Below are 54,902 nucleotides of genomic sequence, written 5' to 3' on the forward strand. Positions count from 1 at the left end.
TCGGACAGGGCGGTAACGGCATCCAGCACATTTTCGGCCACCACGCGGGTATTGAACTGGCCATGGTGGGACTGGCATTGCTTTATCCATCGGGGCAGGAAGGTCATCGACAGGGTATGGCCAGCGCGGATCTGGATGGCCTTGCCCGGCATGCGGGTCTCCTGGCGGATTTCGGCCCGTGCCGCCAGCAGCAGCTGCAACGCTTCCCGCCCTTGTTCGCAGAAAAGCTTGCCCGCCGGTGTCAGCTCCAACGGGTAGGTGCCGCGATCGACCAGGTCCGCGCCGACCCATTCCTCCAGCGAACGGATCCGGCGCGACAGCGCCGACTGGGTAATGTGGCGGCTTTCGGCGGCGCGTGAAAAGTTTTTGCTCTCGGCCAGGGCCAGGAGATCGTCTATCCATCTGATGTACATTGTCTTCTCTCTTGGCGCAACAGCCGCTTGGCTGACAGAATAATCCTGCCAAATCATCGTCTTGGCACGCGAAAAAAGCTATTCCGAATCCGCATGGCGATATGAGCCATCCTCATCAAGAGGATTCCACCCCGACTCTAGAATGCAATGGCGCCTCGACACAGAAGCGCCTACACAAGGAGTCTGCCATGATTATTCCAACAATATTTTCCCCCGCTTTAGGCTTTTTCACTGCACTCGTTTCCTGCCAGCGACCGGCAGTGGGAGGGCAGCCATGAATACCCAAAAACTGACCCGCCAGATCGGCATGGCAATGCTGCTGGGCATTATGGTGGGCTACATCTTTCACAGCTTCGCGCCGGATACCCAGACGGCCAAGGAGATCGCCGGCTACTTCAGCCTGGTGACGGACATCTTTCTGCGCATGATCAAGATGATCATCGCACCATTGGTATTTGCCACGCTGGTGACGGGGATCGCCAGCATGGGCGATGCCGGCGCAGTTGGCCGCATCGGGCTCAAGGCCATGCTGTGGTTTGTTTGCGCGTCCATCGTTTCCTTGCTGCTCGGTTTGGCACTGGTGAACCTGTTTGAACCGGGCGTTCACATGCAGCTGGTGTTGCCGGATGCGGCCGCGAGTTCCGGCCTGAAAACGGCCGATCTGAACCTCAAAGGCTTCATTACCCACGTGTTCCCGAGAAGCATCGCGGAAGCCATGGCCGGTAACGAGATCCTGCAGATTCTGGTGTTCTCCTTGTTCTTCGGTGCCGCGCTTGGCTTTGTGAAAGGCCAGGGCTACACCACGCTCGACAAGTGTCTCGACGAACTGGTGCGCATTATGTTCCGCATTACCGACTACGTGATGCGCCTGGCTCCGATCGGCGTGTTTGCCGCCATGGCGGCGGTGATTACGGTGCAAGGGCTGGGCGTGCTGCTGAGCTACGGCATACTGATCGGCGAGTTCTACCTGGGACTGGCGCTGCTGTGGGGGATTCTGCTGGCTGTCGGCTACCTGTTCTTGGGCAAGTCGGTCGGCGGGCTGCTGCAGCTGATCCGCGAGCCGATCATGCTGGCATTCTCGACGGCCAGCAGCGAGTCGGCCTATCCGAAAACCATCGAATCCCTGGAAAAATTCGGTGTCTCCAAGCGTATTTCCAGCTTCGTGTTGCCGCTTGGCTACTCGTTCAATCTGGATGGCTCGATGATGTACCAGGCCTTTGCCGTGCTGTTCATCGCGCAGGCTTATGGTATCGAGATGAGTTTTGCCCAGCAGTTGATCCTGCTGCTGGTGCTGATGGTAACGAGCAAGGGCATGGCCGGCGTGGCACGCGCCTCGCTGGTGGTAGTCGCCGCGACCCTGCCGATGTTCAACCTGCCTGAGGCCGGACTGCTGCTGATCATGGGCATCGACCAGTTCTTTGACATGGGGCGCACGGCGACCAATGTGCTGGGCAATAGTCTGGCCACCGCCGTAGTCGCCAAACTGGAAGGTGAGCAGGAGCCACAGGCTCTCCCGCAGCCAGCCGAGGTTCGCAGCTGATCGTCAACCCGGCGCGGCCGCCATCTGCGGCCGCGTCTTTTGTCATGTCGAGTGATCATGAATACCCAAACCTTTGGCATCATCGGCGGGCTGGGCGCACTGGCCGGCGCCGACCTGTACAGCAAGCTGCTGGCGGCTCAGGCCAGGGCCAGCCAGACGACGGCACCGCTGCATGTGCTCCTTGAGCAGCACCCGTTTCGTGGTGCCGGCAGCGCCCTTGAACAAGACTGTACCGTGACCGCCCGCAAACTGTATGTGTTTGAAACGGGCATGGCGCTGACCCGGCGCGGGGTGGATACGCTGCTGCTGCCGTGTTTCGCCAGCCATGTCTTTCGTGACGAGATCCAGAGCGAGTTTGCCGTGCCGGTGGTGGACATGTTGGCCGCACTGCTTGACTACGTGGTACAGCGGCTTCCCGCCGGTGCCCGGCTGGGCATCCTGACATCAGACTACGTGCGTCATGCTGGTTTGTTCGAACGTTATTTCGGCGATCGCTTCCAGCTGCTTTACCCGGCGCCGGAGCTGCAGCCACGACTGATGGAGGCCATCTATGGTGTGCATGGCATACAGGCCGGGCATTTTGATGGCACGGCAGTGGCCTCGCTGCAGCAGGTGTGCAAGCAGCTGCAGGCACAGCGGGTCGACCTGTTGTTACCGGGGTTTACCGAGCTGGCCCTGGTTGCGGCAGGCTTGCAGCAGTCCGGTATCACCTTCCCCGACGTCAATCAGATTTATGCCGAATATGCCTTGGTGCACCGAAGCGAGCCACCAGCGCCCCGCTTCAAGCTGGGTATTGTCGGCGGAGTGGGACCGGCGGCCACCGTAGACTTCATGAACAAGGTCATACAGAGCACGCCGGCGAGCCGTGACCAGGACCACATCAAGATGGTGGTGGAGCAGAATCCGCAAATCCCGGATCGCACCGCCAACCTGATCCGGCGCGAGACCGACCCGACGGTCGCACTGCTGGCAACCTGCAAGCGACTGGAGGCGGAAGGCGCCCACGCCATCGCGATTCCCTGCAACACGGCGCATGCCTTTGTTGCCGAGCTGCAGCCACTCCTCGGCATCCCCATTGTCCACATGCTGGAGGAGACCATCGGTTTTATCCGCCATCGCTATGGCACCGCCAAGCCGATTGGCCTGCTGGCCACGTCCGGCACCGTACAAAGCCGGGTCTACCACCGCATTGCCGAAACCGCCGGCCTGACCTTGATTGTTCCCGACGACGAGCATCAGGCCAAGGTGATGGCAGCCATCTACGGCGAGCAGGGGGTCAAGGCCGGCTATACCAGCGGCCGTTGCAGGGAAGAGTTGCTGGCTGCGGCTAGGCAGCTTGCCGATGCGGGGGCGGCAGTGCTGATTCTGGGCTGTACCGAGCTGCCGCTGTTGCTGCCGGAATGCGAGCACTACCAGTTGGGCGGGCATACGCTGGCCCTGATTGACCCGACGGCGATTCTCGCGCGGCGTTGTGTCGAGCTGGCAAACAAGCGGTAGCCTGCCCAAGACTTCGACATCAGCCCAAGGCGGGCTGAGCCGTTCCTGATTTTTTCGATCGTCTCATGACGGCTTCCAGATACGGATGCAGTCATTTTTTATCGATGGGAATTCCGCCGCGTTGGGCTAATGGCGGTCTGATCCGGCGCCCGGCTGCTCAATCGCCGCAGCCGGGCGACACCATCACCCCGCACCCCCCGCACCTCAGGACGCGATTTGCAGTGTCTCGATCCGGTTGCGGCCGTTTTCCTTGGCGACATACAGCTGCCGGTCAACGGCCTGGATGAAGTCGGTGGTGGTCAGCCGGTCGCCTGGCATCACGGTGCCGACGCCGATGCTGACGGTGACGCGCTGGCCGTGCGGCGATTGCGAGTGGCCGATCGCCAGTTTCTCGATCAGGCGCTGGCAGCGCTCGGCGACGCGCTGCGCGCCGTTGGCGTCGGTTTCCGGCAGCATGATGATGAATTCCTCGCCGCCGTAACGCGCGACCAGATCGCGCGGGCCGGCCAGGGCCAGATTCAGCGTTTGCGCGATGCGGGTCAGGCACTGGTCGCCCGCGATGTGCCCGTACAGGTCGTTGAACTGCTTGAAGAAATCGACATCGAACAGGATCAGCGACAGCGGCTGGCGGCTGTTGCGCGTGTTTTGCCACTCCATGTCCAGGCTGGTGTCGAAGCGGCGCCGGTTGGCAATGCCGGTCAGCCCGTCCTTGAACGACAGCGCTTCCAGCTCTTTTTGCAGTACCAGCAGTTTTTCTTCCGTCTTCTTGCGCTCGCTGATATCGAACATGAAGCCAATCAGCGACTCGACCTCACCCTGCGCATTGCGTACCACGTGGACGACATCGCGTATCCACACGTAGCCGTTTTCCTTGGTCAGTGCCCGGTAGTCGGCTTCGTGGTCGACCCCGGCCTTGGATTGCGCAACGCAGAAATTCACCACGTTGTCGCGATCCTCCGGGTGGATGCGCTGCGCCCAGTCGTTGGCGGATTCCCAGCTTTCCTGGCTCCAGCCCAGCAAGGCCTCGATTTGCGGGCCGATGTAGGCGAACTGCATGGTGGCCCAGTCGATTTTCCACGGGATAGCCTTGGTCGACTCCAGAAGAGTTTTATAAACCGCGTTGTCGCTGCTGAGTTCGCTTACGTCGGACATGCCTCACGTCTCCTTGAACGGTGTCGGGGTACTGGTGGCAGGGCGCAAGGTGCCGGGGCTAATCGGCGCGGCCTGCCCGTGGTGCTGGCGACAGTATGCCATTGTCGCCCGTGGCGGGGGGTGATGGCCGCCATGCGGCGACCGTGGCTCACAGTATCGTCTGCAATTGATGCAGTTCGGCGACAGTCATGGTGAAAACCAGTTTGTCCGCGCCCGCATTCGCACAGCAATGCTGCATGTCGGTTTTGGCGACGGCAGAGCAGCCCTCCGCGATGGTCAGTTCGGTGTCATCCACCGTCAGCTTCAGCTCGCCTTGCTCGACATGAAAAAGCTTGAGGGTGCCGGGCGGGTGTCCGGCAGACTCGAAGCGCTCGCCGGGCTGCAGCTGCCAGCGCCACAGTTCGATCATGTCGGGGCCGCTGGTCCCGGCCAGCCGCTTTGTCGCCGCCGGTACCCGCAGGGAGGGCAGGGCGCGATGGCTGTCGCGGCTATCCGGCGCTATGCGGGCAGCGCAATGACGGTCATGCCATGCCGTTGGCGAGGAAGCGGGCAATGCGCCCCACCACCCAGTCTTCCTGCTCTTTGTGCGGCACATGCCTGACCCCGGCCAGCAGTTCCAGCTGCGCGGCGCCACCGACCATGCCGGCGATTTGCTGCGGGTGCCGGCTGGAGCCGTACTCGTCTTCGCTGCCGTGCAGTACCAGGGTCGGGCACGTCACCTGTGGCAAGACCTCGTGTAACGACCAGTCGCGAAAGGCCGGAGCCAGCCAGGTGTCGATCCAGGCATCCAGCACCCAGCGCGCCTTGTCGCCGTGGTAGCGCTGCAAGCGCGCGAACGGCTCGGGCAGGCGGAACTGCGCTTGTGCTTCGCTGATGCCGGCCAGCGTTTTGTCTTCGACGAAGGCCTGTGCCGACACGGTGATCAAACCGTCACAGGCGTCGGCGTAGCGGGCGGCACAATGCACCGCCATGCCACCGCCAACGCTGTGTCCCAACGCGACGAAACGCTCAAATCCGAAATGGTCTTGCAGCGCGAGGAAACCGGTCGCGGCTTCTGCCTGGACAAAATCGGCCGTCAGCCCGCCGCTGCGCGGATCGGACTGCCCGAACCCCAGGCGGTCGTAGGCAATCACGCTGCGGCCGGTTTGCGCGGCCAGTAACGCCGGGAAGCCGCGCCACAGCTCGATGCAGCCCAGGGAGTCATGGAACAGCACGATGGGTGCGGCACGCTGGCCGTCAACGTTGGCCGCAGCCGGCCAGCAACGGGCAAACAGGCGGCCCCGGGCGGTGGTGATCTGATGGTCGGAGCTTGAGTGTGGTGTGTTCATGGGACCTCAGGTGCCGAGTAGATGACGAAGCATGCCGGTCGCGACAATGCCGATGATGACGGTCGGTAACAGCGGCAAGCGGCTGGCGGCTAACAGGGTAATGGCCAGCGCCAGCCAGTTGGCCGGTTGCTCCGAGACGAATGCCGGTGCAATCACCGAAACCAGCACACAGCCGGGAACGCAGTCCATGACCGCCAGCAGGCGCGGGCTCAGTGTGCGCTTGCGCAGCGCAAGGTAACCCAGTACCCGTGTGAGATAGGTCGAGGCGGCCATCAACACGATGGTCAGCAGCGTCAGGCGCTCCGTCATGATGCTTTCCCCCAGACGATAGCGGCAAGCAGTCCCGCCGCGCTACCCGTGGCCACGTACCAGGCGCCGGGGAGGAACAGGCAGCTCAGTGCGGCGACGCCCAGACTCAGCAGCCAGGGGCGACAGGCGCGCGCCCCGCGCCACATGCCGCGCAGCAACACCAGAAACACCGCGGTAAAGGCCATATCGAAGCCGTAGTGCTCGACATTCCCCATGCTCGGCCCAAGTGTCGCGCCGAGTGCGGTAAATGTCACCCAGGTGAGGTACAGGCCGGCAGAGATGCCCAGATAGTAAGCCAGGCTGATGCGCGTGGCGGCGCGCTGGCGGGCATCGGCCAGCGCCATGGCCCAACTCTCGTCGCACATGAAGAACAAGGCCGGCAGCGCCTGCCTGGCCGTCAAGTGCTGCAGATAGGGCACCAGCGCGGCGCCCATCAGGATATGGCGGCAGTTCACCAGCAAGGACATCGCCACGATCAGCAGCACCTGCGGTGGCGACGTCCACAGCCGGATTGCGGCAAACTCCGAGCCACCGCCGAAATTCAGGCCGGTCATCAGGGGAACCTCAAGCACCGTGAATCCTTTCTGGGTGGCCTGTGCCCCCAGCACGAGTGCAAACGGGATGAAGCCCAGCATGACGGGCAGCGAGGCACGCATGCCACGGATGGCTTCAAATTTGGTGCCGGATGCCACATCTGTGGCACTAGTGGTAGAAAGACTATTCATTTGCGCTCCTTTCTTATATTTTCTGCCAAAACTGTTGAAATCGGGTTGCGTTGTTGCCAGGATTCGGCTTGAAATTGGCATCGGCAATAGCCAGTCATCCATTTTGTAGGACGGAATAGCAATGAAACTGGACGCAATCGATCGGCGCATTCTCAAGGCACTGCAGCGGGACGGGCGCCTGCAGAACATCGAGCTGGCCCGCGAGGTCGGGCTTTCGCCGTCACCCTGCCTGCGGCGGGTACGCTTGCTGGAGGAGGCGGGGGTCATTGAGCACTATGTGGCGGTGGTCAACGCCGCCAAGGTGGGCAAAGGGCTGACCGTCTTCGCCCGCATCTGGTTGACGGGGCAGGACGCCGAGACGGTCGATCATTTCACCGATGCGATCAGGCAGCTGCCACAGGTGGTGGAGTGCCATTTGATGGCCGGGGACTGCGATTTCCTGTTGCGCATCGTGGCGGCCGATCTCGATGACTACCGGCAATTCCAGATCGAGCACCTCACCCGCATCAAGGGGGTACAGAACGTCAAGACGGAAATCCCGATGCAAAAGATCAAGCTGACTTCGGCAATACCGGTGTGAACGGCCCGCGCTGGCAAACGGCGGCGGCGCGGACCGGCGCAGGGGCGGGCTCTGGCCGATAAGCCGGCCCGCCCCTCAATGCAGAAAAGCCGGCCCCAGGCAGGAGCCGGCCAGGATCAGGCGTGGCGGTAGTTACCCGGTGTGACGCTCGCCGGCGATAAAGTCGGCAAGCTGCTGCCACATGAACAGCGGGTTGGAGTACATCGGAAAGTGGCCGCAATGCGGCACTTCGCTGAGTCTCACCCCGTGCTGCTCGATATGCGCCAGATAGCTGAGGCCGGCATTCTGCGCGCCGTACATGAACATCTTGCGGCACGGCAGGGCCAGAAACTGTTCCATCAGCCGGCCGTGATCCGACAACGCCACCATCGATTCAAAAATGCCGCGCACCGCCGCGGCGCGCACCTTGTGGCGCAGGCTGGCGGCGTACAGGGCGCTGGCGTAGGCCGGGGCGTGGCGGGTGCGCTCGATGAAGTCATCGAAAAACGCCTCGGCGTCGGCATTCGGGTAGGCGATGATCTGGCGGCTCAGAAAGCAGTCTTCCGGCGCGATATTGCCTTCGATATCGGTAAAGCTGAGCACGCGTTCGCCCAGCTGGCTGGCCAGCAGCAAGGCTGTGAGGCCGCCCATGGAGTGGCCGACCAGATGGAAGCGCGCCACCCGGTAGTGCGCCAGCACCTGTAGTGCGGTTTGCAGCAGCAGGTTGATCGACACCTGCGTCAGCTCGGCGCAAACCGTGTCGCCGCAGCCGGGGGCGTCGTAGGCGATGAACGGATGCCCGTCGAAGGCGGCATGCTGCACGATGTCGGCGTAGTCCTCCTTGCTCGAGCCGAAGCCGTGCAGAAACAGGATCGGCGCCTTGTCGCCGCCGCGGTGAATCGCGGCGATGTCGACGGCCACGCCATCGATGTCGAACGCCAGCCGCTGGCTGGCAAATTGTTGGCTTGTCATGCGGTGTTCCAATCAGTCGCGGCACTGCGGCCAACCTTGAGCCCAAGGTTGGCCGCAGTGCTGGGTTGCAATTAACGGGTGGTCATCACCGCGCTACAGAACTCGCCGATCGCCGTGCACGCCTGCTGCAGCGCGGCGTCGTCCAGTGCATAGGCGATGCGGATATAGGGCGCCAAGCCAAAGGCGCTGCCCTGTACCACCGCGACGCCGGCTTCATTCAGCAGTGCCAGCGCCACGTCTTCGTCGCTGGCCAGCAATTTGCCGGCCGGGCTGGTCTTGCCCAGCAGTTCCTCGCAGCAGGCAAACACGTAGAACGCGCCGCCGGGCCGGGCGCAGGACAGCCCCGGCGTGGCGTTGAGCTGGCGCAGCATGCGGTCGCGGCGGGTCTCGAACACCTCGCGCGAGCGGGTGATGAAGTCCTGCGGCCCGGTCAGCGCGGCCAACGCCGCCTGCTGCGAGATGGCGCAGGCACCAGAGGTCTGCTGCCCCTGCAGTTTTTCCATCGCCTGCAGCAGCCAGCGCGGGCCGGTGGCGTAGCCGATGCGCCAGCCGGTCATCGCGTAGGCCTTGGACACCCCGTTCATGGTCAGGGTGCGCGCCTGCAGCCGCGGCTCGACCTGTGCCAGGGTAAAGAACGGCTGGCCGTCGAACAGCAGGTGTTCGTAGATGTCGTCGGCCAGCACCAGCACCTGCGGCTGATCCAGCAGCACCTGCGCCAGCGCCAGCAGCTCGTCGCGGCCATACACCACGCCGGTGGGGTTGGATGGTGAGTTCAGGATCAGCCAGCGCGTCTGCGGGGTGATGGCGGCGGCCAGCGTTGCCGCCGTCAGCTTGAAGCCGCTGTCGTGGCCGCAGGCCACCACCACCGGCCGCGCGCCGCACAGCTGCACGATTTCCGGGTAGCTCACCCAGTACGGCGCCGGCACGATCACCTCGTCGCCCTCGTTCAGGGTGGCGGCCAGCGCGTTGAAGATCACCTGCTTGCCGCCGGAGCAGACAATGGTGTCCTGCCATTGCACATCCAGACCGTTTTCGCGGCGGAACTTGCTGGCTACCGCCTCGCGCAGCGCGCGGGTGCCGGCCACCTGGGTGTAGCGGGTGTGACCGCCGTTGATGGCGGCGATGGCGGCGGCGCGGATGTGTTGCGGGGTGTCGAAATCCGGTTCGCCGGCACACAGCGAGATGATGTTGATGCCGGCGGCACGCAGCGCGGCCACGCGGTCCATCACCTTGTAGGTGGCGGAGGGTTTGGCCGTGGCCAGGTGTTTGTTCAGGTATTGGGTGCTCATGGTTATGCCCTCTCGCGCCAGTGGTCGAGGCCCATCAGCTGCAGGGTGGTCGCGCCCTGGCTCAGCTGGCTCATCATCACGCTTTCCTTGGCGGCACGCGCTTCACCGGCCTGCAGCGTGTCGGCTACCGCGGCGGCGGGCACGATGATCACGCCGTCATCGTCGGCCACCACCAGATCGCCGGCGGCCACCGCGACGCCGCCAAAAATCATCGGCAAACCGACCGCCGGCGCGCTGGCCTTCACCGTGCCGCGCACAGACACGCCGCGGGCAAACACCGGAAAGTGGCGCTTGCCGATGGCGGCGACATCGCGCACACCGCCGTTGATCACCAGCCCGGCGATGCCGGCGGCCTCGGCGGCGACGGTCAGCACCTCGCCCCAGTAGCCGGCGATGAAGTCGCCGGTATCCACCACCAGCACGCTGCCGCGCGGCGCGCGCTCCAGCGCGATGTGGATGGACAGGTTGTCACCGGGGGAGCAGACCAGCGGGTAGGCCGGCGCGGCGATGAAGGCGCCGGGCCACAGGCTGCGAATCTGCGGGTCCACCGCGCAAGGTTGGCCGCAGGCCTCGTACAGCGTGGCGCTGCCCAGCACGGCGCAGCGTGCGGCCAACGTTGGCTTGTGTTCAGCAGTGTTCATCACGCTTTCCTTTGCAGTGTGTGGTAACCCAGCGCCGCACGCGCGGCGGCCAGGGGGCTGCCCTGCGCCAGCTGCTGGCGGATCGCCGCTTCCACCGTCTCGATCTGCTGCGCCAGCGCCGCCACCTCGGCGGCGCGCTCGCGCGGCACCACCACCACACCGTTGGCGTCGGCCACCACGATGTCGCGGGCGGCGACACGGGCGGTGCCGATCGACACCGTGCCACCCACCGCTTCCACCTGCACCCGGTCCTTGCCGGTGCGCATGAAACGGCCCCTGGAGAACATCGGATAGCCGTCATCCAGCACCTTGTTGACGTCGCGGCACACGCCGTCGATCACGGTGCCGGCGATCTGCCGCAGCCCGGCGTACTGGGTCATGATGTCGCCCCACACCGTGCAATCCGTGCGGCCATCGTTGTCGATCACCACCACGTCGCCAGCGGCGACCTCGTCGATGAAATCGCCGACGCTGCCGGCCGGGCTGCTGGCGGCCACATACTTGACGGTAAACGCCGGCCCCACCACCACCTGGCGGTAGTTGTCCAGCGGCATGATGCCCAGGCACTGCCCCGCCAGCCCCAGCTTGTCCATGGCATCGGATACGCCGGCGCTATCCAGCCCGGCAAACAGGGCCACCAGTTCGCGATCTGCCGCGTTCATTTGCCGCCCTCCTGCTGAATGGCGTCGAATTGCCGGTCGTGCATCACCTCTGCCACCGAGCGGCCGCTGCGCACCGCCGCCACCATGCCGTGCTGGCGCGCCGCGATGCGCTCGGCCAGATCCAGCACCGTCTCGATATGTGCCGCCGGCACAAACACCGTGCCGCAGCGATCGGCCAGCACGTAGTCGCCTTCTTCGACTTGCACACCGGCCATGTTCACCGGCTGGCCGGACGACAGCTGGATCACGCGGTTGCGCGCGCTGATCATGGTGACGCCGCGGCCATACAGCGGGTAGCCGATGTCAGCGCTGCCGTCGATGTCGCGGCTGAGGCCGTCGATCACCGTGCCGCGCACACCCTTCACCTGCGCGGCATTGGCCAGGATGTCACCCCAGCAGGAAATGCCGTCCACGCCGCCGGCGATCACCAGCACGCGCTCCGTGCTGTCGATGGCGGCGATCACCGGCGAGATCAGGTGCACCGTCGGCGCCGCATCGGTCTTTCGGCCCAGCTGCACGGTGCTGGCGCGGCCAACCAGCTTGGGGCAGTCCCACAGCGGGCGCAGGCCATAGCTGGCGCCGGGCAGATTGAGGAAATCGAGCGCGTCGGACAGCGTGTTGCTGTCCTGCTGCTGCAAACGTGCGAGTAAAGAAGGCTGGCTCATCGGACTCTCCTGTTGGGGGCTTGTGTGCCGCTACTTTCCGCCCTACAGTTCGATAGGTAAATTCCGAAATTTGTAACGTTTACATACGCCAAACCTATCAAAAACATGATCAACTTTCGTCTCATCCGCCACCTGTGGCTGTTCCTGGCCGTGGCCGAGGAACAGCACTTCGGCCGCGCCGCCAAGCGCCTCGGTATGTCGCAACCGCCGCTGACCGAGCAGATCCAGATCCTGGAACAGGCACTGAAGGTGAAGCTGTTCGAGCGTTCGCGCCGCGGCGCGCAGCTGACGGCGGTGGGGCAGGCGATCCTGCCGGCGATGAAGAAATTCGCCGAGCAGCTGGAAAGCCTGGAGCTGGCGGTACGCGAGGCGGCCGCCGGGCAGATCGGCACCATCACCATCGGCGCGATCACCTCGGCGATTCTGGACGTGCTGCCGGGCCTGATCGAACAGATCAAGCAGCAGCACCCGGGACTGACGGTGGCGGTAAAGGAAATCGACAGCTACGAGGCGCTGCCGGCGCTGCTCAGCGGCGATATCGACCTGGCATTTGCGCGGCTGGAAGGCGATCTGGGCGAGCACATCAGCGCACTGCCGCTACGAGAAGACAAGTTGGCCGTGGCATTGCCGGCGACGCACCCGCTGTGCGGCCAGGTGCAGCTGGCGCTGCACGATCTGGCCGGCGAGGATTTCATCATGTTCGCGCGCAAGGTCAGCCCGATCTCGTTCGACCGGCTGACCGCGGCCTGCCACAGCAGCGGCTTTTCACCGCGCATCCTGCACGAGGTGCGCTCGGTGACGTCGCAGATTGCGTTTGTCGGCTGCAATCAGGGCGTGGCGCTGGTGCCGGCGTCGGTGCAGGGCATGGCGCCGCCCAGCGTGGTGATCCGGCCGCTGGCGGACGAGCTGCACGTGGTCACCACCGCCATGGCCTGGAACACGCAGCGGCAGAACCATCTGCTTGCCGCGGTGCTGGAGACGGTGCGCAGCTACAGCGCGGCCAATGGCTGAGCCGCCGCGCTTGCGGCCAACCTTGGACGGCCAACGATCAGCGCCGGCTGGCCAGCAGCACCCCGGCAATCACCAGCACCGTGCCGGCCAGCTGCGACAGCGACACCGCCTCGTCCAGCAGCCACCAGCCAAAGAAGATGGTCAACGCCGGGCCGAGGGTGCCAATCAGCACCGCGCGGGCGGCGCCAATGTGGCGGATCGCCAACGACTGCCAGATGATGGGCAGGATGGTGGAAAACAGCGCCATGCCCAGGCTGTAGCCATACACCGGCGCCGGCAGCAGCAACTGCTGCCACGGCCGGCTGAGCAGGAAGTGCAGCGCCACGGCCGCGGTCGCCACCAGGATGGACAGCAGCGAAAAGCGCATTGCCCCCAGCCGCTTGATGGCCACTTCCGAGCCGGCGCTGTACAGCGCGTACAGCACCGCGCAGCCAAATACAAAACCGGCACCGAGCGCCACGCGGTGCACATCGCTGCTCTGGCTGGCGTCATGCACGAAGGCAATCGCAATCCCGGCATAGGACAGCATTGCGGCCAGCATGATGCTGCGCTCCATCGGCTTGCCCAGGAACAGCACGCCGATCAGGATGGTGAGGGTGGGGTAGGTGAACAGGATCAGCCGTTCCAGCCCGGCGGAAATGTACTGCAGGCCATAGAAATCGAGCATGCTGGAGCCGTAGTAGCCGATGCCGCCCAGCAGTAGCAGCATGCCGATATCGCGCCGCGACAGCCGCGGCATGCCCCGCAATACCGGCACGCAGGCGAGCAGTACAAAGGGCAGGCAAAACACCATTCTCAGCGTCAGCAGGGTGACGGCGTCCACCGGCGCGGCGGCGTAGGCAAGCTTGACGAAGATGGCCTTAAAGGAAAAGCCGAAGGCGGCCAGAAAGGCAAAAATCACCCCCAGCCGGTCGGGCTTGCTCAGGATAGTTCTCACAGGTGCGATCTCGAAAGCGGTCAGCCCTCATGCTCGTTGTTGACGCCGGCGCTGTGAAATACCTTTTACCTAAGCTGGTGATAGGCAGAACGTATCAGAGCGCGCCGCCCGCACTGGCGCGGCAACACGCCTCGAGCGTGATTGAACGAGGCGCTGGAATATTACCCGCTAACAGCAACCGGCTGCTTCCAAAATGGAAGCAGCTTTTTTATTGGGCAAGTAAAAACACCATCTGCTGATGGTTAATCAATTGATTAAATTCAATGGAGATTGAATGTGGTCATTTAATTAGTGCCAAAATTTTATATTAATATCGGTTTTTGTTTTTTCTGCCAAGCTTGGTCGATGCGCTGCCGGGCGCCTGTTTTCAATATGGCCAGGGTATTTATTAAATACCTCGCGGGTATGGAATTGTTGGTAATTTGCTTTTGAACCTCGGTTCAACAGTCAGGAGGGGGCACACCCTCCATCCATACCAACGGTTCGTCGGTTTGCGACGAACACACTACACATCTGCATCCGGCAGCGGATGACGCGAGAGAGAGCATGATAGACAAGACTGTATCTTCCCTTGAAGAGGCCGTGGCCGGCATCTTTGACGGGGCCACGGTGATGATCGGCGGCTTTGGCATCGCCGGCCAGCCGGCCGAGCTGATCGATGCCCTGATCGCCCACGGCGCCCGCGACCTCACCATCGTCAACAACAATGCCGGCAACGGCGAGATCGGCCTCGCAGCGCTGCTCAAGGCGCGGCGGGTGAAGAAGATCATCTGTTCCTTCCCGCGACAGGCGGATTCCCAGGTTTTCGACGCGCTGTACCACGCCGGCGAGATCGAGCTGGAGCTGGTACCACAGGGCAATCTGGCGGCGCGCATCCAGGCCGCCGGCGCCGGCCTTGGCGCCATCTACACGCCGACCGGCTACGGCACCCTGCTGGCCGAGGGCAAGGAGACGCGCGAGATCGACGGCAAGCACTACGTACTGGAGTACCCGATCCGGGCGGATTTCGCGCTGATCAAGGCGTTCCGTGGCGACCGCTGGGGCAATCTGGTGTACCGCAAGGCGGCGCGCAACTTCGGCCCGATCATGGCCACCGCCGCGGCCGTCACCATTGCCCAGGTCGGCGAAGTGGTGCCGCTGGGCGCGCTGGACCCGGAGTCCATCGTCACCCCCGGCATTTTCGTACAACGCGTTGTGGCAGTGCCGGGCCTCGCCCAGGCGCGCGTCGCCTGAGGGAGCAAGCGCATGAACAGACTGAACCGTAACCAGATGGCCGCCCGCGTGGCGCAGGACATTCCGGAAGGAGCCTACGTCAACCTCGGCATCGGCCTGCCGACCAGGGTGGCAAACTACCTGCCCGCCGACCGCGAGATCTTCCTGCACAGCGAGAACGGCCTGCTCGGGATGGGGCCGGCCCCGGCGCCGGGCATGGAAGACCCGGAGCTGATGAATGCCGGCAAGGAGCCGGTGACGCTGCTGCAAGGCGGCGCCTTTTTCCATCACGGCGATTCCTTCGCCATGATGCGCGGCGGCCATCTCGACATTTGCGTGCTGGGTGCCTTCCAGGTGTCGGCCGGCGGCGATCTGGCCAACTGGCACACCGGCGCCGCGGACGCGATCCCGGCGGTGGGTGGAGCGATGGACCTCGCCATCGGCGCCAAGCAGGTGTTCGTGATGATGGAACACCTGAGCAAGAGCGGCGAATGCAAGATCGTGCCGTACTGCAGCTACCCGGTGACCGGCATCGGCTGTGTCGACCGCATCTACACCGATCTGGCGGTGATCGACATCACCGCGCGCGGCCTGCTGGTGCGCGAAATGGTCGACGGCCTCGACTTTGCCGAGCTGCAGCGCCTGACGCCGGTGCCGCTGACCTTGGCCGCAACGGCCGCCACGGCCGTGGCCGCGTAAGGGAGATGACCATGGAACATGCCTACATCTGTGATGCCATCCGCACCCCGTTCGGCCGCTACGGCGGCACCCTGTCCGGCATGCGCGCCGACGACCTGGGCGCCTTGCCGCTCAAGGCGCTGATGGCGCGCAACCCCAACGTTGACTGGGGCGCCATCGACGACGTGATCTACGGCTGCGCCAACCAGGCCGGCGAAGACAACCGCAACGTGGCGCGCATGTCCTCCTTGCTGGCCGGCCTGCCGCCGGAAGTGGCGGGCACCACCGTCAACCGCCTGTGCGGCTCCAGCCTCGACGCCATCGGCATCGCCGCGCGTGCCATCAAGAGCGGCGAGACCGGGCTGCTGATCGCCGGCGGCGTCGAGAGCATGAGCCGCGCGCCGTTCGTGATGGGCAAAGCCGATACCGCCTTCTCGCGCAATATGAAGATCGAGGACACCACCATCGGCTGGCGCCTGGTCAACCCGCTGATGAAGGCGCAGTACGGCGTCGATTCGATGCCGGAAACCGCCGAGAACGTGGCCACCGATTTCGCCATCAGCCGTGCCGACCAGGACGCCTTTGCGCTGCGCAGCCAGCAGCGCTACGCCGCCGCCCACGAGTGCGGCCGCTTCGCCGACGAGCTGATCGCGGTCAGCATCGCGCAGAAGAAGGGCGATCCGGTCGTGTTCGCGAAGGACGAGCACCCGCGTGCCACCACGCCGGACGCGCTGGCCCGGCTCAAGGGCGTGGTGCGCGGCGATGGCTCGGTGACCGCCGGCAATGCCTCCGGCGTCAACGACGGCGCCTGCGCGCTGTTGCTGGCCAACGCCGCGACGGCGGCGCGCTACGGGCTGACCCCGCGCGCGCGCATCGTGGCCATGGCTACCGCCGGCGTGGCGCCGCGCATCATGGGCTTCGGCCCGGCGCCGGCGGTGCGCAAGGTGCTGGCCGTGGCCGGGCTGACGCTGGACCAGATCGACCTGATCGAGCTGAACGAGGCCTTTGCCGCGCAGGCGCTGGCGGTCACGCGTGACCTGGGTCTCGCCGACGACGACGCGCGCGTCAATCCCAACGGCGGCGCCATTGCCATCGGCCATCCGCTGGGCGCCTCCGGCGCGCGACTGGTGACCACCGCCGCCTACCAGCTGGCGCGCAGCGGCGGCCGTTACGCGCTGTGCACCATGTGCATCGGCGTGGGGCAGGGCATCGCGCTGATCATCGAACGCGTTTAATCCACCGGCCCCGCCGGCCGTTGCGGCCAACCTTGTGACACCAGGGTTGGCCGCAGCCGGCAGGGCCGACACCCGGAGCATCATCTTGCCTTATCTCGACCTTGACGGCCGGCGCCTGCACTACCGCCTCGACGGCGCGGCCGGCGCACCGGTGCTGCTGTTGTCCAACTCGCTGGGCACCACCCTCGACATGTGGCAGCCGCAGCTGGCGGCACTGGGGCAGCACTTCCGCCTGCTGCGCTACGACACCCGTGGCCACGGCGGCTCCACCCTGGGCGACGGCGCCTGCAGCCTCGCGCAGCTGGGCGGCGACGTGCTGGCACTGCTGGACGCGCTGGACATCGAGCGTGTGCATTTTTGCGGCATCTCGATGGGCGGGCTGATCGGGCAGTGGCTGGGCGTGCATGCGCCGCAACGGCTGCACAAGCTGGTGTTGTGCAATACCGCGGCGCGCATCGGCAGTGCCGAGGGCTGGCACAGCCGCGCGGCGCTGGTGCGGCAGAGCGGCATGGCGGAAGTCGCCGCCGGCGCCGCCGCGCGCTGGTTCAGCGCCGACTACCTCGCCGCCGAGGCGACGACGGTGGCCGGCCTGATCCGGCAGCTGGCGGAGTGTGACGCGGCCGGTTACGCCGCCTGTTGCGACGCGCTGGCGACGGCCGATCTGCGCGACGCCATCGCCGGCATCACGCTGCCGACGCTGGTGATCGCCGGCCTGCAGGACCCGGTGACGACGCCGGCCGACGCCGACTTCATCGCCAGCCGGATCGCGGGCGCGCAGCGCGTCGACCTGCCGGCCTCGCATCTGTCCTCCATCGAGGCCGCGGCGGCATTCAACAACGTGCTGCTGCGCTTCCTGAACGCCTGACCCTGAGCCGGCGGCCGGTTGGTCCCGCCGCCGGTTAACCGTTCCGTTTTTATTCGCCATGTTTATTTATTCAAATAAACGTGGCGAATAAACACGTCTGCTGTTTTTATTCTTTTTCTCCGTATTACTGGCGGTAGCGCCTCGTGTGAATACTGTGCGGGTATTTTCGGATACTAATTCAGTATTAGACGTCGTGTTTATTTGACCGCAGCATGCGGGCTCGGATCGGGCGCTGATTTGGCGCGCCGGTTATTCAAGTGGCGGAGAAATCCGGCAAGAGATTTTCCGGCCACGTCAGTCTGGTGTCATTACACGCGGAGAGAGTCATGAGTCAGGAATGCATCAAGAAAACGGTCAATGTGCAGACATTGATCAACGAGCAGGGATTGTCCGGCTATCAGAAGCTGGTTTTGTTCTTCTGTTTTTCCATCCTCGCGCTGGACGGGCTGGATACCGCCGCCGTCGGCTATATCGCGCCGCTGCTGGTGGCCGAGTGGGGTATCGAGCGTTCCGCGCTGGCGCCGGCCCTGAGCGCCGCGCTGTTCGGGCTGGCGTTTGGCGCGCTGGCCGCCGGCCCCTGTGCCGACCGCTTTGGCCGCAAGGTGACACTGATCGTGGCGACCGTGTTTTTCGCGCTGTTCAGCCTGCTGACCGCGCTGGCCTATGACATCAACAGTCTGGCGCTGATCCGCTTCCTGACCGGGCTGGGTCTCGGCGCGGCGATGCCCAATGCGGTGACGCTGATGGCGGAGCTGGCGCCGGCCAAGTGCCGTTCGCTGGTGATCAATACCGTCTATGTCGGCTTTCCGCTGGGGGCGGCGGCGGGCGGTTTTGTGGCCGCGTGGCTCATCCCGCATTACGGCTGGCAGGGCATCTTCATCCTCGGCGGCGTGCTGCCCCTGCTGCTGTTGCCGTTCCTGATCCGCTCGCTGCCGGAGTCGGTGTCCTACATGACCGCGCGCGGTTATCCGCTGCCCCGCATCCGGGCGGTGCTGGAGCGCATCTGCCGCTGCGACCTGGGCCATGTAGAGCAGTTCGTGCTCGCGGAAGCGCCGGCAAAGTCCAGCGACTCCTCGCTGCGCCTGATCCTGTCGCGCTCCTATGTGCTGAGCACGCTGATGCTGTGGATCACCTACTTCATGGGGCTGCTGATTTTCTACCTGCTGACCAGCTGGATGCCGCTGATGATGAAGGATGCCGGCTTCTCGATCGAAAAAGCGGCGCTGCTGACCGCGATCTTCCCGCTGGGCGGCGGCATCGGCACCCTGGTGAGCGGGGTGTTGATGGACAAGTTCAACCCGGGGCGGGTGCTGAGTGTTGTCTACGTGCTGGCGGCGCTGCTGCTGATCGCAGTGGGGCAGAGCATGGATAACGTGGCGTTGTTCGCGGTGCTGATCTTCCTGGCCGGGGTGATGGTGACCGGCGCCCAGGCCTCGCTGCCGGCACTGGCGGCGCCGATCTACCCGACCGCCGCGCGCGCCACCGGCATGGCGTGGATGCTGGGCATCGGCCGCTTTGGCGGGATCGCCGGGGCGCTGCTGGGCGGCGTGCTGCTGTCGATGAAGCTGCCGTTCAGCCAGATCGTGGTGCTGCTGGCGATCCCGGCGGCACTGGCGATGCTGGCGCTGTGGCTGCTGTCGCTCAGGATGGCGCGGCCAGCGGCGGCCGCCGGCACGGCCGGGGCGCTGGCGCGTTCCGCCAGCTAAGAAATAGCCGGGCGGCGCGAAGCGTCGCCGGCGGGATGCTTGCCACGCGCTCGCGGCCAACGTTGGCCGCGAGCGCGTGGCCTTCCCGGCTGGCGTTCGTCGCCGCGGCTTCGCAATCGACAGGCAAGGGAGGGATCACGATGGAAAGACTGGGCGCGACTTATCTGCGCGTATGGCCGGCGCTGCAATTGCTGCTGTGCGTGGTGGCGCAGTTCTGGGTCGGGAATGGCGTCGCACGCGGCGCGCTGCTGCTGGCCGGCGCGCTGGCGCTGGCGCAATGGCTGCACGGGGGCTGGCAACAGTGCGCTGAACGGCGGCGGCAGGCGGCGGTGGCGACAGTCGCGCCGGTGGCGATGGCCTTGCCGGCGCTGCGCTTCCGGACGGAGATACAGCCGACTGCCAGCGAGCAGGATCGTCCCGCGCTGCCGGCGCTGGCCGTGCTGTCGGACGAGGGGGCCGGCAAGCTGGCCGACGATGCGGCGCAGCTGTCCGCGCTGCTGGCGCAGTCGTGGCACGACATGGAACGGGCGAGCAGTATCGCCAGGTCGTCCGGTAGCCTGGTCGCCGGCAGCGCGCGGGCGCTGGCCGAGGCGACGCAGCAGATCGATGCGCTGGCGGTGCACACCGAACACAGTGCGGTGGTGTTCCAGCAGCTGTCGGCGCAGTCGCAGCGCATCGGGCGCATCGTGGACAGCATCCAGGACATTGCCAAGCAGACCAATCTGCTGGCGCTGAACGCGGCGATCGAGGCGGCGCGCGCCGGCGAGTACGGGCGCGGCTTTGCCGTGGTGGCGGACGAGGTGCGGCGCCTGTCCGAACGCGCCGCCGCGGCCAGTGATGAGATCGGCAACATCGCCGGCAACCTCAGTCAGGCGGCGGGGGCGGCCGAAGACGGCGTGGCACAGGCGCGCGGCCATGCCCAGGCCGGGCGCAGCCTCGCCGACGAGGCGCAGGCGGCGATGCAGCAACTCATCCGCGACGCGGCGCTGCGGGTCGAGATCGTGCAGGGCATCATCGCCTCCCTGCAGCAGCAGCGCCGCCTGAGCGAGACGCTGCAGGGCGGGGTCGCGGCGTGGCAGCAGCAGTCCGCGCTGCTGCGCACCCGCCTGCCGCCGGAGACGGCGCCCGGCTTCGTCACTCAGTAGTGGATGTAGTCGATTTTCTCTTCTTCGTAGATGCGGATGATCATCTCGATCAGCAGCTTGATCTCGCGTGACTCATCCAGCAGCCGGGTGCTGAGGATGATGGGGGAGACCATGTTGTGGTCCTGCAGCGGCAGGTAGCACACGTCCTCGCGCTTCAGCCCCTGCACGCTGGCGGGCACGATGGCGACGCCTTCGCCGGCGGCCACCAGGCCGATGGCGACCTGCAGCTCGCGCGCCTCGTAGATCTTTTTCGGCTCCAGGCCGCGGTCGTGGAACGAGGCCAGTATCTGGTCGGCAAAACTCGGCCGTGGTGCCTTCGGAAACACGATCAGCGTGTCATCGACGAGATCCAGCAGGCTGATCACCGGCCTGTCGGTCAGCGCATGGCCCGACGGTAGCGCCGCGACCAGGCGCTCCTCGCGCAGCACGATGCGGCGCACATTGGGATCCTCGTGGCGGATGCGGCCGAAGCCGACGTCGATCTTGCCTTCCTTCAGCGCGCTGATCTGTTCCATCGAGGTCATCTCGTGCAGCGTCAGCTCGGTGGTGTTCTGTTCGCTGCGAAAGCGGCGGATCACCTTGGGCAGCATGCCGTACAGGGTGGAGCCGACAAAACCGATCGACATCTTGCGCTCGATGGTGCCAATGCGGCGCGTCATCGCCTCCAGCTCGCGGGTCTGCGACAGCAGCTGGCGGGCATGGGCATAGAAGAACTGGCCTGCCTCGGTCAGCGTCAGCGGCCGCGAGCCGCGCACCAGCAAGGGCACCCCCAGCTCCTCTTCCAGCTGCTGTATCTGCCGGCTCAGCGGCGGCTGCGCGATATGCAGGCGTTCGGCGGCGCGGGTGATGTTTCCCTCCTCCGCGACCACCACAAAATAGCGCAAATGGCGCAGATCCATCTTCATACCTCCAAGGTATAAAAAACATACTAAATCGGTGTTGGTCGCGGAAATTTTAGCCGTGTATTGTTGATTTTGAAATTTCCAACACGAATTCTATACCGAAAAAACATGATCCGCTCAATAGAAACCATACTCGCAGACGTGCCCACCATCCGCCCTCACAAGCTGTCGGTGGCCACGATGAGCACACAAACGCTGGTCCTGATCCGCGTCCTTTGCGATGACGGCATCGAGGGTTGGGGGGAGGCGACCACCATCGGTGGCCTGAGCTACGGCGAGGAAAGCCCGGAAAGCATCAAGGCCAATATCGATACCCATATCGCACCGCAGATTGTCGGCATGGACGCGCGCAAGGTGGCGCTGGTGATGGCCCGCATCCGCAAGACGATCCAGGGCAACCGCTTTGCCAAATGCGCGATCGAAACCGCGCTCTTGGACGCGCAGGCGCGGCGGCTGGGCATTCCGCTGAGCGAGTTGCTCGGCGGCCGGGTGCGCGACGCCTTGCCGGTGGCGTGGACGCTGGCCAGCGGCGATACCGCCCGCGACATCGCCGAGGCCGAGCAGATGCTGGCGCAGCGCCGGCACCGCATCTTCAAGCTGAAGATCGGCCTGCGCAGCGTGCAGGACGATGTCGCGCATGTGCTGGCGATCAAGAAGGCACTCGGTGACGAGGTCAGCGTGCGCGTCGACGTCAACCAGGCGTGGAGCGAGCTGGACGCGATGGCCGGCATCGCGGCGCTGGAGGCCGGCGGCATCGACCTGATCGAGCAGCCGGTGCGCGCCGAGCAGCGTGCATCGCTGGCGCGTCTGGCCAGTCGTTTCAGCGTGCCGCTGATGGCCGACGAGGCCTTGCACGGCCCGCAGAGCGCCTTCGAGCTGGCGGCGTCGGCCGGTGCCGACGTGTTCGCGGTCAAGATCGCGCAGTCAGGCGGCCTGCTGCCGGCGCAACTGGTCGGGTCGCTGGCGCAGCTGGCGGGGATCGGCCTGTACGGCGGCACCATGCTGGAAGGCGCCGTCGGCACCGCCGCCTCGGCGCACCTGTTTTCCACCTTTGCCTCGCTCAGTCACGGCACCGAGCTGTTCGGCCCGCTGCTGCTGACCGAGGAAATCCTGTGCGAACCGCTGCAGTACCAGGATTTCATGCTGCAGGTGCCGACCGGGCCGGGGCTGGGCATCCAGATCGATCGCGACAAGCTGGCCCGCTTGCGCCGCCGCTAACGCCATCGCTGACCTTATCCCGAACCGAAGAGGAGCAAACCATGCTGTTTCACGTACGAATGGATGTGAAGTTACCGCACGACATGGCCGACAGCGTTGCGGCCAACCTGAAGCAAGTCGAGAAGGACAAGGCGCAGGCGCTGCAGCGCAGCGGCAAGTGGCGCCACCTGTGGCGTGTTGCCGGCCAGTACTCGAATGTCAGCATTTTTGACGTGACGGATGTGGACGAGCTGCACCAGCTGCTGTCCACGCTGCCACTATTTCCGTTCATGACCATCCAGGTCATGCCCCTGTGTCGTCACCCGTCTTCGGTACACGACGACGACCGTTGAATAAAGCCCGCCAGAAGGCTAACGCCGTAAACCCGCGTCAACCCGCAACCCCCGAGTCACAACACAACAGTACTACAGAGGAGTCTTAGACATGAATCACGCAGAAATCGATGCCCTGGTAAAAAGCTTCATCGTTGATACCGCTAGCGGTGCGGTGAACCCGCGCGTGCAGCAAGTGGTGGTGCGCCTGACCAGCGACCTGTTCAAGGCGATCGAGGACCTGGACCTGCAGCCGAGCGAAATCTGGAAAGGTCTGGAGTACTTTGCCGAGGCCGGTGCCAGCCACGAGCTGGGCCTGCTGGCGCCCGGTATCGGTCTGGAGCGCTTCATCGACATCCGCCAGGACGAGGCAGAGGCCAAGGCCGGCCTGACTGGCGGCACGCCGCGCACCATCGAAGGCCCGCTGTACGTGGCCGGCGCCCCGACGAGCACGGGTTTCGCCCGCCTCGATGACGGCAGCGAAAGCGCGCAGGGCGAAGTGCTGTTCATGCAGGGCACCGTCTACGGTGCCGACGGCAAGCCGCTGCCGGGGGCACAGGTGGAGGTGTGGCACGCCAACCTGATGGGCAACTACTCCTTCTTCGACAAGAGCCAGTCCCACTTCAACCTGCGCCGTACCATCATCACCGACGAGCAGGGCCGCTACCAGTTCCGCAGCATCGTGCCGATGGGCTACGGCTGCCCGCCGGAAGGCACCACCCAGCGCCTGCTGACGCAGCTGGGCCGCCACGGCCGCCGTCCGGCGCACATCCACTTCTTCGTGTCGGCGCCGGCACACCGCAAGCTGACCACCCAGATCAATATCGACGGTGACGAATACCTGTGGGACGACTTCGCCTTCGCCAGCCGCGAAGGACTGGTGCCGGCGGTGACCCGCATCAGCGATGCCGCCGCGCTGGACCAGAAGCAGCTGAGCCAGCCGTTCGCCTCCATCGACTTCGACTTCCACCTCTATGGTGAGTCGGCGGTGGCCCCGGCGGCCGAAGTGGCACGCCAGCGCGCCAGCGCCTGACCGACAACAACAAGAGGGCTGCCGCAGCGGCAGCCCCGCCAGGCCAGCAAGGAGACACACCATGATCCCGATTCACACCGATAGCAGCCCCAGGCTGAAGTCGCTGGACGACTACCTGATCGAGAATCCGCAGACCGGTGACTACCGCCTGCACCGCAGCGTCTTCACCGACGAAGCGCTGTTCGAACTCGAGATGAAGCACATCTTCGAAGGCAACTGGATCTATCTCGCGCACGAGAGCCAGATCCCGAACAACAACGACTACTACACCACTAATATGGGGCGCCAGCCGATCTTCATCGCGCGCAACCGCCAGGGTGAGCTGAACGCCTTCGTCAACGCCTGTACCCACCGCGGCGCGACGCTGTGCCGCCACAAGCGCGGCAACAAGGCGACCTACACCTGCCCGTTCCACGGCTGGACCTTCAACAACAGCGGCAAGCTGCTGAAGGTGAAGGATCCGGAAGACGCCGGCTACCCGGACTGCTTCAACAAGGAAGGCTCGCACGACCTGAAAAAAGTCGCGCGCTTCGAGAACTACCGCGGCTTCCTGTTCGGCAGCCTGAATGCGGACGTCAAGCCGCTGACCGAGTATCTCGGCGAGGCGACCAAGATCATCGACATGATCGTCGAGCAGTCGCCGGATGGGCTGGAGGTGCTGCGCGGCTCGTCGACCTACACCTTCGACGGCAACTGGAAGCTGACCGCCGAAAACGGTGCCGATGGCTACCACGTTTCGGCCGTGCACTGGAACTACGCCGCCACCACCAGCCAGCGCAAGGAACAGAACGCGCGCGAAGACAACACCCGCGCCATGGACGCCGGCAAGTGGGGCAAGCAGGGCGGCGGCTTCTACGCCTTCGAGCACGGCCACATGCTGTTGTGGACGCAGTGGGCCAACCCGGAAGACCGTCCCAACTTCGCGCGCCGCGACGAATACGCCGACAAGCTCGGCCCCGAGATGGCCGACTGGATGGTACGCAACTCGCGCAACCTGTGCCTGTACCCCAACGTGTACCTGATGGACCAGTTCGGCTCGCAGATCCGCGTGGTACGGCCGCTGTCGGTGGGCAAGTCCGAAGTCACCATCTATTGCATCGCGCCCAAGGGCGAACCGGCCGACGCGCGCGCCCGCCGCATCCGCCAGTACGAAGACTTCTTCAACGCCAGCGGCATGGCGACGCCGGACGACCTGGAAGAGTTCCGCGCCTGCCAGCAAGGCTATGCCGGCCGTGCGGTGGAGTGGAACGACATGTGCCGCGGCGCCACGCACTGGGTGGAAGGGGCCGACGAGGCTGCCCGCAAGATCGGCCTGAAGCCGGTGCTGAGCGGGGTCAAGACCGAGGACGAGGGCCTGTACACGGTGCAGCACCGCTACTGGCTGGACGTGATGAAGAAAGCCGTTGCCGCGGAAGGGGGACAGGCATGAGTACCGTGAATATGGAGCTGATCCGCGCCTTTCTCTACCGCGAAAGCCGCCTGCTGGACGACGAGCAGTGGGACGACTGGCTGGCGTGCTACCACGACGACGCCGAGTTCTGGATGCCGTCGTGGGACGACGACGACACCCTGGTGTCCGACCCGCAGCGCGAGATCTCGCTGATCTACTACCCGAATCGGCAGGGGCTGGAAGACCGCGTGTTCCGCATCAAGACCGAGCGCTCCAGCGCCACCATGCCGGACACCCGCACCAGCCACAACATCAGCAATGTCGAGCTGGTGGCGCAGGACGGCGCGCAGGTCACCGTGCGCTTCAACTGGCACACGCTGAGCCACCGTTACAAGACCGATTACAGCCACTTCGGCATGGCGCGCTACGTGATCGATTTTGCCGGGGACAGTCCGAAAATCCGCAACAAGTATGTGGTGCTGAAAAACGATTACATCCACCAGGTAATCGATATCTATCACATCTGATCCGCCAGGCAGGAATACACCATGAGTTATCAGATTGCACTTCAGTTTGAAGATGGCGTCACCCGTTTCATCAGCTGCAACGACAACGAAACGCTATCCGATGCCGCCTATCGCCAGAAGATCAACATCCCGCTGGATTGTCGAGATGGCGCCTGCGGCACCTGTCGCGGCCTGTGCGAGTCGGGCAGTTACGAGTTGCCGCCGTCCAGTTACATCGACGATGCGCTGACCGCGGAAGAGGCCGGCCAGGGCTATATCCTCGCCTGCCAGACACGGCCGAAGTCCGATTGCGTCATCCAGATCCCGGCCTCGTCACAAGCGTGCAAGACCGGCGTGACCACGTTCGACGGCACCCTGGCGTCGGTGGAAACCCTGTCCGACTCCACCATCGGCTTTGCCATCGAACTGGATGCTGCGGCCAACCTTGGTTTCCTGCCCGGCCAGTACGTGAAGGTCGACATTCCCGGCAGCGAGCTGTCGCGCGCCTACTCCTTCAGCTCGCCACCGGGCGCGGCGCAGGCGGCATTCGTGGTGCGCAATGTGCCGGGCGGCCGCATGAGCCAGTTCCTGCGCCACGATGCCCGCCCCGGTCAGCGCATCAGCTTCAGCGGCCCGTACGGCAGCTTCTACCTGCGCGAGGTGGTGCGTCCGGTGCTGTTCCTCGCCGGCGGTACCGGCATCGCGCCCTTCCTGTCGATGCTGGCGGTGCTGGCCGAAAGCGACAGCACGCAGCCGATCCGCATGGTGTTCGGCGTCACCAACGATGTCGACCTGGTGGCGCTGGAACAGCTGGAGGCCGCCCATGTCCGCCTGCCGCAGTTCGACTACCGCAGCTGCGTGGCGGCGGCCGACAGCGACCATCCGCGCAAGGGCTATGTCACTCAGCACATCGACCCGGCGTGGCTCAATGGCGGCGACGTCGACATCTACCTGTGCGGCCCGGTGGCGATGGTCGATGCGGTGCGCCAGTGGCTGGCCGACTCGGGCATTACCCCGGCCAACTTCTACTACGAGAAATTCTCGGCCAGCAGCGAGGCCTGACGGTATGCGACAGCAAAAACGCTTTGACGACAAGGTGGTGGTGGTAACGGGGGCGGCGCAGGGCATCGGCCGCGGTGTCGCCATCGGCGCGGCACAGGAGGGCGCCGCGCTGGTGCTGGTCGACCGCTCCGACTACGTGCACGAGGTGGCCGGCGAGATCAAGGCCGACGGCGGCCGCGCCATCGTGATCTCCGCCGACCTGGAGACCTATGCCGGTGCGCAGCAGGCGGTGACGGCGGCGCTGGATGAATTCGGCCGCATCGACGTGCTGGTCAACAACGTCGGTGGCACCATCTGGGCCAAGCCGTACCAGGAGTACGACGAATCCCAGATCGAGGCCGAGATCCGCCGCTCGCTGTTTCCGACGCTGTGGTGCTGCCGCGCGGTGCTGCCGGCGATGATTGCGCGGCGGCAGGGGGTGATCGTGAACGTGTCCTCCATCGCCACCCGCGGCATCTACCGCATTCCGTACTCGGCGGCCAAGGGCGGCGTCAACGCGCTGACCGCCAGCCTCGCCTTCGAGCACGCGCAGGACGGCATCCGCGTCAATGCGGTGGCCACCGGCGGCACCGAGGCGCCGCCGCGCAAGGTGCCGCGCAACGAGGCGGCGATGAGCGAGCAGGAGGCCAGCTGGTACCAGGGCATCGTCGAGCAGACCATCGCCTCCAGCCTGATGCACCGCTACGGCAGCATCGCGGAGCAGGTGGCAGCGATCCTGTTCCTGGCGTCGGACGAGTCCTCCTACATCACCGGCACGGTGTTGCCGGTCGGTGGTGGCGATCAGGGCTAGTTGTTGTTTCTTGAGTTTCCCTTTCCTTGCTGCGCGTCTTTGGCCGTCCCCACGGCGAAAGACGCGTTTTTTTTTGCACCGGCAAGGTTGGCCGCAAGCGCGGGCGGGGGATGATGACTGCTGCTGCGAGCGCCGCCGCGTGCTTGTGGCGCAAGGCGTGAATATGGAAGGAGCGAAGATGGGGTCTGAACAAGGCAAGACCGGCGGCGACGGCCCGCTGGCGCACCTGCGGCGGGACTGGTCGCTGTCGGCGGTCAGCGCCGGTTTTCTGGCGGTGCTGGTGTCCTACTCCGGGCCGCTGGTGATCTTTTTTCATGCGGCGGAAGTCGGGCATTTCGGCCGCGACATGGTGTCGTCGTGGGTGTGGGCGATTTCGATCGGCGCCGCACTGTCCGGCATCGTGCTGAGCTGGCGCACCAGGGTGCCGGTGATCACCGCTTGGTCGGCGCCCGGCACCGCGCTGCTGGTGACGCTGTTCCCGGCGATCTCGATGCCGCAGGTGGTGGGCGCCTACATCACCGCGGCGCTGATCATCTTCCTGATCGGCTGCTCCGGCTATTTTGACCGCATCATGCAGCGGATTCCGCGCGGCATTGCGGCGGGAATGATGGCCGGCATCCTGTTCCAGTTCGGGGTGCAGGCGTTCAGGTCGGCGGTGGCGGCGCCGCTGTTGGGCGTCAGCATGGTGCTGGCCTACCTGCTGTTCCGCCGCCTGTTGCCGCGCTACTGCATCGTGCTGGTGTTGCTGGTCGGTGTGCTGCTGTCGCTGGCGACGGGCCAGCTGCATGACGGCGGGGCGAGCTTCAGCCTGACGCGGCCGTTGTTCATCGCGCCGCAGTGGAGCATCGCGGCGACGCTGAGCCTGGCCATCCCGCTGGTCATCGTCAGCCTCACCGGGCAGTTCCTGCCGGGGATGGCCATTCTGCGTGGCGCCGGCTACGCCATTCCGGCGCGGCCTATCCTGCTGGTCACCAGCGCGGCGTCGCTGCTGGTGGCCTGCTTTGGCGGGGTGACCATCGTGGTGGCGGCGATCACGGCGGCGCTGTGTACCGGCCAGGACGCGCATGAAGACCCGGGCAAACGCTATGTGGCGGGGATCGCCAATGGCGTGTTCTATCTGCTGGGCGGACTGTTTTCGGGGGCGATCGTGCTGCTGTTTGCGGCGCTGTCCAAGGCGCTGGTCGCCATTCTGGCCGGGGTGGCGCTGATCGGGGCGATCACGGCCAACCTGCTGGCGGTGCTGCAGGACGAGGAGCAACGCGAGGCGTCAATGATCACCTTCCTGGCGACCGCCTCCGGCATGAGCTACGCCGGGCTCGGTGCCGCGTTCTGGGGTGTGCTGATCGGCAGCATCGCCTGCTGCGTGCTGCGCAAGCCGGAGGCCCGAGCCCGCGTCAAGACGGGCACGACTTGAGATTGAGATGGTAGACCAGGGCGGCGCCCGGGGCGGCGTCGGTGGTGTCCAGCGACGCCATGGCCGCACCGCGCCGCAGCTCGTCATCAAGGCTGAGGGTGATGCTGACATCGAGCATCGCCGCTGCACCGCAGCCGACCCGTTTCATCTGTCCGGCGCCGATGTTTTCCGTAAACAGGTAATCGTTTTCATGCGGGCCCTTGATCTTGCGTTTGAAAACGCGGCCGTGCGCGTTGTCGCGTGGCCCCAGGAAGTACTGCACGTCGAGTGCGGTTTCCTGTTTCGCCGCCAGTTTGGCAAAGCCGCGGTAGTCGACCCTGTAGACACCGATGGAATAACCGGCCGGTAAATTGAGCGGGGACGTAATGCGGCAGGCTTTGCGTTGCACGCCGCTCACGGCATTGGCACTGCTGGCGACGGTGAACTGGTCAAATAAGATGCTCAGGGTGGTGCCATCGGGAGAGCTGATGACGGAATAGCTGCCCGCGGGGCAGCCGTTGCTTTCCTGGGCCTGTGCCGGCAGGCACAGCAGCCCGGCACAGGCGAGAAGACTACGCAGCAGCCAGGTCATGGTCGTTTCCTTTCATGAGCCGGGCGGCGCCTGCTGCCAGGCACCGCCCACGATGGGCTCAGCGGCAATTGCGCCACTGCAGGTGGTAGATGATCGAGGCATTGACGTCTTCGGAATCGATCGACGCCATGGCTTCCCTGTTGTAAGCCGTGTTCACGCGCATGCTCGAATTGGTGCGCAGGTTGACGTCCTCGCCACAGCGCGACCAGATGATCGACTCGGCGGTCAGCGTGTTGCTGATCAGATAGTCTTCATCAATCGGACCGCGAAATCGCCGCTGGAAGGCCGGGCCACGGGTGCCGGCAAAGAAGTACTCGACGTTGAACTGCGAGGTTGCCGACTGCGGCAGGTGATTGAAGCCGCGGAAGTCGATTTTCAGGATTGATACGCTCAGGCCTTGCGGTACGTGCACCGGGATGGCGATGTTGCAGCTCTTGCGGTCGAAGCTTTTGCCGCTGCTGCCGCCCACGCTGAGCTGGTATTGGTCGAACAACAGACTCAGGGACTTGGCATCCGGACTCAGGGTGACATCGACCGTGCCGGCCGGACAGCCGGTCCCGCCGTAGCCTGGCTCGCCCAGCGCAATGTCGTCGGCGTAAGCCGCCGTGCCGAGCAGCAGGGCGGTCATTAACAGGATGATTTTTTTCATGATGAACCTCCTCGTGTTACGAGTCCTGCTTGCGCAAGACGGCATGACCGGTGGCGGCTCAGCCTGGGACGCGGTGCGTCCTGTCTGATTGCCGTCGCAGGCCTTATCGCCGTTTGCCGCCTTGCTCCTGCGCACTGCCCTGGTTGGCGCTGGCGCCGGAGTTCATGCTGGCTTGGCTAGTTGCAGCTTGTGGCGGCGTGCAGTTGGCGTCTGTCTGCTGACGCACATATTCATGCCGTTGCCGGCAGCGGCGGAAAGCGCGCCGTCGCCGCAGCGCAGGGGATGGGGATGGTCTGGGTAGCGGGTGCTGCCGGCGGGTGCCTGCGGGCAGGGGGTGTGGCCGGTGGCGCGGCGCGACAGCGTCGCCCCGTTTTTGTGGCGTGGGTGGCGGGGCGGCTTGGCGCGCGTGGCGCTTACCGCGCAGCCGGCGCCGTGGCCGCGGCTTGCAGATGCTGAAGGATCACCTGCCCGCCGCACAGGATGTCATCGCTGATCGCGCGGGCGGCGGCCGGGCCGTCATGGGCGCGGATGGCGGCCAGCACCGGGTAGTGGAAGTCGAGCATGTCGTCGCCGCCGGCACTGTAGACGTCGGCAATCAGCGGCCCCATCTGCAGCCAGATGCGGTACAGGATGCCCTGCAGGAAGGGCATGCCGGCGATATCGACCAGCGCGAAGTGAAAGCGCTGGTTGAGGTCGCAGCCGCGGGCGGTGTCGCCGTCGGCAATCGCCTGTTCGTTCTGCCGTACCAAGTCTTCCAGCAGTGCGATCTGCTCGGCGCTGGCATTCTGCGCCGCCATTTCTGCGGCCAACCCTTCCAGTTTGATGCGGATGGCGCGGATCTCCAGATAGCGTTCTACCGTCATGTGCGGCACGCGGATGTCGCGCGCCGACTTCATCGCCAGCGCCTGTTCCTGCACCAGCCGCAGGATGGCATCGCGCACCGGGGTGACGCTGGTGCCCAGCCGCGCCGCCAGTTCGCGGATCTTCAGCCGCTCTCCCGGCTTGAGCTTGCCCTGGATCAGGGCATTGCATAGCAGGTGGTAGACGGTGCTGCCGAGGTTGTCGTGTTCCAGCGTGTCCAGCGCGTCGGTCATGGTGGGGCGTGCCGCAAGATTGAGTTGACCCGATTCTAGCATCGGCGCCAGAAAATATGATGCATCAAATAAACAAAAGGGCCGCTTACGTGGGGCGTGCAAGGTTGGCCGCAGGGTGGCAAGACCGGCGCGGCCACGCTTGGCGGCAGTCGCCATCACGCGGCGCAGTGCTGGACGTGCCGTGCTTGCAATTAAAAAATGCAACAAATATGATGCATCATAAATGTGATTGCCGTACTGTCACGGTAAATCAGCCTGCGCCGCGCGGCCGGATCGCTCGCGATGTGTCAGTGCCAGCGCCCAATCAACCAGGAGTCTGCAATGCCGGATAAAAAGCGTTACATGCTGTTGACGGGGGCCAGCCGCGGCATCGGCCACGCCACCGTCAAGCTGTTCCAGGAACACAACTGGCACATCTTTACCGTGTCGCGGCAGCCGTTTTCCGAGGACTGCCGCTGGCCGTCGGCGCGCGCCAGCCATGTGCAGGCCGATCTGGCCGACCTGTCCTGCCTCGATGCGCTGGTGGCGGAGGTGCGCAGCCGGCTGCCGGGTGGCGAATTGCACGCACTGGTGAACAATGCCGGCATCTCGCCCAAGGGGCCGAATGGCGCGCGGCTGGGCATTCTGGGCAGCGATATGGACACCTGGGGTAGGGTGCTGAACGTCAACCTGGTGTCCACCGCGCTGCTGGCGCGGGCGCTGTTCCCGGAGCTGAAAAAAGGGCAGGGCAGCATCGTCAACGTCACCTCGATTGCCGGCTCGCGGGTGCACCCGTTTGCCGGCGTCGCCTATGCCGCATCCAAGGCCGGCTTGGCGGCGCTGACCCGCGAGTTGGCGCACGAGTTCGCGCCGCACGGCATCCGCGCCAATGCCATCGCCCCCGGCGAGATCGACACCGCCATCCTGTCGCCGGACACCGCCAAGATCGTCGAGCACGATGTGCCGATGCAGCGGCTGGGCACGCCGCACGAGGTGGCGGAGGCGATCTACTTCCTGTGTTCCAACCGTTCCTCCTATATCAACGGCTCGGAAATCCACATCAACGGAGGCCAGCATGTCTGACAGCGCCATCGACCAGCTGTTTTCCACCATGGGCAGCGCCACCTCGCCCGAGGCCGCCAGCGAACTGCTGTGGCAGCACTACGGCCTGCGCGGCAGCGCCAGCCCGCTCAACAGCGAGCGCGACCAGAACTTCCACATCCACGGCGACGACGGCGAGCAGTACGTGCTGAAGCTGACCCACCCGGCGGAGGCGCGCGGCGTCACCGATTTCCAGACCCGCGCGCTGCTGCATGCCGCCAGCCGCGACCCGGCGCTGCCGATCCCACGCGTTATCCTGCGGCTGGATGGCGCGCCGTATGCGGCGATAACGCTGGCGGATGGCACGCAGCGGGTGCTGCGCCTGTTCAGCTACCTTGGCGGCCAACCTTTGCACCAGATCACGCGCTCGGCCGCGCAGCGTCGCGACCTGGGAGCAACGCTGGCGCGGCTGGATCTGGCGCTCAGCGATTTTGCGCATCCGTCCGCCGATCACGCGCTGCTGTGGGACATCCAGCACAGCGAGCGGCTGCAGCCGCTGCTGGCCGAGCTGCCGCCGGGGCCACAAACCGACACCCTGGCGGCGTTCGTCGCGCATTTCCAGCGCGAGATCCAGCCGGCGCTGGCCGGGCTGCGGCGGCAGGTAATCCACAACGATCTCAACCCCTACAACGTGCTGGTCGACCCGCAGGACCAGATCACCACCAGCGGGCTGATCGACTTTGGCGACATGGTGCAGGCGCCGTTGATCAACGAGCTGGCGGTGGCCTGTTCCTACCAGCTGTCCGGTAATGCCAACCCGCTGGATAGCGCCGCCGAGCTGATTGCCGGCTATCACCAGCGATGCCCGCTGCGGCGCGAAGAAGTGCTGCTGCTGTACGAGCTGATCCTCACCCGGCTGTGCATGACGGTGACCATCACCGGCTGGCGCGCCAGCCGCTACCCGGAAAACAAGACCTACATCCTGCGCAACAACGGCCTGAGCTGGGACGGCCTGCAACGGCTGCAAGCCATTGGCCGCGAGCAGGCGCAGGCATTTTTGCTGCAAGTGTGTGGCATGAAAGGACAAGCATGAGCAGCAAGGACCAACGCATGGCCAATGCCTTCGACCCGGCTACCGCCGGCAGCCTGCCGGCGCGCGAACAGGCGCTGATCCAGCGCCGGCAGCAGGTGCTGGGGCAGGCGTACCGGCTGTTCTACGAGCAGCCGCTGCACGTGGTGCGCGGCGAGGGGGTGTGGCTGTACGACGCGGACGGCAACGCCTATCTCGACGTGTACAACAACGTCGCCTCGGTCGGGCACAGTCACCCGCGGGTGGTGGACGCCATCGCCCGCCAGGCGGCGACGCTGAACACCCACACCCGCTACCTGAACGACATCATCCTCGACTACGCCGAGCGGCTGCTGGCCACCCTGCCGGCGGCCACCAGCCAGGCGATGTTCACCTGCACCGGCAGCGAGGCCAACGATCTGGCACTGCGGCTGGCGGCCAACTACAGCGGCGGTGCCGGCGTGATCGTTACCAGCCATGCCTATCACGGCGTCACCAGCAGCGTGGCGGCGTGCTCGCCGGCCTTCGGTCACAACGTGCCGCTGGGCGTGCACGTGCGCACCGTGCCGGCGCCCGACGCCTACCGTTACCCGGACGATGACGAGGGTGAGGATGTAGGGGCGCGCTTTACCCGCCACGTAGAGCAGGCCATCGCCGACCTGCAGCGGCACGGCATCCGCCCGGCGGCGCTGCTGGTGGACACGCTGTTTACCAGCGACGGCGTGTTTGCCGAGCCGGCAGGCTTTCTCGCCGGTGCCGTCGACGCCATCCGCGCCGCCGGCGGGCTGTTCATCGCCGACGAAGTGCAGGCCGGTTTCGCCCGCAGCGGCAGCCACTTCTGGGGCTTTCAGCGCCACGGCGTCACCCCGGACATCGTCACCATGGGCAAGCCGATGGGCAATGGCCACCCCATCGCTGGGCTGACGGCACGGCCGGAGATCATCGACGCCTTCGGCCGCCAGGTGCGCTACTTCAATACCTTTGGCGGCAACCCGGTGTCGTGCGTCGCGGGCCTCGCGGTGCTGGACATCATCCGCGACGAGGGCCTGCAGCAGAACGCGCGCGACACCGGCGCCTATCTCAAGGCCGGCTTTGACACGTTGGCCGCAAAACACGCGCTGATCGGCGATGTGCGCGGCGCCGGTTTCTTCCTGGGGGTGGAGCTGGTGACCGACCGGCAGCGCAAGACGGCGGCCACGGCGGAAACCGCCCGCATCGTCAACGCGCTGCGCCAGCGCCAGATCCTGATCAGCGCCACCGGCCCGGCCGGCAACATCCTCAAGGTGCGGCCGCAGCTGCCGTTCTCGCGCGCCAACGCCGACCAGCTGCTGGCCACGCTGGACGAGGTGCTGGCCGGGCTGTAGCGCGGGGGCAGGGCCGCGGCGCGCGTCAGGACGGCAGCGGGTTCAGGTTTTGAGTAGCGCAATCACTTCCTCGTCTTCCACCTGCGGGAAGTGGCGGTAGAACTGGCCGACGGCCTGGAAGTAGTGCGGCGCGTGCAGGCAGACCACCGCGTCGGCCAGCGGGCGCACCAGCTCCAGCGCGTCGGGTGAGGCCACCGGCACGGCACAGACCAGCCGGGCGGGCTTTTTGTGGCGCAGCGCGTGCAGCGCCGCCAGCATGGTGGCACCGGTCGCCAGGCCGTCGTCGACCACGATCACCAGCCGGCCGGCGGGATCAAGCGGCGGCCGGATCGGGGTGTAGCTTTCCCGCCGCGCGCGGATGGTCGCCAGCTGCGTCTGTTTCTCGCGCTCGATGTAGTCCTGATCGGCGCCCATGGCCGCCGCGTAGGGCGCCAGGTAGGTCCAGCCGCTTTCATCGATGGCTCCGACGGCGGTTTCCGCATGGCGGGGTGCGCGCAGCTTGCGCACCAGCACGACATCGAACTCCCCGCCCAACTCGTCGGCGAGCAGCTTGGCCATCGGCACCGCGCCGCGCGGGATCGCCAGCACCAGCGGGTGCTGGTCGCGGTAGGCGTGCAGCCGTGCGGTTAACTGGCGCGCGGCATCATGGCGGTCTGCAAACATGGCGTTTTCCGTCCGGGTCAGTGGGGGCGGTCGGGCTGCAACAGCTCGATCCTGAAGTCGCTTTCAAACGGCGGCACGTGGCACTCGATGATGTCCGGGGGCGCGATCTCCAGCCGGGTGCCGACCACGTCGGCGGCCAGCGGCAGACAGCGGCCGGCCCGCTCCACTAGCACCGCCACACGGATGGCGGCGGGCTGCTTCTGCACCAGATAGTCCACCACTTTCAGGATGGAGTGGCCGCTGTAGAGCACGTCGTCGACCACCAGCAGGGTGTAACCGGAGAGATCCAGCGCCGCGTGCTGCGCCTGCTCGGTGAGCTGCGTTTCCGGGTGCAGCAGGGTGAGATCGTCGGCGTAGCGCTTGACCAGCAGGTCCAGCCGCAACGGCGGTGCCATGCCATGCACCGCCTGCAGCCGCTCGGTGAGCAGGTCGGCCAGTGGCGCGCCACGGCGGCGAATGCCGATCACCGCCACGCGTTGCCGGTCGCGCAGCAAGCCGGCGCTACGGGCGGCCATGGCATCGAGCAGATCCGCCAGTTGCGCCTCGTCGAACAGGCAGGTTCGTGAACCGGGTGTCATGGCGGGAATGACCTCGCTGCAAGTTGGCCCCAGTGGCCGCATCAGGCAAGGTTGGCCGCAAGCACACGCGGCAGCACCCTTGTTGAGGCGGGCTGTCCTGTGTATAGCAAGCGGCCCGGCGCCGGGCAAGCCGGGGGCAAACGTCGGGCGGCACCGCCGACGGCTCGCGTCTGGCGGCGAGGTGGTGCGCATTGCAGTCCGCATAGCGCCCCCTTATAAAGAACCTAGCGAGCAAGGGCCGATCGACTGGCCGCAGGCCGCCAGCAGCCCGGAGAAGTGTCATGTCGGAACCGCAGCAGGTGATGGGCCATACCCTGATACACAAATCCGCGTCGCTGCGGCCAGGTCCCAATCTGGCCGATTACGCGCAGACCGCCGCGCAGTTCCGCTGGGACGAGGCGGCCAACATGCTGGACGGCCTGCCGGGCGGCGCGGGGCTGAACATTGCCTACGAGGCGGTGGATCGCCACCTGGTGCATGGTCGCGGCGACAGGATCGCGCTGCGCTGGCTGGGCAAGAGCGGCACGCGGCGCGAGCTGAGCTACGCCGCACTGGCGCAGGCCAGCAACCGCTTTGCCAACGCGCTGCACGGCCTGGGCGTGCAGCCGGGCGAAGGCGTGTTCCTGCTGATGGGGCGGCTGCCGGAGCTGTACGTGGCGCTGCTGGGGGCGCTCAAGGCGCGCTGCGTGGTGACGCCGCTATTCTCGGCCTTCGGCCCGGAACCTATCGCCACCCGCGCCGGGATGGGCGACGCCCGCGTTCTGGTAACCACACCGGAGCTGTACCAGCGCAAGGTGCAGGGCCTGCGCCAGCGGCTGCCCGGCCTGCAGCATGTGATCATGGTGGGCGCGGCGCCGGCCGGCGATACCAGCCTGCACGGCTGGGATGCGCTGCTGGCGGCGGCCTGCCCGGATTACACCATTGCGCCCACCGACCCGGAATCCGTCAGCCTGCTGCACTTCACCAGCGGTACCACCGGCAAGCCCAAGGGCGCCATGCATGTGCACGCGGCGGTGCTGGCGCATGCGGTGACCGGCCGTTACGCGCTAGACCTGCACGACGATGACGTGTTCTGGTGCACCGCCGACCCCGGCTGGGTGACCGGCACCAGCTACGGCATCATCGCGCCGCTGGTGTGTGGCGTGAGCAATGTGGTGGTGGAGGCGGAGTTCGATGCGCAGAGCTGGTACCGCGTGCTGGCCGAGGAGCGCGTCACGGTGTGGTACACCGCGCCCACCGCCATCCGCATGATGATGAAGCTGGGCGCGGAGGCGCTGCAGGGCTTTGAGCTGTCGGCGCTGCGCTTCATGGCCAGCGTGGGCGAGCCGCTGAACCCGGAGGCGGTGCTGTGGGGGCAGCAGGCGTTCGGCCTGCCGTTCCACGACAACTGGTGGCAGACCGAGACCGGCGGCATCATGATCGCCAACTACGCCGCCATGGACATCAAGCCCGGCTCCATGGGCAAACCGCTGCCCGGCATCACCGCCGCCATCGTGCAGCGCGACAGCAGCGGCCTGCGACTGATCGACACGCCGGATACCGATGGCGAGCTGGCGCTGCAAACGCCATGGCCATCGATGATGCGCGGCTACCTGCACGAGGACGAGCGCTACCGCAAATGCTTTGTCGATGGCTGGTATCTGACCGGCGATCTGGCGCGGCGCGATGCCGACGGCTACTACTGGTTTGTCGGCCGCGCCGACGACGTGATCAAGTCGTCCGGCCACCTGATCGGCCCGTTCGAGGTGGAAAGCGCGCTGCTGGAACACCCGGCAGTGGCCGAGGCCGGGGTGATCGGTATCCCCGACCCGATGGCCGGCGAGGTGGTGAAGGCCTTCGTGGCGCTCAAGCCGGGCTTTGCGCCGGACGAGGCATTGCGCAGCGAACTGCTGGGCCATGCCCGCAAGCGGCTGGGCGCAGCGGTGGCGCCCAAGCAGATCGAGTTCCGCAGCAACCTGCCCAAGACCCGCAGCGGCAAGATCATGCGCCGGCTGCTGAAAGCGCGCGAGCTGGGGCTGCCGGAGGGCGATCTGTCCACCCTGGAAAGCGACGAAAAATGAGGGCGGCCCGATGAGCGACAAACTGCACCTGGACCGCGCCGGTCTGCACCGCCTGTATCGGGAGATGCAGCGCATCCGCCGTTTCGAGGCGCGCTGCGTCGCCCTGTACCAGGCACAGCAGATACGCGGCTTCCTGCACCTGTACGACGGGCAGGAGGCGGTGGCGGTGGGCGTGAGCTCGGCGCTGGACGCCGGCGACGCGGTGCTGGCGACCTACCGCGAGCACGGCCACGCGCTGGCCAAGGGCGTGCCGATGGACGCGCTGATGGCGGAGATGCTGGGCAAGCAGCAGGGCTGCTGCCGTGGCCGCGGTGGCTCCATGCACCTCTTCGACCAGTCGCGCCGCTTCTACGGCGGCAATGCCATCGTCGGCGGTGGGCTGCCGCTGGCGGTGGGCATCGCGATGGCGGACAAAGCGCTGCGCCCGGGGGCGGTGACGGCGTGCTTCTTTGGCGAGGGCGCGGTGGCCGAAGGAGCGTTTCACGAAAGCCTGAACCTGGCCGCGCTGTGGCAGCTGCCGCTGCTGTTCGTGTGCGAAAACAACCTGTACGCGATGGGCGTGCCGCTGGCGGAGTCCGACGCCCAGCCCGAGGTCTACCGCAAGGGCGCCGCCTATCGCGTGGCGGCGGCGCAGGTGGATGGCATGGACCCGGTCAAGGTGGCGGCGGCGGCCAGACTGGCGGTGGCACAGCTGCGCGCCGGGCACGGCCCCTACCTGCTGGAGTGCCGCACCTATCGCTACCGTGCGCATTCCATGTTCGATACCCAGGCCTATCGCGGCAAGGACGAGGTGGAGCAGTGGCGCCAGCTGGACCCGATCACCCGGCTGCAGGACTGGCTGCTGGCCAGCCAGCAGATCAGCCAGCAGGAGCTTGCCGGCATCGATGCCGATATCGCCGCGGAAATCGAGGCGGCGGTGGCCTTTGCCGAGGCCGGCACGCCGGAACCGCTGGCCGCGCTGACGCAGTATGTGCTGATGGACAGCGTGGTGCAGGAGCAGACGCCATGAGCACCATCACCTATCGCGAAGCCTGCCGCCAGGCGATCCGTTCGGCGCTGCTGGCCGACCCGCGCTGCTTTGTGATGGGCGAGGACGTGGGCCACTACGGCGGCTGCTATGCGGTAACCAAGGGCTTGCTGGAGGAGTTCGGCCCGCAGCGCATCCGCGATACGCCGCTGGCGGAAAACGGCATTGCCGGCGCCGGCGTGGGCGCGGCGCTGGCCGGGCTGCGGCCGATTGTCGAAATCATGACCTGCAACTTCAGCCTGCTGGCGCTGGACCAGATCATGAACAACGCGGCCAGCCTGTCGCACATGTCCGGCGGACAGTTCGCGGTGCCGCTGGTGATCCGCATGGCCACCGGTGGCGGCCGCCAGCTGGCGGCGCAGCACTCGCACAGCCTGGAAGGCTGGTACGCGCACATTCCGGGGCTGAAGGTGCTGGTGCCGGCCACGGTGGAAGACGCCCGCCACATGTTGGCCGCAGCGCTGGCCGACCCCAACCCGGTGCTGATTTTCGAGCATATCGTGCTGTACAACGCCGAGGGCGAGCTGGACGAGGCGGTTGGCGGCGTGGACATCGCCCACGCCAAAGTGCGCCGCAGCGGCACCGACCTCAGCCTGGTGACCTATGGCAACAGCCTGCCCAAGTGCCTGGCCGCCGCTGACGAATTGGCCGCAGCCGGCATCCAGGCCGAGGTGATCGACCTGCGCGTGCTGCGGCCGCTGGACAGCGCCACCGTCATCGCATCGGTGAGCCGCACCCACCGCTGCCTGATCGTGGACGAAGGCTGGCGTAGCGGCTCCATCTCCGCCGAGATCGCCGCCCGCGTCGCCGACGAGGCGCTGTACGAGCTGGATGCGCCGCTGCGGCGGGTATGCAGCGCCGAGGTGCCGGTGCCCTACGCGGCGCATATGGAAGCCGCGGCGCTGCCGCAGGTGGCGGACATCGTGGCCGCCGCCCGCGCGCTGCTGCAGCCGGCGGGGTAGCGCATATGGCCGACTTCCTGATGCCCTCGCTGGGCGCCGACATGGAGACAGGCAAGCTGGTGCAGTGGCTGGTCAAGCCCGGTGATCGCGTCAAGTCCGGTGACGTGGTGGCGGTGGTGGAGACGCACAAGGGCGCCATCGACGTGGAAATCTTCCTCGATGGCGTTATCGACAACCTGGCGCCGCTGGATCAGGAGGTGCCGGTGGGGACCGTGCTGGCCACTGTGCGGCAGAGCGGCGAAACCGCCGCGCAGGCTGTGGCGGCCGTTGCTCCGGCAGCTGTTAGCATACCGGTGCCAGTCATGACGGAGGCCAGCGCAGAGCCAGCCCGCTCTGTGGCCAACGTTGGCCGCATGCGCGTCAGCCCGGCGGCGCGGCAGCGGGCGCAGCAGCTGGGCGTGGAGTTGGCGGCGCTGGTTGGGCGCGGGACAGGCGAGGGCGGTGCCGTCTGCCTGCGCGACGTCGAAGCGGCCGTGTCCAGACACCCGGCAGAGGCGGCAGCCGCGACCGGCAGCGACGTGCATCGCGGTTTCGACCCGGCGCAGATGCGGCAGGCCATCGCCGCGGCGATGGGCCGTTCCAAGCGCGAGATCCCGCACTACTACCTGACCGACAGCATCGACTTCGGCGTCGCCGCGCAGTGGCTGGCGGCCTGGAACGCCGAGCGGCCGCCCGAGCAGCGGCTGCTGGCGGCGGTGCTGCTGTTGAAGGCCTGCGCGCGGGCGCTGCAGGCGTATCCGCAGTTCAACGGCTTTTATGAGGACGGCGGCTTTCGGGCCGCGGCGGGCATCCATCCCGGCTGGGCCGTCTCGCTGCGCGGCGGCGGGCTGGTCGCCCCGGCCATCCACGACGCGGACCGCCTGAGCCTGCCGCAGCTGATGACCGCCATGCGCGATCTGGTGCAGCGGGCACGGGCGGGCAGCCTGCGCAGCTCGGAGCTGGCCGACCCGAGCATCACCCTGACCAACCTCGGCGAGCGCGGCGCCGAGAGCGTGCTGGGGGTGATCTACCCGCCGCAGGTCGCCATCATCGGTTTTGGCCGCGTGCAGCCGCGGCCGTGGGTGCTGGACGGGCAGCTGGCGGTGCGCGAGATGCTGAGTGTGAGCCTGGCGGCGGACCACCGGGTGACCGACGGTCACTTGGGCGGGCAGCTGCTGGCCGCCATCAATGACGCCCTGCAGCACCCGGACACGCTATGAGAATCGAACAAGGAGACGAGGCATGGATAAGGACGACGTGATGGCGCTGGTCGGCAAGGTACTGGCCGGCATCGCCCCGGAGGCCGATCTGGCCGGGGTCGGCGACGACGAGGACCTGCGCGCGGCGCTGGATCTGGACTCGATGGATTTTCTCAACCTCATCATCGGCCTGAGCCAGGGCAGCGGGATGGCAATCGCCGAGAAGGACTACCCCAAGCTTTTCACCATCAAGGGCATTCAAGATTTCTTGTCTTGAATGTCCTTGTCGAGGTCCGCGATGCCAGCTTGGTGCTGGTTAGTCTTACTGCGGAACATCCGCAGGCGTATGACCGGCGGTCGTGTTTGCAGGCCTTTACTGGACATGAGTCAGTTGCGGCTACCGCTGCCTGATGGCAGCGGCGGTGCAGTGCCCATCGTCAAAGCCCCGGGTCAGATGCCCATGACGGCATTGACCGGGATTGAGATGCGCGACTCGCTGCCAGCGTGGGCCTCGGTGCCATGTTCCAGCCAGTTGGGGAACACCAGTAGCTGGCCGGCTTCCGGGGCAATGGAAATCTCGCTGCCGGCGTTGGGGCGCAAGCTGCCCTGCCACGGCGACAGCAGCGCGCCGGGGCGCGGGTCGCGCAGCACGATGGGCCCGCTGCCGGCGGGTACCTTCAGGTAGTAGCAGGCGCTGAGCAGGGCACCGGCGTGATTGTGGAAGGTGTTGTAGCCGCCGGCGTCATGCACATTGGCCCAAGCTTTCAGCTGATAGCGGTGCAGTGGCGGGCCCATTTCGTTGAAGATGAAATCGAAAACGGTGCGCACCGCCTGTGCCAGCGGCAGAAAAAGCGGGTCGTCAAACAGTGTCTGCACACTGTTCCAGCCCATGCGGTTGGAGCGTCCCTCCGCAACCGGATTCTGCTGCCGCCACGACTCGATCTGTGCTGTCCATTGCGGCACGTGTTCGTTCAGGGCTGACAGGCTGACCGACCAGACCCGGGTCGGAAACAGCTCCATATGGGCAAGATTGAGTTGTTGCATCGAGGTATTTTTCAATGTTTGTTTATAAAGTGCGCTGAATAGCAGCAGTTTTGCTGTGAGGGCTGTGTGCCGACAGTTTGGGCTCTTGGCGGCGTAACGCCTGTATTGACAGCCTTTTGCCCCCGATTTTCGGGTGTGAAAAACCACAGTCTGGATAATAAGGCGGCCGTTGCTATGACATTTTATTTTCAAGTTGTCCTTATGTAATCACAATGTCGCCACCCGTACCAGACTAGGAATCGCTATGCCTACCCCATTCTCCACCCGTCCTGCCTGCGGCCAACCTGCCAGCAAGCAAAAACCGCTGGTGCTGGCCACCGCCGCCGCCTTCTTCGCCTTGGCCGCCGGTTCGGCGCAGGCGACTCCTTGCACCACCTCCGTCACCACCGAGACAACTACGGCGGAGACGGTATGCAGCGACCTGACCGTTAGCTCTGCCGGCAAGATCGATGTGAGTGGCAGCACAGCCGTTACCGTCAGTACTGGCAGCGAGTTTTCTACCTCCATTGACAACAGTGGCCGCATCACCGGCAATACTGCGATTTATGTGCAGGATACCTCAGGTACTTACAGCACCCAGATCAACAACAACAGCAGCGGCGTGATTGTGGGGCAGAACTATGCGGTGAACCGGGCAGGCAGCCCGGGGCAGAACGTCAATATCTTTAACGAGGGCCAGATCGCTGGCTCCATCGTCGCTACCAACCTGACCAATGCTGGCGGTGGTGTGGTGACGCTCAAGAATGGCGCCGACAAGGATGACCTACGCAACAGCGGTAGCGCTGGCTACGGGGTGCTGAGTGGCTACTTTTCCCAAGAGTCCGACGCCACGCTGCGGGTTGCCATCGTCTCCACCAGCGTCGAAGCTAGCTACAGCTACCTGCAGGCGGCCAACGTTGAGCTGGACGGCACGCTGGATGTGGACGTAAAAGCCAACAGCGGCCTGAGCCTGAGTTCCGGCATGAGCTCGTTTGGCATCATTCACACTACGGCTGGCAGCATCAATGGTGCCTTCTCCCAGGTCACCGACAACAGCGCGCTGTTCAACTTTACTACCCGACTGGGCACGTTGGTTTCCAACCAGCAGACGCTGTATATCGACGCCGTGCGCGCGCTGACGGTGGAGCAGGCGGCGCGTGACAACAGCAATACTCCGGGGCTGGGTGCGGCACAGGTGCTGGACTCCGGTGCCGCCGGTCTGCAAGAAGTGGTCGATGCGCTGGGCCAGCTGGCTACCGCGCAGGAAGTGTCCGACGCGGTGTCGCAGACCCTGCCGCTGCATACCGGTGCTTCCATCGCCGCGACGCAGGATGCGCTGGCCAGCGTCAACCAGATCGTGCAGGCCCGTATCGAAGGCAGTACCGGTCTGTCGGCCGGTGACCAGGCGTTCAGTGACCGCCATGTGTGGGTCAAACCGTTCGGTTCCTGGGCGGAGCAGGAAAACCGTGACGGCGTGGCCGGCTATGATGCGCGCACCCGTGGCCTGACGGTCGGGATCGACGGTGCGCTCTCGTCGCAGCTGCGTCTGGGGGGCGCGCTGGCCTATGCCAATATTGACATCGACGGCAAGTCCACGGTCGCGAAGCAGAGCAGCGAAGTGGATGTTTATCAATTGGTCGGCTACGGCAGCTACAGCCTGGACGAGCGCACCAACCTGAATTTCCAGGTGGATATTGGCCAGGGCAACTCGCAGGGCGAACGCCAGATCGCGTTCACCCAGTCGGTGGCCGCGTCGGACTATGACAGCTTCACCGCGCATGCCGGCCTGGGTATCGGCCGCAACTATGTGCTGGATGAGCGCACGAGCATCACACCATCGCTGCGTGCCGACTACACCTGGATCAAGGATCAGGCCTACAGCGAAACCGGTGCCGGCGCACTGAACCTGCAGGTGCAAAGCCGCAAGTCGGATGCACTGGTACTGGCGCTGGAAGGCAAGCTGATCAGGGATCTTGGCAACGGCACCCAGCTGCAGGCCAACCTCGGCGTCGGTTACGATACGCTCAACGAGCGCTCGTCCATCGTGTCGGCATTTGCCGGCGCGCCCAATGCGGCGTTTGTCACCTACGGTGCGGACCCGAGTCCGTGGCAGGTGCGTGGCGGCTTTGGCCTGACCCACAAAACCGCCAGCGGCATGGAAATCACCGGCCGTTACGATGCGCTGTACAAGACCGACTTCCTGAACCAGACCGTGTCGGTCAAACTGCGCTGGATGTTCTAAGCCTGCCGCATGCATGACTGACCATGGCAGTGGCTCGCGCCACTGCCATTTTTTATGTTTTTTTTTTCATGACCTACATACTCGAGTTGCAGCCTGCCCGTTCGCCGGTCTACCGCTATGGGCTGTCCCAGCCTGTACAGGCCCTCCGCTTCCGCTCTGCGGCGCTGGCGCCAGACTCCGACTGGCTGGCGGCCGACCGCTGGCTGGCGGAGACATTCCGGCTGGCGGTTACGCCCGCTGCTATGGACCCCTTGTGGTCTGAGGACGAACAGCGCGTGGCGCAGTGGGCCTGGCGCTTGTTGCAGTTGGCCGCACAGCTGCAGCGGCTGGCGCGCATCCCGGTATTCACGCCGGGGGTGATCACGCGCCTGCTGCCGGCAGCGGCGGATGGCTGGCTGGTAGAGGCTGCGATTGCGCAAGTGGCGTATTTTCCGGCGGCGGATGTCACACGCTGTTACGAGGCCGCCGCCATCGTGCTGTGCGGCTATCTCGCCAACCCCGGCCACTTTTCCGCCAGCGAAGTGTTGTACCGGCAACTGGAGGCGACGCTGATCGGGCCGTTGTGCCGGCACAATCCGACCGACGACACCACCTTGTCGCTGCTGGCCGCCGCCACGGCGGCCGAACTGCCGTGGCAGCATCTGGGGCAGGGCTGCTACCAGATCGGCTGGGGCAGCCATGCGCGACGGCTGCAGCAGGGCGGGCTGGGGACGGATTCCATGCTCGGCATCCAGGTCAGCGGCAACAAGGTGCTGACCCGGCGCTGGCTGGCCAGTGGTGGCATGCCGGTGCCAGAGCAGCGGCTGGTGGCGACGGAGGCCGATGCGGTACAAGCATGGCGCGAGATGGCGGCACCGCTGGTGTTCAAGCCGGCAAGCGGCGAGGGCGGGCAGGGGGTGAGCGTCGGTGTGGCTAGCGAGGCTGCCGCTCGTCAGGCCTTCCGGCTGGCGGCAGCCGTGGCCGACGAGGCGATTGTCGAACGTGAGGTCGCCGGCGATACCCACCACTTGCAGGTAGTGGATGGCGAACTGCTGTTCGTGATACGCCGCCGGCCGGTGACGCTGGTCGCCGATGGCCGTCATGATCTCGCGCACTGCCTGGCTGCGGAGAATAGTCGGCGACAGGAAGAGATGCTGTGGTGGCGCCTGCCGCCGCTGCCGCAGGATCAGGCCGCGGCCGCTTGCCTTGCTCGGCAGGGCTATGGCTGGCACAGCATTCCGCCCGCCGGCACGCCGCTCTACCTGCGCGAGATCCCTAACAATATCGACGGTGCGCATAATGAGGATGTGACCGAGCTGGTGCATCCGGACAACATCGCGCTGGCCTGCCGTGCCGCCCGCCGGCTGGGGCTGGCGATGGCCGGGGTGGATATCATTTCGCCGGACATCCGGCGTCCGTGGCATGAAAACGGCGCGGTAATCAACGAGGTCAATCATGCACCGCAGCTGGGCGCCGGCACGTGGTACCGGCGCTATCTGACCGCCATGCTGCGGCAGCTGTGGCCTGCTGGCGGCCGCATCCCGGTCGAGGTCTATATCGGCGCCGCGGCCGCGCTGGCAACGGCACGCCAGCGGCAGGCGGCGTGGACGGCACAGGGCGTCAGCTGCTTTATCTGTAGCGATGAGTACTGTCTCGATGCGCACGGCCAGCCACTGGCGATGACGGGAGACGCTGCTCACCGGCTGCAGGCGCTGTTGCTGGAGCACCGGGTGCAGGCCGTGCTGCTGGTGAGTAACGGCCACTGGCTGGCAGCCGGGCTGCCGCTCGACCGCATTTCTCGGCTGGAGGTGGTGGCCGAGACCCCGTGCGGCCAAGCGCCGGCGGAGGCCGGGCACTGGCTGGCGCTGCTGCAAGCGTACCTGCCACCCGCAGAAGAGGCGTAGCGATGACGATGACGACCTTGCCTTCCCTTGCTGACCGCACGCCCCTGCAAGCACAACAGGTGTTGAGCATCCGTCTCGGCCTGCTGCCGGCCGACATGAGTTGGCCTTTGCTTGATGCCTGGCTGCACGCCTGGCTGGAGTCGCCGTTGGTCGAGCCCGCGCGGCTGGACTCGCCGCATGACCCGGTCGAGGCGCAGCTGCAGCGCCTTGCCTGGCGCATAGCCGCCGCCACGCCGGCGCTGTTGCGCGCCTGCGGCATACCGCTGCTGGCCGACGGCAAGGTGCTGGCCATCACGCCGCCGCAGGACGCGGCGGCACCATGGCAGTGCGACATCGCCTTTGCGCAACTGGATGGCGTACCGGCCGCACTGCTGCTGCAGGCCTGTGATTGCTGTGTCCGCTGGCTGCAGGCGGTGGCATGGCAGGTGGCGGGCAGTGATCCGCTGTCCGCATTTTTCCAGTCGCTGGTGCAGGACATCCTGCCGCGGCTGCTGCCGCACGCCATCGCCGCGCCGTCCGGCATGGCACTGCTGCAGGCTGCGGCCAACCTTGGCATTCCGTGGCGGCACGAGGGCAACGGCGTGTTCCAGCTGGGCTGGGGCGTACAGCTGCGACACGCCTTCACCAGCCGGCTGGATAGCGACTCCTCGATCGGCATCCGCGCGGCGAGCAACAAGCAGTTGGCCGCGCAGTGGTTGCGACAGGCGGGGCTGCCCACGGCGGTGCAGCGGCTGGTCGGTAATGGCGAACAGGCCAGCATCGCGGCACAGGAACTGGGCTGGCCGCTGGTGGTGAAACCGCTGGCGCGCGATCGTGGCGAAGGGGTCAGCACCGGGATCGGCAACCACTCGCAGCTGCAGCTGGCGCTGGACAAGGCCGCGCACTTTGGCTGGCCGCTGCTGCTGGAGCAGCAGGCCCCCGGCGTCTGCCATCGCATTCTGGTGGTCGGCGGTCGGGTGATGTATGTGGTCAAGCGCCTGCCGGTGGCGGTGCAAGGCGATGGTGTGCGCAGCATCCAGGCGCTGCTCGATACGGCCAACCTGCAGCAGCTGGCCCTGCCGCCGTGGCGCCGCGCGCCGCCGTTGCGGGCCGATGACGACACCCGCGCCTGCCTGCGCGAGGCAGGACTGCAGCTGGCGTCGGTGCCGGCGGCGGGGGAGTGGATCGCGTTGCGTGCGATCGAGTCGTCGGCCGATGGTGGTCGCGACGAAGACATGCTGGCGGCCGCCCACCCGGACAATCTGGCGCTGGCGCTGCGTGCGGCGGCGCTGTTTGGTCTGGAGGTGGCCGGCATCGACATGATCACGCTTGACATCGCCCAGCCCTGGCATGCCAATGGCGCCATCATCAACGAGGTCAATGCCGCGCCGGCGCTGGGCGCCAGCCAGAGTTCGCGCGACGCGATGCCGCTGCTGATGCAGCAGCTGTTCCCGACGGGGGGGCGTATCCCGGTCGAGCTGTTCGTTGGCGGCGCCATGGCGGAGGCGGCGGCACGGCAGCGCCGCGACGAGCTGCACCGTGCCGGGGTGGCATGCTACTTCACCACCGCGCAGCACAGCGAGGACGCTACCGGGCAGCGCCATCACCTGGCCTGCGACAGCCTGTACCAGCGCTGCCTGGCGCTCCTGAGCGACCGCAGCGTGGGCGCGCTGACGATTGCCGTCACGCTGGCGCAGTGGAAGGAGGAGACGCTGCCGCTGGATCGGGTGGCGCGGGTACTGCAGTGTGCAGACGCATGAGCCGTGAAGGGCGCCCGCCGGCTGGTGTCATCGGCACGCGGCGGTACTGAATCGCCGTTGCGGCCAACCTTGCCGGGCGGCAGTGCTTCCACCACGCGAGCGCTGCCGCCTCACGCCCGCTGCACCAGGGCCGACAGCACGAAGCAGGTATTGATGTTCTGCACGCCGGGCAGGGTGCTGATCTGGCTCCAGATCTGGTTGATGCGCTCGTGGGAGTCGGCTTCCAGCCGCACCATCAGGTCGATCTCGCCGCTGAGGATGGCGCAGTCCACCACTTCCGGGATCTTGGCGATGACGCTGGTGACATCGGCGCCGCGCATGCGGTCCTTGCGGTACACCAGCATTACGGCACGAACCGTGTCCGCGTTGCTGTTGCCGGCGCGGCGGATGGTGTAGCCGCTGATCACCTTTTGCCCTTCCAGGCGGTCGATACGTTGCCGCACCGATTGCCGCGACAGGCCCAGCCGGGTGGCAAGCGTCGCCAGCGGAATGCGGGCGTCGGCAGTCAGCTCATCGAGAATTTGATGGTCGATTGCGTCGAGTTTCATGGTTGGGTCAGCTCCGGAACGGGCGGTGGCGCCGCCCGCTGGGGGTCACAGTGTGGCAAGCGCCTGCAGTACGTCGCGCTTCAGGTCTTCGACATTCTCGATGCCGACCGAGTAGCGGATGAAGTTGAGCGGGATGTCGGCGGCCTGCATCTGCGCCGGACTCATGGTGCCGGCCCACATCGCGGCGGTGTGGATGGCCAGCGAGTCGACGCCGCCGAGGTTGCCGGCGTTGTGCGGGATCTGCAGCGCGGCGACGAAGCGCTCGGCCTCGGCGTAGCCGCCGCGCACGCCAAACGCCACCACGCCGCCGTAGCCCTGCATCTGCGTGCGCGCCAGCTCGTGCTGCGGATGGCTCTCCAGCCCCGGGTAGTACACGCGCTCGACCTGCGGCTGCTGTTCCAGGAAGCGGGCCAGCGCCAGCGCATTGGCGTTGATGCGCTCGACGCGCATCGGCAGTGTGCGCAGGCCGCGCAGCAGCAGCCAGGCATCCATCGGCGACAGCACCGCGCCCAGCGTGATGTGGGTGTGCCAGATTTCCTCGGCCAGCGCCTTGCTGGTGCAGATCACGCCGCCGCTCATGTCGTGGTGGCCGCCCAGGTACTTGGTGGCGCTGTGCACCACGATGTCCACCCCCAGCGCGTGCGGACGCTGGTTGATCGGCGAGGAGAAGGTGTTGTCGGCCATGGTCAGGATGCCGTGTGCGCGGGCCACGCGGGTGACGGCGGCGATGTCGGTCAGCATCAGCACTGGGTTGACCGGGCTTTCCAGCAGAATCAGCCGCGTGTTGGGGCGGATCGCCGCTTCGAAGGCGGCGGCGTCTTCCTGTTCTACCAGCGTCACCTCGATGCCGAAGCGCGGCAGCATGTCGTCCAGCAGCTTGCTGGTGCTCATGTAGTGCCGGCGCTGGCCGATGACGTGGTCGCCGGCCTTGACCAGCGCCAGCACCGTGGTGGCGATGGCGCCCATGCCGGAGGCGGTCACCAGTGCCGTCTCGGTGCCCTCCAGCTGCGCCATCACGGTTTTTACCCGTTCGTGCACCGGGTTGCCGTAGCGGGTGTAGTTGCGCGGGTGCTGCGGCTCGCTGGACATGGCAATGAATTCGGCGCTGTCCTCGGCCTTGAACACCGCCGAGTAGTGGATGGCCGGCGCGACACCCTTTTCGTCAGTGAGGTCGGCATCGGCATGAATCACCATGGTTTCCAGTTGATAGTCCATATTGTTCTCGCTGGGTTGGTTGCACGCCGACAGGGTCAGCGCAGTTGGTGTCGGTTCAGGCGCGCCTCGCCGTACCTGGTCAGCAGCGACAGCACGGCGGCGATGACGATGTAGAGCAGGCCGGCCAGCAGCAGCGCGTCGGTGGTGTAGGACTCGATCGACAGCCGCCGCGCCACCCCGGTGAGATCGAGCACGGTGATGGTGCTGGCCAGCGCTGTGGACTTCAGCTGCAGCACGATCTCGTTGCCCAGCGTCGGCGCCGAGATGCCGATGGCGCGTGGCACCACGATGTACCAGGTGACCATCAGCCGGCTCATGCCGAAGGCGGTGGCGGCCTCCTTTTCGCCGGCCGGCACGCCGAGAATGCCGCCGCGGATGTCTTCCGCCATGTAAGCGGCCAGGTTCAGCGTCAGCGCCAACAGCGCGCAGGGGAAGGCATCGCCGACCAGCAGCCACAGCGCGGAATCGCGCACCCATTCGAACTGGGCCAGGCCATAGTAGAGGATGAAGATCTGCACCAGCAGCGGCGTGCCGCGAAACGCGGACATGAACAGGCGGCTGGGCAGTGCGATCCAGCGCCGCGGCGAGCTGCGCGCTACCGCCAGCGGCACCGCCAGCGCGAAGCCGAGCACGCAGGAGAGCAGCAGCAACTGCAACGAGATCCACAGTCCGTCAAGCAGCGCCGGCCACGATTGGCTCAGTAGCAAGGCAAGTTGGTCCATGAGGGTTCCTTTCACGCCGGGCTGGCATAGCCGCGGTTGGCGCGTTTTTCAAAGTAGGCAAACGCTGGGTTGGAGACGGCCAGCAGCAGCAGGTAGATCACCGCCACCGCGGCGTAGAACACGAACGGTTGCTTGGTGAACTGCGCGGCGATATTGGCCTTGCGCAGCATGTCTTCCAGCCCGACGATCGACACCAGCGAGGTGTCCTTCAGCAGGTTCTGCCACATGTTGTTGAGGCTGGGCAGGCAGATGCGCCATGCCTGCGGCAGCTGCACGCACCAGAAGATCTGCCAGCGCGACAGGCCGTAGGAGCGCGCCGCTTCCAGCTGCCCCTTGGGCACCGCCAGGAAGGCGCCGCGGAATACCTCGGACGCATAGGCGCCGAACACCAGCGCCAGCGCCACCACGCCACCGGCGAACGGGCTGAGGCTCAGCGTGCCGGCGAAGTAGGTGTTGATCAGGTTAGACAGGCCGAAGTAGCAGATCAGCAGGATCAGGAATTCGGGAATGCCGCGCAGGACGTTGCTGACCAGATGGGCGCTCTGTCGCAGCCAGGACAGTGCCGACATCTTGGCGGCGGCGCCGGCCAGCCCCAGCAGCAGGCCGAAGCAGAGCGAGGTGAACGCCAGCTCCAGGGTCAGGGCAGCGCCTTCCAGCAGCTGAGCGCTGTAGTCGAATAGTGCAGCCATGGAGAGTCTCCAGTGCGGGCCGCCATGCAGGCGGCCCGGCGGGTGGGGTTATTGCGGCAAGATGCTGAACGGGAAGTAGCGCTTGTTGACGGCCTGGAAGTAGCCGTCCTTGTGCACGCCGAGAATGGCGAGGTCGAACTGCGCCTTGAGCTTGCTGTCGCCCTTGCGCACGGCGATGGCGGTGCCGGCGCCGAAGATGGCGTCGTCGCTGATGGCCTGGCCGGCCAGGGCGAAGCCCGCCTGCTGGCCGCCCTTGGCCAGCCAGTCGTGGGCCACGGTGCTGTCGGCGAACACCGCCTGGATGCGGCCGGACTCCAGATCCAGCCAGGCGGAATCCAGCGACTGGTAGACCTTGACGTTGATGCCGCTGCTGCTGGTCGGCAGGCGGTTGCGGAAATAGCTTTCATGGGTAGAGGCGGTCTGCACGCCGACGGTCTTGCCGCGCAGCGTGGCCGGCTGGTTGCTGATGCCGCTGCCCTTCTTGGCCACCAGGTGGACCGGTGCGGTGGTGAAGATGCGGCTGAAGTCCACCGACTTTTCCCGTTCCGCGGTTCTCGACATCTGCGCCAGTACCGCATCGATCTGGCGGGCCTTCAGCGCCGGGATCAGTGCGTCGAAGTCCATGGTCACCCACTGACAGGTCACTTTCATCGCGGCGCACATCTTGTTGCCGATTTCGATCTCCATCCCCTGCAGCTTGCCGGAGGCGTCCTTGTATTCGAACGGGGCGTAGTCGGCGAGGGTGCCGATGCGGACGACCTGTTGTGCGTGGGCGGTGCTGATCAGGGTCAGGGCGGTGAGGGCTGAGAACACGAGCTTTTTCATGGCGATTTCCTTTGGGTGGGGGCGGCGATCACAGGATGCTGGACAGGAATTTCTGGAAACGGGGCGACTGCTGGCGGGTGAACACTTCGTCGGGGCAGCCGTCTTCTTCGATCTTGCCCTGGTGCACGAACACCACGCGGCTGGCGACCTCGCGCGCGAAGCCCATCTCGTGGGTGACCACCAGCATGGTGCGGCCGTCCTCGGCCAGCGCGCGCATCACCTTCAGCACTTCACCCACCAGCTCCGGGTCCAGCGCCGAGGTCGGCTCGTCGAACAGCAGTACTTCCGGGTCGGTGGCCAGCGCGCGGGCAATGGCTACCCGCTGCTGCTGGCCGCCGGAGAGCTGGGCAGGGTAGGCGTGGCACTTGCCGGCCATGCCGACCTTTTCCAGCATCTCCAGCGCCTTGGCTTCTGCCTCCTGGCGGCCGAGGCCGAGCACCTTCTGCGGCACGAACATCACGTTCTGCAGCACCGTCATGTGCGCCCACAGATTGAACTGCTGGAACACCATCGCCAGCTTGCGGCGGATGCGGATGATCTGTTGCGGGTCGGCCAGCGTCAGTCCGCCATCGTGCGTCGCCTTCATCTCCAGATGCTCGCCGTTGATGGTCAGGCGGCCGGCGTCCGGGGTTTCCAGCAGGTTGATACAGCGCAGCAGGGTGCTTTTGCCGGAGCCGCTGCTGCCCAGGATCGAGATCACGTCGTGCTTGTGCGCGGTGAGCGAGATGCCTTTCAGGATCTCGACGCTGCCGAACGACTTGTGCAGCTCCTCGATGGCCAGCACCGGCGCCGGCGGCGAAAAAGCGGGATGGGCTAGGGATGTCATGGGTGATCCTCTCTATTCTCGATTTGTGGACGTCTTTTTTTTGTGTGCCACTTCCGGCGGCGGCAGCGCCGCCGGCACGACGACTTGGAACCGCTTTCTAGTGCGCGCCCAGGCGCTTGCGTTTGAAACAGATCACCTTGGGCTGCGACATCTCGGCGATGGCGAAGCGCACCCCCTCGCGTCCCAGCGAGCCGTACTTGAAGCCGCCGAACGGCATGCCGTCGAAGCGGAAGTCGGAGGAGTCGTTGATCATCACCCCGCCGGCCTGCAGCCGTTCCGCCACCCCCAGTGCCGTCTCCAGATGGCTGGTGAAGATGCCGGCCTGCAGGCTGCTGTCGCTATCGTTGGCCGCAGCCAGCGCGCTTTCCAGATCGTCGAACGGGGCGACGATCACCACCGGCGCGAACACCTCCTCGCGCCAGACGCGGGCAGTGGTGGGGACGTCGGCGAGGATGGTCGGCGCGTACAGCGCGCCCTGGCGCTGGTGGCCGCACAGTACGGTGGCACCCTCTGCGATCGCCTCGTCCACCCAGCTTTCGATGCGGCAGGCCTGCGCCTCGCTGATCATCGGCCCCATGTCGGTGGCCTCGTCCAGCGGGTCGCCGACCCGCATCGCGGCGGTCAGCTCGGTCAGGTAGCGGGTGAACAGCTCGTACACCGGCCGCGCGATCAGCAGGCGCTGGGTGCCGATGCAGTTCTGCCCGGCGGCCCAGAATGCGCCGGAGACGCAGGATTCGGCGGCGTCGCGCAGGTCGCAGTCGGCCATCACGATCACCGGCGCGTTGCCGCCCAGATCCATCGCCAGCTTCTTCAGTCCCGCCTCGCGGGTGATGGCTTCGCCGCTGACCGGGCCGCCGGTGAAGCTGATCATGCGGATCGCCTTGTCGCGCACCAGCGGCGCGGCCACGTCGCTGCCGCCATGCACCAGCTGCAGTGCGTCGCGCGGTACGCCTGCCTGCCACAGGCACTCCGCCAGTCTCACCGCCGACAGCGGCGCCAGCAGCGACGGCTTGAGGATCACCGCATTGCCGGCGGCCAGCGCCGGCCCCAGCTTGTGGGCGACCAGGTTCAGCGGGTCGTTGAACGGGGTGATGGCGAGGATTACGCCCAGCGGCTCGTGGGTGAAATAGCCGCTACGGTCTTCGGCACCGGCGTAGGAATCAAACGGAATGATCTCGCCGCCGTGACGTTTGGCTTCCTCCGCCGACAGCCGCAGGGTGTTGACGCAGCGCGCCACTTCCTTGCGTGCCTGGCGCAGCGCCTTGCCGGACTCCAGCACGATGGTGCGGGCAAACTCGGCGGCCTGTTGTTCCACCATGGTCGCGGCGCGCTGCAGCAGCTCGGCGCGCTGGTGGCGCGGCAGCGCTGCGGCCAACGTTGCGCCGTGGCGGGCGCGGCTGACGATGGCCGGCAGCGCCTCGACCGGGGTCAGCTCGACGCTGCCGACCACGCTGCCGTCAAACGGCGACTGCACTTCGCAGTGCATGGCTTGCTGTTTGAGTGGCGCGTTCATGCTTGCACCTCCTGGCCGCCGGTCTGCTCGGCCAGCTCGATCAGGTCGGACAGCACGGCGAAGGCGGTTTCCACGCGCCCGGCACCGGGGCCGCTGATGGTGACGCCGCCCAGCACGTCGGTGTCGAAGGTGATGGCGTTGGTGACGCCGCCGATCGCCGCCAGCGGGTGGCCGGCCGGTAGTTCGCGCGGCTCGACGCTGGCGCTGACGCTGCCGTCCGGGTGACGGGTGGCGGAGCCGACCAGGCGCCAGCTGCGTCCGGCGGCCTGCGCGGC

General features: G+C 66.0%; 56 protein-coding genes (2 of these 56 running past the window's edge). 29 read left to right on the forward strand and 27 right to left on the reverse strand.

The features are described from left to right. Positions 1-413, reverse strand: the 5' end (the start) of a protein-coding gene (locus PQU89_RS00285) for a LysR family transcriptional regulator (protein WP_272764067.1). The gene continues 508 nt to the left of window position 1, outside the view; only the first 413 of its 921 coding nucleotides appear in the window; its start codon is at positions 411-413; the stop codon falls past the left edge of the window. 274 nt (positions 414-687) lie between these two features. Here PQU89_RS00285 and PQU89_RS00290 point away from each other — a divergent pair, with 274 nt between their 5' ends. Together PQU89_RS00290 and cuyB are read left to right on the forward strand one after the other, a co-directional pair. Next, positions 688-1,953, forward strand: a complete 1,266-nt coding sequence (locus PQU89_RS00290; protein WP_272764068.1) for a dicarboxylate/amino acid:cation symporter — start codon at positions 688-690, stop codon at positions 1,951-1,953. Positions 1,954-2,010: 57 nt separating this feature from the next. After that, on the forward strand, positions 2,011-3,450 hold the full coding sequence (gene cuyB / locus PQU89_RS00295; protein ID WP_272764069.1) for a cysteate racemase: 1,440 nt from the start codon (positions 2,011-2,013) through the stop codon (positions 3,448-3,450). A gap of 204 nt (positions 3,451-3,654) precedes the next feature. Here cuyB and PQU89_RS00300 read toward each other — a convergent pair whose 3' ends face one another. The 5 genes from PQU89_RS00300 to PQU89_RS00320 all read right to left on the reverse strand — a co-directional run bounded on the left by PQU89_RS00300 (position 3,655) and on the right by PQU89_RS00320 (position 6,964). Further along, a complete protein-coding gene (locus tag PQU89_RS00300; protein ID WP_272764070.1) occupies positions 3,655-4,602 on the reverse strand; it encodes a sensor domain-containing diguanylate cyclase in 948 nt (315 codons plus the stop codon). Between the two features lie 148 nt (positions 4,603-4,750). Next, on the reverse strand, positions 4,751-5,011 hold the full coding sequence (locus PQU89_RS00305; protein WP_272764071.1) for a cupin domain-containing protein: 261 nt from the start codon (positions 5,009-5,011) through the stop codon (positions 4,751-4,753). Positions 5,012-5,123: 112 nt separating this feature from the next. Next, positions 5,124-5,930, reverse strand: a complete 807-nt coding sequence (locus PQU89_RS00310; protein ID WP_272764072.1) for an alpha/beta fold hydrolase — start codon at positions 5,928-5,930, stop codon at positions 5,124-5,126. Positions 5,931-5,936: 6 nt separating this feature from the next. Beyond that, entirely contained in the window at positions 5,937-6,239 is a 303-nt protein-coding gene (locus PQU89_RS00315; protein ID WP_272764073.1) for an AzlD family protein, read from the reverse strand. Next, positions 6,236-6,964 carry an AzlC family ABC transporter permease gene (locus tag PQU89_RS00320; protein WP_272764074.1) on the reverse strand — a complete coding sequence of 243 codons (729 nt, stop codon included), beginning with the start codon at positions 6,962-6,964 and terminating at the stop codon, positions 6,236-6,238. The genes PQU89_RS00315 and PQU89_RS00320 overlap by 4 nt, the downstream gene beginning before the upstream one ends. 121 nt (positions 6,965-7,085) lie before the next feature. On the opposite strand from PQU89_RS00320, the gene PQU89_RS00325 reads away from it, so the two are divergent. Next, positions 7,086-7,544, forward strand: coding sequence for an Lrp/AsnC family transcriptional regulator (locus PQU89_RS00325; protein WP_272764075.1), 459 nt, complete (start codon positions 7,086-7,088; stop codon positions 7,542-7,544). Positions 7,545-7,676: 132 nt separating this feature from the next. Here the strand turns inward: PQU89_RS00325 and PQU89_RS00330 are convergent, their stop codons facing one another. The 5 genes from PQU89_RS00330 to PQU89_RS00350 all read right to left on the reverse strand — a co-directional run bounded on the left by PQU89_RS00330 (position 7,677) and on the right by PQU89_RS00350 (position 11,752). Continuing rightward, a complete protein-coding gene (locus PQU89_RS00330) occupies positions 7,677-8,495 on the reverse strand; it encodes an alpha/beta fold hydrolase (protein WP_272764076.1) in 819 nt (272 codons plus the stop codon). A 71-nt stretch (positions 8,496-8,566) separates the two neighbouring features. Further along, positions 8,567-9,784, reverse strand: a complete 1,218-nt coding sequence (locus PQU89_RS00335; protein WP_272764077.1) for a pyridoxal phosphate-dependent aminotransferase — start codon at positions 9,782-9,784, stop codon at positions 8,567-8,569. Between the two features lie 2 nt (positions 9,785-9,786). Then, positions 9,787-10,425, reverse strand: coding sequence for an RraA family protein (locus PQU89_RS00340; protein WP_272764078.1), 639 nt, complete (start codon positions 10,423-10,425; stop codon positions 9,787-9,789). After that, positions 10,425-11,087: an RraA family protein gene (locus PQU89_RS00345; RefSeq protein ID WP_272764079.1), complete on the reverse strand. Its 663-nt coding sequence runs from the start codon at positions 11,085-11,087 to the stop codon at positions 10,425-10,427. The genes PQU89_RS00340 and PQU89_RS00345 overlap by 1 nt, the downstream gene beginning before the upstream one ends. Beyond that, on the reverse strand, positions 11,084-11,752 hold the full coding sequence (locus tag PQU89_RS00350; RefSeq protein ID WP_272764080.1) for an RraA family protein: 669 nt from the start codon (positions 11,750-11,752) through the stop codon (positions 11,084-11,086). The genes PQU89_RS00345 and PQU89_RS00350 overlap by 4 nt, the downstream gene beginning before the upstream one ends. 105 nt (positions 11,753-11,857) lie before the next feature. On the opposite strand from PQU89_RS00350, the gene PQU89_RS00355 reads away from it, so the two are divergent. Beyond that, positions 11,858-12,763, forward strand: coding sequence for a LysR family transcriptional regulator (locus tag PQU89_RS00355; protein WP_272764081.1), 906 nt, complete (start codon positions 11,858-11,860; stop codon positions 12,761-12,763). Positions 12,764-12,800: 37 nt separating this feature from the next. On the opposite strand, the gene PQU89_RS00360 is transcribed toward PQU89_RS00355, so the two are convergent. Beyond that, on the reverse strand, positions 12,801-13,700 hold the full coding sequence (locus tag PQU89_RS00360; protein WP_272764082.1) for a DMT family transporter: 900 nt from the start codon (positions 13,698-13,700) through the stop codon (positions 12,801-12,803). A gap of 546 nt (positions 13,701-14,246) precedes the next feature. Between PQU89_RS00360 and PQU89_RS00365 the strand changes: the two genes are divergently transcribed. The 6 genes from PQU89_RS00365 to PQU89_RS17210 all read left to right on the forward strand — a co-directional run bounded on the left by PQU89_RS00365 (position 14,247) and on the right by PQU89_RS17210 (position 20,541). Next, on the forward strand, positions 14,247-14,933 hold the full coding sequence (locus PQU89_RS00365) for a 3-oxoacid CoA-transferase subunit A (RefSeq protein WP_272764083.1): 687 nt from the start codon (positions 14,247-14,249) through the stop codon (positions 14,931-14,933). Between the two features lie 12 nt (positions 14,934-14,945). Further along, positions 14,946-15,611: a 3-oxoacid CoA-transferase subunit B gene (locus PQU89_RS00370; protein WP_272764084.1), complete on the forward strand. Its 666-nt coding sequence runs from the start codon at positions 14,946-14,948 to the stop codon at positions 15,609-15,611. An 11-nt stretch (positions 15,612-15,622) separates the two neighbouring features. After that, positions 15,623-16,825, forward strand: a complete 1,203-nt coding sequence (pcaF, locus tag PQU89_RS00375) for a 3-oxoadipyl-CoA thiolase (protein ID WP_272764085.1) — start codon at positions 15,623-15,625, stop codon at positions 16,823-16,825. Positions 16,826-16,910: 85 nt separating this feature from the next. Continuing rightward, a complete protein-coding gene (pcaD, locus tag PQU89_RS00380) occupies positions 16,911-17,690 on the forward strand; it encodes a 3-oxoadipate enol-lactonase (protein ID WP_272764086.1) in 780 nt (259 codons plus the stop codon). 326 nt (positions 17,691-18,016) lie between these two features. Further along, positions 18,017-19,396: an MFS transporter gene (locus tag PQU89_RS00385; RefSeq protein WP_272764087.1), complete on the forward strand. Its 1,380-nt coding sequence runs from the start codon at positions 18,017-18,019 to the stop codon at positions 19,394-19,396. 140 nt (positions 19,397-19,536) lie between these two features. Further along, complete coding sequence (locus PQU89_RS17210) at positions 19,537-20,541, forward strand: methyl-accepting chemotaxis protein (protein ID WP_272764088.1); 1,005 nt, start codon at positions 19,537-19,539, stop codon at positions 20,539-20,541. On the opposite strand, the gene PQU89_RS00395 is transcribed toward PQU89_RS17210, so the two are convergent. Then, complete coding sequence (locus tag PQU89_RS00395) at positions 20,535-21,440, reverse strand: LysR family transcriptional regulator (RefSeq protein ID WP_272764089.1); 906 nt, start codon at positions 21,438-21,440, stop codon at positions 20,535-20,537. The two genes, PQU89_RS17210 and PQU89_RS00395, sit on opposite strands and share 7 nt — an antisense overlap. A 111-nt stretch (positions 21,441-21,551) precedes the next feature. Here PQU89_RS00395 and PQU89_RS00400 point away from each other — a divergent pair, with 111 nt between their 5' ends. The 8 genes from PQU89_RS00400 (at position 21,552) to PQU89_RS00435 (ending at position 29,167) form a co-directional block, all read left to right on the forward strand. Continuing rightward, positions 21,552-22,661, forward strand: coding sequence for a muconate/chloromuconate family cycloisomerase (locus PQU89_RS00400; RefSeq protein ID WP_272764090.1), 1,110 nt, complete (start codon positions 21,552-21,554; stop codon positions 22,659-22,661). A gap of 41 nt (positions 22,662-22,702) precedes the next feature. Beyond that, entirely contained in the window at positions 22,703-22,993 is a 291-nt protein-coding gene (catC, locus tag PQU89_RS00405) for a muconolactone Delta-isomerase (protein WP_272764091.1), read from the forward strand. 91 nt (positions 22,994-23,084) lie between these two features. Next, the gene (gene catA, locus PQU89_RS00410; RefSeq protein ID WP_272764092.1) at positions 23,085-24,005 is read left to right on the forward strand and encodes a catechol 1,2-dioxygenase; all 921 of its coding nucleotides are present in this window, start codon (positions 23,085-23,087) and stop codon (positions 24,003-24,005) included. Between the two features lie 61 nt (positions 24,006-24,066). Next, positions 24,067-25,434 carry a benzoate 1,2-dioxygenase large subunit gene (gene benA, locus PQU89_RS00415; RefSeq protein ID WP_272764093.1) on the forward strand — a complete coding sequence of 456 codons (1,368 nt, stop codon included), beginning with the start codon at positions 24,067-24,069 and terminating at the stop codon, positions 25,432-25,434. Continuing rightward, positions 25,431-25,922, forward strand: a complete 492-nt coding sequence (gene benB, locus PQU89_RS00420; protein WP_272764094.1) for a benzoate 1,2-dioxygenase small subunit — start codon at positions 25,431-25,433, stop codon at positions 25,920-25,922. Before benA ends, benB begins: the two co-directional genes overlap by 4 nt. Positions 25,923-25,943: 21 nt before the next feature. Next, positions 25,944-26,963: a benzoate 1,2-dioxygenase electron transfer component BenC gene (gene benC / locus PQU89_RS00425; RefSeq protein ID WP_272764095.1), complete on the forward strand. Its 1,020-nt coding sequence runs from the start codon at positions 25,944-25,946 to the stop codon at positions 26,961-26,963. Between the two features lie 4 nt (positions 26,964-26,967). Beyond that, positions 26,968-27,753 (forward strand): 1,6-dihydroxycyclohexa-2,4-diene-1-carboxylate dehydrogenase, encoded by a 786-nt coding sequence (locus PQU89_RS00430; RefSeq protein WP_272764096.1) that lies wholly within the window; start codon positions 26,968-26,970, stop codon positions 27,751-27,753. 178 nt (positions 27,754-27,931) lie between these two features. Next, positions 27,932-29,167, forward strand: coding sequence for a benzoate/H(+) symporter BenE family transporter (locus PQU89_RS00435; RefSeq protein WP_272764097.1), 1,236 nt, complete (start codon positions 27,932-27,934; stop codon positions 29,165-29,167). On the opposite strand, the gene PQU89_RS00440 is transcribed toward PQU89_RS00435, so the two are convergent. The 3 genes from PQU89_RS00440 to PQU89_RS00450 form a co-directional block, all read right to left on the reverse strand. Continuing rightward, positions 29,148-29,738, reverse strand: coding sequence for a DUF4360 domain-containing protein (locus PQU89_RS00440; protein WP_272764098.1), 591 nt, complete (start codon positions 29,736-29,738; stop codon positions 29,148-29,150). The genes PQU89_RS00435 and PQU89_RS00440 overlap by 20 nt on opposite strands. A gap of 58 nt (positions 29,739-29,796) precedes the next feature. Continuing rightward, complete coding sequence (locus PQU89_RS00445) at positions 29,797-30,387, reverse strand: DUF4360 domain-containing protein (RefSeq protein ID WP_272764099.1); 591 nt, start codon at positions 30,385-30,387, stop codon at positions 29,797-29,799. Between the two features lie 413 nt (positions 30,388-30,800). After that, positions 30,801-31,523 (reverse strand): GntR family transcriptional regulator, encoded by a 723-nt coding sequence (locus PQU89_RS00450; RefSeq protein ID WP_272764100.1) that lies wholly within the window; start codon positions 31,521-31,523, stop codon positions 30,801-30,803. A 279-nt stretch (positions 31,524-31,802) separates the two neighbouring features. On the opposite strand from PQU89_RS00450, the gene PQU89_RS00455 reads away from it, so the two are divergent. Genes PQU89_RS00455 through PQU89_RS00465 form a run of 3 tightly spaced genes read left to right on the forward strand, consistent with a single transcriptional unit; the run spans position 31,803 to position 34,934 of the window. Then, on the forward strand, positions 31,803-32,543 hold the full coding sequence (locus PQU89_RS00455) for an SDR family NAD(P)-dependent oxidoreductase (RefSeq protein ID WP_272764101.1): 741 nt from the start codon (positions 31,803-31,805) through the stop codon (positions 32,541-32,543). Continuing rightward, positions 32,536-33,594 (forward strand): phosphotransferase, encoded by a 1,059-nt coding sequence (locus PQU89_RS00460; RefSeq protein ID WP_272764102.1) that lies wholly within the window; start codon positions 32,536-32,538, stop codon positions 33,592-33,594. The genes PQU89_RS00455 and PQU89_RS00460 overlap by 8 nt, the downstream gene beginning before the upstream one ends. Beyond that, positions 33,591-34,934: an aspartate aminotransferase family protein gene (locus PQU89_RS00465; RefSeq protein WP_272764103.1), complete on the forward strand. Its 1,344-nt coding sequence runs from the start codon at positions 33,591-33,593 to the stop codon at positions 34,932-34,934. Before PQU89_RS00460 ends, PQU89_RS00465 begins: the two co-directional genes overlap by 4 nt. Before the next feature lie 42 nt (positions 34,935-34,976). On the opposite strand, the gene PQU89_RS00470 is transcribed toward PQU89_RS00465, so the two are convergent. After that, positions 34,977-35,597, reverse strand: coding sequence for a phosphoribosyltransferase (locus PQU89_RS00470; RefSeq protein ID WP_272764104.1), 621 nt, complete (start codon positions 35,595-35,597; stop codon positions 34,977-34,979). Positions 35,598-35,614: 17 nt separating this feature from the next. Then, on the reverse strand, positions 35,615-36,175 hold the full coding sequence (locus PQU89_RS00475; RefSeq protein ID WP_272764105.1) for a phosphoribosyltransferase family protein: 561 nt from the start codon (positions 36,173-36,175) through the stop codon (positions 35,615-35,617). A gap of 281 nt (positions 36,176-36,456) precedes the next feature. On the opposite strand from PQU89_RS00475, the gene acsA reads away from it, so the two are divergent. Genes acsA through PQU89_RS00500 form a run of 5 tightly spaced genes read left to right on the forward strand, consistent with a single transcriptional unit; the run spans position 36,457 to position 41,679 of the window. Next, on the forward strand, positions 36,457-38,235 hold the full coding sequence (gene acsA / locus PQU89_RS00480) for an acetate--CoA ligase (RefSeq protein ID WP_272764106.1): 1,779 nt from the start codon (positions 36,457-36,459) through the stop codon (positions 38,233-38,235). Positions 38,236-38,245: 10 nt separating this feature from the next. Beyond that, positions 38,246-39,244, forward strand: a complete 999-nt coding sequence (gene pdhA / locus PQU89_RS00485) for a pyruvate dehydrogenase (acetyl-transferring) E1 component subunit alpha (protein ID WP_272764107.1) — start codon at positions 38,246-38,248, stop codon at positions 39,242-39,244. Beyond that, the gene (locus PQU89_RS00490; protein WP_272764108.1) at positions 39,241-40,224 is read left to right on the forward strand and encodes an alpha-ketoacid dehydrogenase subunit beta; all 984 of its coding nucleotides are present in this window, start codon (positions 39,241-39,243) and stop codon (positions 40,222-40,224) included. The genes pdhA and PQU89_RS00490 overlap by 4 nt, the downstream gene beginning before the upstream one ends. 5 nt (positions 40,225-40,229) lie before the next feature. Beyond that, complete coding sequence (locus PQU89_RS00495; RefSeq protein ID WP_272764109.1) at positions 40,230-41,423, forward strand: dihydrolipoamide acetyltransferase family protein; 1,194 nt, start codon at positions 40,230-40,232, stop codon at positions 41,421-41,423. A gap of 22 nt (positions 41,424-41,445) precedes the next feature. Continuing rightward, positions 41,446-41,679: an acyl carrier protein gene (locus PQU89_RS00500; protein WP_272764110.1), complete on the forward strand. Its 234-nt coding sequence runs from the start codon at positions 41,446-41,448 to the stop codon at positions 41,677-41,679. Positions 41,680-41,852: 173 nt separating this feature from the next. Here the strand turns inward: PQU89_RS00500 and PQU89_RS00505 are convergent, their stop codons facing one another. Further along, positions 41,853-42,446, reverse strand: a complete 594-nt coding sequence (locus tag PQU89_RS00505) for a TIGR02466 family protein (RefSeq protein WP_272764111.1) — start codon at positions 42,444-42,446, stop codon at positions 41,853-41,855. A gap of 244 nt (positions 42,447-42,690) precedes the next feature. Between PQU89_RS00505 and PQU89_RS00510 the strand changes: the two genes are divergently transcribed. The 3 genes from PQU89_RS00510 (at position 42,691) to PQU89_RS00520 (ending at position 48,289) form a co-directional block, all read left to right on the forward strand. Then, entirely contained in the window at positions 42,691-44,667 is a 1,977-nt protein-coding gene (locus PQU89_RS00510) for an autotransporter family protein (RefSeq protein ID WP_272764112.1), read from the forward strand. A gap of 68 nt (positions 44,668-44,735) precedes the next feature. Further along, complete coding sequence (locus PQU89_RS00515) at positions 44,736-46,550, forward strand: hypothetical protein (RefSeq protein WP_272764113.1); 1,815 nt, start codon at positions 44,736-44,738, stop codon at positions 46,548-46,550. Between the two features lie 2 nt (positions 46,551-46,552). After that, positions 46,553-48,289, forward strand: coding sequence for a hypothetical protein (locus PQU89_RS00520; protein ID WP_272764114.1), 1,737 nt, complete (start codon positions 46,553-46,555; stop codon positions 48,287-48,289). A 110-nt stretch (positions 48,290-48,399) separates the two neighbouring features. Here the strand turns inward: PQU89_RS00520 and PQU89_RS00525 are convergent, their stop codons facing one another. The 8 genes from PQU89_RS00525 to PQU89_RS00560 form a co-directional block, all read right to left on the reverse strand. Then, a complete protein-coding gene (locus PQU89_RS00525; protein ID WP_272764115.1) occupies positions 48,400-48,837 on the reverse strand; it encodes an Lrp/AsnC family transcriptional regulator in 438 nt (145 codons plus the stop codon). A gap of 45 nt (positions 48,838-48,882) precedes the next feature. Next, entirely contained in the window at positions 48,883-50,052 is a 1,170-nt protein-coding gene (locus PQU89_RS00530) for a trans-sulfuration enzyme family protein (RefSeq protein WP_272764116.1), read from the reverse strand. 35 nt (positions 50,053-50,087) lie between these two features. Then, the gene (locus PQU89_RS00535) at positions 50,088-50,774 is read right to left on the reverse strand and encodes an ABC transporter permease (RefSeq protein ID WP_272764117.1); all 687 of its coding nucleotides are present in this window, start codon (positions 50,772-50,774) and stop codon (positions 50,088-50,090) included. Between the two features lie 11 nt (positions 50,775-50,785). Then, on the reverse strand, positions 50,786-51,463 hold the full coding sequence (locus tag PQU89_RS00540; RefSeq protein ID WP_272764118.1) for an ABC transporter permease: 678 nt from the start codon (positions 51,461-51,463) through the stop codon (positions 50,786-50,788). Between the two features lie 48 nt (positions 51,464-51,511). Continuing rightward, the gene (locus tag PQU89_RS00545) at positions 51,512-52,288 is read right to left on the reverse strand and encodes an ABC transporter substrate-binding protein (RefSeq protein ID WP_272764119.1); all 777 of its coding nucleotides are present in this window, start codon (positions 52,286-52,288) and stop codon (positions 51,512-51,514) included. Between the two features lie 28 nt (positions 52,289-52,316). Then, positions 52,317-53,114, reverse strand: coding sequence for an ABC transporter ATP-binding protein (locus tag PQU89_RS00550; protein ID WP_272764120.1), 798 nt, complete (start codon positions 53,112-53,114; stop codon positions 52,317-52,319). 97 nt (positions 53,115-53,211) lie between these two features. Continuing rightward, the gene (locus tag PQU89_RS00555; protein WP_272764121.1) at positions 53,212-54,627 is read right to left on the reverse strand and encodes an aldehyde dehydrogenase family protein; all 1,416 of its coding nucleotides are present in this window, start codon (positions 54,625-54,627) and stop codon (positions 53,212-53,214) included. Then, positions 54,624-54,902: the 3' end of a homoserine dehydrogenase gene (locus PQU89_RS00560; protein WP_272764122.1), read on the reverse strand. The gene runs 789 nt beyond the window's last position; only the last 279 of its 1,068 coding nucleotides appear in the window; its start codon lies beyond the right edge, outside the window; the stop codon is at positions 54,624-54,626. The genes PQU89_RS00555 and PQU89_RS00560 overlap by 4 nt, the downstream gene beginning before the upstream one ends.

This window comes from Vogesella indigofera, assembly GCF_028548395.1.
Taxonomy (GTDB): domain Bacteria; phylum Pseudomonadota; class Gammaproteobacteria; order Burkholderiales; family Chromobacteriaceae; genus Vogesella; species Vogesella indigofera_A.

Excerpts from the sequence above, each read along its gene's own strand:
- PQU89_RS00290 (WP_272764068.1), top strand. The coding sequence starts at position 688 with ATGAATACCCAAAAACTGACCCGCCAGATCGGCATGGCAATGCTGCTG.
- cuyB (WP_272764069.1), top strand. The coding sequence starts at position 2,011 with ATGAATACCCAAACCTTTGGCATCATCGGCGGGCTGGGCGCACTGGCC.
- PQU89_RS00300 (WP_272764070.1), bottom strand. The coding sequence starts at position 4,602 with ATGTCCGACGTAAGCGAACTCAGCAGCGACAACGCGGTTTATAAAACT.
- PQU89_RS00305 (WP_272764071.1), bottom strand. The coding sequence starts at position 5,011 with ATGATCGAACTGTGGCGCTGGCAGCTGCAGCCCGGCGAGCGCTTCGAG.
- PQU89_RS00310 (WP_272764072.1), bottom strand. The coding sequence starts at position 5,930 with ATGAACACACCACACTCAAGCTCCGACCATCAGATCACCACCGCCCGG.
- PQU89_RS00315 (WP_272764073.1), bottom strand. The coding sequence starts at position 6,239 with ATGACGGAGCGCCTGACGCTGCTGACCATCGTGTTGATGGCCGCCTCG.
- PQU89_RS00320 (WP_272764074.1), bottom strand. The coding sequence starts at position 6,964 with ATGAATAGTCTTTCTACCACTAGTGCCACAGATGTGGCATCCGGCACC.
- PQU89_RS00325 (WP_272764075.1), top strand. The coding sequence starts at position 7,086 with ATGAAACTGGACGCAATCGATCGGCGCATTCTCAAGGCACTGCAGCGG.
- PQU89_RS00330 (WP_272764076.1), bottom strand. The coding sequence starts at position 8,495 with ATGACAAGCCAACAATTTGCCAGCCAGCGGCTGGCGTTCGACATCGAT.
- PQU89_RS00335 (WP_272764077.1), bottom strand. The coding sequence starts at position 9,784 with ATGAGCACCCAATACCTGAACAAACACCTGGCCACGGCCAAACCCTCC.
- PQU89_RS00340 (WP_272764078.1), bottom strand. The coding sequence starts at position 10,425 with ATGAACACTGCTGAACACAAGCCAACGTTGGCCGCACGCTGCGCCGTG.
- PQU89_RS00345 (WP_272764079.1), bottom strand. The coding sequence starts at position 11,087 with ATGAACGCGGCAGATCGCGAACTGGTGGCCCTGTTTGCCGGGCTGGAT.
- PQU89_RS00350 (WP_272764080.1), bottom strand. The coding sequence starts at position 11,752 with ATGAGCCAGCCTTCTTTACTCGCACGTTTGCAGCAGCAGGACAGCAAC.
- PQU89_RS00355 (WP_272764081.1), top strand. The coding sequence starts at position 11,858 with ATGATCAACTTTCGTCTCATCCGCCACCTGTGGCTGTTCCTGGCCGTG.
- PQU89_RS00365 (WP_272764083.1), top strand. The coding sequence starts at position 14,247 with ATGATAGACAAGACTGTATCTTCCCTTGAAGAGGCCGTGGCCGGCATC.
- PQU89_RS00370 (WP_272764084.1), top strand. The coding sequence starts at position 14,946 with ATGAACAGACTGAACCGTAACCAGATGGCCGCCCGCGTGGCGCAGGAC.
- pcaF (WP_272764085.1), top strand. The coding sequence starts at position 15,623 with ATGGAACATGCCTACATCTGTGATGCCATCCGCACCCCGTTCGGCCGC.
- PQU89_RS00385 (WP_272764087.1), top strand. The coding sequence starts at position 18,017 with ATGAGTCAGGAATGCATCAAGAAAACGGTCAATGTGCAGACATTGATC.
- PQU89_RS17210 (WP_272764088.1), top strand. The coding sequence starts at position 19,537 with ATGGAAAGACTGGGCGCGACTTATCTGCGCGTATGGCCGGCGCTGCAA.
- PQU89_RS00395 (WP_272764089.1), bottom strand. The coding sequence starts at position 21,440 with ATGGATCTGCGCCATTTGCGCTATTTTGTGGTGGTCGCGGAGGAGGGA.
- PQU89_RS00400 (WP_272764090.1), top strand. The coding sequence starts at position 21,552 with ATGATCCGCTCAATAGAAACCATACTCGCAGACGTGCCCACCATCCGC.
- catC (WP_272764091.1), top strand. The coding sequence starts at position 22,703 with ATGCTGTTTCACGTACGAATGGATGTGAAGTTACCGCACGACATGGCC.
- catA (WP_272764092.1), top strand. The coding sequence starts at position 23,085 with ATGAATCACGCAGAAATCGATGCCCTGGTAAAAAGCTTCATCGTTGAT.
- benA (WP_272764093.1), top strand. The coding sequence starts at position 24,067 with ATGATCCCGATTCACACCGATAGCAGCCCCAGGCTGAAGTCGCTGGAC.
- benB (WP_272764094.1), top strand. The coding sequence starts at position 25,431 with ATGAGTACCGTGAATATGGAGCTGATCCGCGCCTTTCTCTACCGCGAA.
- benC (WP_272764095.1), top strand. The coding sequence starts at position 25,944 with ATGAGTTATCAGATTGCACTTCAGTTTGAAGATGGCGTCACCCGTTTC.
- PQU89_RS00430 (WP_272764096.1), top strand. The coding sequence starts at position 26,968 with ATGCGACAGCAAAAACGCTTTGACGACAAGGTGGTGGTGGTAACGGGG.
- PQU89_RS00435 (WP_272764097.1), top strand. The coding sequence starts at position 27,932 with ATGGGGTCTGAACAAGGCAAGACCGGCGGCGACGGCCCGCTGGCGCAC.
- PQU89_RS00440 (WP_272764098.1), bottom strand. The coding sequence starts at position 29,738 with ATGACCTGGCTGCTGCGTAGTCTTCTCGCCTGTGCCGGGCTGCTGTGC.
- PQU89_RS00445 (WP_272764099.1), bottom strand. The coding sequence starts at position 30,387 with ATGAAAAAAATCATCCTGTTAATGACCGCCCTGCTGCTCGGCACGGCG.
- PQU89_RS00450 (WP_272764100.1), bottom strand. The coding sequence starts at position 31,523 with ATGCTAGAATCGGGTCAACTCAATCTTGCGGCACGCCCCACCATGACC.
- PQU89_RS00455 (WP_272764101.1), top strand. The coding sequence starts at position 31,803 with ATGCCGGATAAAAAGCGTTACATGCTGTTGACGGGGGCCAGCCGCGGC.
- PQU89_RS00460 (WP_272764102.1), top strand. The coding sequence starts at position 32,536 with ATGTCTGACAGCGCCATCGACCAGCTGTTTTCCACCATGGGCAGCGCC.
- PQU89_RS00465 (WP_272764103.1), top strand. The coding sequence starts at position 33,591 with ATGAGCAGCAAGGACCAACGCATGGCCAATGCCTTCGACCCGGCTACC.
- PQU89_RS00470 (WP_272764104.1), bottom strand. The coding sequence starts at position 35,597 with ATGTTTGCAGACCGCCATGATGCCGCGCGCCAGTTAACCGCACGGCTG.
- PQU89_RS00475 (WP_272764105.1), bottom strand. The coding sequence starts at position 36,175 with ATGACACCCGGTTCACGAACCTGCCTGTTCGACGAGGCGCAACTGGCG.
- acsA (WP_272764106.1), top strand. The coding sequence starts at position 36,457 with ATGTCGGAACCGCAGCAGGTGATGGGCCATACCCTGATACACAAATCC.
- pdhA (WP_272764107.1), top strand. The coding sequence starts at position 38,246 with ATGAGCGACAAACTGCACCTGGACCGCGCCGGTCTGCACCGCCTGTAT.
- PQU89_RS00490 (WP_272764108.1), top strand. The coding sequence starts at position 39,241 with ATGAGCACCATCACCTATCGCGAAGCCTGCCGCCAGGCGATCCGTTCG.
- PQU89_RS00495 (WP_272764109.1), top strand. The coding sequence starts at position 40,230 with ATGGCCGACTTCCTGATGCCCTCGCTGGGCGCCGACATGGAGACAGGC.
- PQU89_RS00500 (WP_272764110.1), top strand. The coding sequence starts at position 41,446 with ATGGATAAGGACGACGTGATGGCGCTGGTCGGCAAGGTACTGGCCGGC.
- PQU89_RS00505 (WP_272764111.1), bottom strand. The coding sequence starts at position 42,446 with ATGCAACAACTCAATCTTGCCCATATGGAGCTGTTTCCGACCCGGGTC.
- PQU89_RS00510 (WP_272764112.1), top strand. The coding sequence starts at position 42,691 with ATGCCTACCCCATTCTCCACCCGTCCTGCCTGCGGCCAACCTGCCAGC.
- PQU89_RS00515 (WP_272764113.1), top strand. The coding sequence starts at position 44,736 with ATGACCTACATACTCGAGTTGCAGCCTGCCCGTTCGCCGGTCTACCGC.
- PQU89_RS00520 (WP_272764114.1), top strand. The coding sequence starts at position 46,553 with ATGACGATGACGACCTTGCCTTCCCTTGCTGACCGCACGCCCCTGCAA.
- PQU89_RS00525 (WP_272764115.1), bottom strand. The coding sequence starts at position 48,837 with ATGAAACTCGACGCAATCGACCATCAAATTCTCGATGAGCTGACTGCC.
- PQU89_RS00530 (WP_272764116.1), bottom strand. The coding sequence starts at position 50,052 with ATGGACTATCAACTGGAAACCATGGTGATTCATGCCGATGCCGACCTC.
- PQU89_RS00535 (WP_272764117.1), bottom strand. The coding sequence starts at position 50,774 with ATGGACCAACTTGCCTTGCTACTGAGCCAATCGTGGCCGGCGCTGCTT.
- PQU89_RS00540 (WP_272764118.1), bottom strand. The coding sequence starts at position 51,463 with ATGGCTGCACTATTCGACTACAGCGCTCAGCTGCTGGAAGGCGCTGCC.
- PQU89_RS00545 (WP_272764119.1), bottom strand. The coding sequence starts at position 52,288 with ATGAAAAAGCTCGTGTTCTCAGCCCTCACCGCCCTGACCCTGATCAGC.
- PQU89_RS00550 (WP_272764120.1), bottom strand. The coding sequence starts at position 53,114 with ATGACATCCCTAGCCCATCCCGCTTTTTCGCCGCCGGCGCCGGTGCTG.
- PQU89_RS00555 (WP_272764121.1), bottom strand. The coding sequence starts at position 54,627 with ATGAACGCGCCACTCAAACAGCAAGCCATGCACTGCGAAGTGCAGTCG.